The organism is Marinoscillum sp. MHG1-6 (assembly GCF_024714475.1).
Taxonomy (GTDB): Bacteria; Bacteroidota; Bacteroidia; order Cytophagales; family Cyclobacteriaceae; genus JAMZMI01.
The window spans coordinates 1-57,671 of the sequence record NZ_JAMZMI010000005.1; the positions used below are offsets into that span (position 1 = coordinate 1).

Below are 57,671 nucleotides of genomic sequence, written 5' to 3' on the forward strand. Positions count from 1 at the left end.
CTGATTCATGTTCCTTGAGCGCTTTGACTATCTGCGCTTCTGATATTCTTCGCTTTTTCATCGTAACTGTTTAAATGTACAATTTTTGTCGCCTTTCAAACAGTCCTATTTTTAGGGAAGCTTACAACTGGATTATTAAAAACAAAAGAATTCCTGATCACATCTTCAACAGAAACAGTCCTAAGAGTAAGAATATTAATGATTATATTGAAATTTTTGAAGATGCTGTCATTAACGATTATGGAACAGGAACATGGAATAATCGAAATCAGTTTATTGATAGTCTAATTTCTTTATCAACAAAAGATGAGAAGTCATTTAAGCAGGTTAAGGGAACGTTTGAAAACTGGATCAAGAAGTTTGACTTAAAGTTTCTATACTATCAAATACAAAGATTGGAATTGGAATATTACTCAAAAGTTTCAGAAAATCTTACCATTGAAGAAGTAATTGATAAGCTAAATAAGGAAGAAGAAGATACTGTTTCAATCTTAAATAACTTATTTGAATTGAAGCCTAACATTGCTGGAGTAGGGCTTAATCTCAATAGATTCATAGAATACTTTAAAAGAAAATGAACCAATGGTCAGAACTCCGTCCTTTATCCAAGCTAGATCAGCTTGCAGAGACCATCATGAAAACTGCTTTCTTACTCTCTGAAAATCATCATGTTATTCAGAGTTATCTAAACCACAAAGGAGCTCATTTTAAGATAATCAATCGAGTAGGGGAGTCAGAGCTTGATATTCTATGTCGTCACGTGAACATCGAGAAAACAAACTATGCTTTCGTATCTAAATCTGATCTTGAACGAGGTTTAAGAGATGATCTATGGATTGGCTTAGTCTTGTTTGTGGATGGTCAGAAACCAAAAAAATATCTATTTCCAAGCACTGTTTGGAATGAACCAAATCAGCTATTCACAGATTCGGCTGTTAAGAACCCTGAGTATGGAGTCAACCTGAATCAGCACACAATGAAAGAGTTTGTGCAGAAATATGCTTTTGAAAGAATGATAAGCCAATTATGAAAAGATTTCCCAGGAAGATAAAGTTGAATACGATTAAAAATCTGCTAGCTAGGTCGGGAAATCAATGTGCATTTCCAGAGTGTGATCATCCGCTATTTAATGACAGTAACCTTTTTGTCGCGCAGCTATGTCATATTGAGGCACTTTCTCCAAATGCGCCCAGATATAACCCAGACGCAAATGATGAAGAAGTTAATTCCTTTGAGAACCTTTTATTTATGTGCTATCGTCATCATAAAGAAACAGATGATGTTGAGAAATACACTGTTAGCAAGCTAAAACAGATTAAAGAAGATCATGAAAATCGGTTTAAGGAACATGAATTCTCAATAAATGGCGAAGCAATACAAGTTATAATTCAGGACATGAATGAGTTTTGGGCGAATGTGGAGCATATAAATAACTATGAACACGTAGCTAAAGATTTCAAGATTGACATATCGTCAAGCAAGGATGAGACTATGTTGATTAAGGAAATACGTCAGCAATTGAGTAATTTCTATGATATAGTAGGTCTACTATCAAAGGATCTGAAACATGATAATTTTGAGCTGCTATGTCTAGCTATCCCTAATACAATGACTAGACTTAGTGTTTTAATTGATCAAATTGAGATAAAAATTCTTGAATTGAAGCTAATAAATGAACCTGGTCGAGAGGATATAAAAACTGATTTGTCTAAGCTTCGAGAAGAACTGAAACATACAGCTAAACATGTAGGTCTAGCTGACTAATATTATGTTAAGTAGAATCTAATCCACGACTAGGCGGGCTGGCAAGGCAAAATACCGGGGGTGCGGTGGTCTGTGTGTTGGGAGTGATTATTTTGTCCCGGCGGGGAACCGCTAGATTTTTGCATACTTTTCATCAATGGAAAAGTATGAGCCCAGCGGCTTGAGCGTCACAGCGAACACAGATAAAAGACAGATGATCTGTGAGCTGTACTGCCAGTAGCATGGAGATTGCCACGTCAACAATGCTTCGCAAAGTTTCCTCGCAATGACGTGCTACTTGAGGGCTTGTGCTGTGAGCCAAACAAAGCGTTGGCAAGCAAGGCTACGCGCCCCGGTGTTCACAGGCAAAGTCCCGAGCCGCGTAGGCTAGTCGCTGAGAATGGCGTATTTGAAAACGAACTGAACAATCGTACGGATAACGAAAAATAAGACAATACAACTTTGCCTGGGATTCTCTTGCATTTGGGGCGGACGGCTAGTCCTGGTGATCAGGCCATAGCCTGAAAGCGGGTGGGAAACTATCGGCACGCGTAGTGTAATAGCCGTTTGGTCTACGCGACCCGGTCAGGGCACGGCAGAGCGCAGGGTTTGTGCGCTGGCCGACGGTCCACCGAAGCGGCTACCGAAACGTCGGCCCGGTTAATATAACGTCTAATTATATAACATGGACCGGAATCCAAAAATCAAACCAAGGAGCACTACACGAACAAACTCGCTGGCCACTGCCAGCTTAATATAATATAGAATTATATAAGCAGGATTCGTGTGAGGGATATGGATTTGTTTTAACATAAAATCATTGTCGTTATTCGACTGTCATCAAATAACTGATTTTATATTAATCAGCAAAGCTGACCACAAATCCATATAGCAATGTTATATAATTTATATTATGTTAAATAACCTTTTTCGACGTCTATCCTGTCTGGTATTATTTCCATTAGTTCACCTTTGGTTGAGATGCTAAACGCTGGTAGCCATCACCCGACTACCAGCTCCTTGCCTGATTCTCTGAAAATAATTTTGCGAGAGTTTAATGATGATGACCGCCGCCTTCTTCTTCAGTGTTCTTGGCTTTGGCCAGTAACGTAAAAGCTCCGCCAGTCACGACCTGGAGTTCATCGATCACCAGCTCTTTGTCCACCAGCGCAATACCCGTGTAGCCGTCTTCAGAAATTCCTTTGATTACTTCAGTCATTTCAAACGCATGTGTGTTGCCTTCGTGCAGTCCATCATAAGTAAACACATAATGTTTGCCTCCAAACCTTACGACCGTTTCATCTGGCACGGCCCAGACTTCATTCAGGTCAGTATCAATTCGCGCCATCACGTACATTCCCGGTAACAAATCCACATAATGCTCTTTCAAATGTCCGTGTACCGTCACCGAACGATCTTCTCTCACGCCACTCCCGATGAGAAAAACCTCTGCTTCGCGCCACTGGTCCGGAGCGTTGGCCAACGAAAACCGAATGCGTTGCCCATTTTTGATCTTGGGAATGTCATTTTCATACACGGACAGCTCCACGTGCAGGTCCTCACGATTGGTAATATCCATGATCACATCCTGCGGATTAATGTATTTACCAGTATTGGTATAAATCTCTCTTACATTTCCTGTCACCGGAGAATAAATGTTGACTGTTGCAGAAACAGCCCCATTTTTAATGCGCGTGGTATTAAACCCGATGAGTTTCAATCGTGCTTCCATCGTCTTGATGCGGGCCTCATTGGCCAGGTAGCTGCTTTTTGCCTGTTGGTAATTCTTTTCGGAGGCCACATTTTCCTTATAAAGCCTTTCCTGGCGTTCATATTCAGCTTTTAGGTACTCCTGGTTTGCTATACTCTCCAGGTAATCCTGCTGAAACTGGATAAACTCCGGGTTTTCGATCCTCACCAGCACCTGTCCCCTTTTGACAGGACTACCGGGCAGCATCTCAGTATATTCCACAAATCCCCCGTATGGCATATTGATGGATATATTGCTCTTAGGTGGCACATCTATGATGCCATTGACCCGAAGCTCCGACCCGATCATCTTCTTTTCAATTTTTCCCAGCTGGATGTCGGCCTGCTCATATTGTGCCTGGCTGAGCGCTACAGTGTTTTCTGCCTCATGGTGATGCAGTTCAGTTTCCGGTGATTTGCCGGCGCCACACGAACTCATAATCGTCACCATCGCAACGACCTTAGCTATTTGTTTGATATATGTCACTATACTTTGCATGTCTTCTCTTGTTTTATTGAGCTCCTGAGATAAACTCGATTTGAATGATGGTTTGATTGTACTGGTCCAGCATGTTCAGGTATGCCGACCGCACTTTCAGCGCCTGGCTGATCCCCTCGATATATTTTTCATAGCCCACTTCCCCGCTTTCAAACCATTGCTCTGATTGTTTGATAATTTGATCTGCCTGTGGAAGGGCGTTTTCCTGGTAATAATCCAGGCTGGCCCGATACTTTTGATATTGCTGAATCAATGTCTGCAGCCTCCCCTCCAGTTGATTGGTTGTTGCTTGTAGCTGAGCTTCAGTCTCTTGCCGCTTCAGTTCTGCGGCTTTTATAGAGGAAGTATACGCCCCGGCACCAAAGATGGGAATCTGAACGCCCACGGTAAAACCGGTAAACCGATCACCACCATCGAATACCACCGGGTTTCCATTGATATCCTGATTGGGACCTCTGAAAGTCTGATTGAAGTACCCTACCTTCAAATCCGGCAGCATTTTGGACTGTTCTACAGATTTTTCCCTTTCAGCCACCGCTATTTGTTGCCTAAACCAGGCCAACGTTGGGTTTTCTGCAACATCCGGGCTACTCAGCAGCACTTCACTGCTTCTTTCCTGAAGCATTTCCTGTTCCATTTCAATGGGTTGATCACTGTTGAGAAGCACTTGCAATTGCGTGCGGTACATCTCTATTTCAGTCTGATTTTGGTCCAGAGCCACGACAATCTCCGCTACCTGGGATGCTGCGGTAAACTTTTCCAGCAGGTTGGTCTCCCCTGTTTCATACCGCAGTGTGGCCGCCTGAAGAAACCGTTCATAGATACTGTCCTGCGTCAATAGTAGCTGTCTTTGACTATACTCCATCCACAGGTGATACCAGGTGGCTTTTACCTGTTGCACCAATTCATTTTGTGTCGCCGACTTCCGCCATTCACTCGCTTCAATTTTGGCCCTTGCCAGCTGACTTTGCCCACTGTAAACAGTCGGAAAGGCGAAGGACTGACTGATATTCCATTGGCTATCGTTATCATAGATGCTGTTGGTTTGTCCGCGCGTCAGGCTGATTCCGGTTTTAGGGATATTCCAGCTCGTACCCCGTAAGGCCCTCTCCTGCTGCAACTGCAAATCCGCCACTTTCAGGTCCGGATTATTGGCAATGGCCACGTCAATGGCCTCATCGAGTGTATGGATAGTGGTATTAGTCAAATCCTGCGCATTGACTTCCTGAAAGGCCAAAAACATCAGAGGAAAAGCCCATACGGCTATTTTAAGCCTGACCTTTAGCCCCTTTTCGAAATAGTAGTACAAAATCGGCAGCACGACCAGGGTTAGAAAAGTTGCTGTGACCAGCCCGCCGATCACGACGGTAGCCAGCGGTTTCTGTACCTCCGCACCTGATGAGGTGGACAGCGCCATGGGTAAGAATCCCATAGAGGCAACTGCCGCGGTCATAATCACCGGCCGTAACCGTATGCGCGTACCTATATAGATCCGCTCGAAAACATCAGCAACTCCCTCCTGCTTCAAGTGGTTAAATTCTGCAATCAACACGATTCCATTGAGCACCGACACTCCGAATAAAGCGATGAACCCCACTCCTGCTGAGATACTAAATGGCATGTCCCGGACCCAGAGGGCGAGAATCCCTCCGATGGCAGAAAGTGGAATCGCTGAAAAGATCAGCACGCCCTGTTTGAGCGACCCGAAGGTGAAATAGAGTAAGGTAAAAATGAGCAATAGCGCTATCGGCACTGCAAAAGATAGTCGCTGACGTGCTTCAATAAGGTTTTCAAACTGTCCTCCATAGGCGACCGAGTATCCCGGTGCAAACACGATGGACGAAGCTATTTTCTGCTGGAGTTCCTCTACCACGCTCTCGACGTCACGGTTTCTCACATTGAACGCTACCAATATTCGCCTGCGTGTATCGTCCCGCTGAATCTGGTAAGGTCCCTCCTTGATTGCCACGTTGGCCACCTGGTATAACGGGATCTGGTGACCGTCTTTCCGTGCGATGTACAGATTTCGCACCGTTTCAATTTCCTCCCGGTTGCTTTTGGTGAGCCTCACCACCAGGTCAAATCGTCTTTCGTTCTCGAAAACCAACCCGGCAGAGGCTCCGGCAAATGCTGCCTGAACAGAGCGGTTGACATCTTTGATACTCAGTCCATATTTCGCCAGCTGATCACGCTTGTAGGTGATTACCACCTGAGGAACACCAGTGACTTCTTCAATGTACACATCCACGGCCCCGTCAACTTGCGAGGCTACTCTTCCGATTTGCGCAGCGTATTCGGAGAGTTGGTTCAGGTCTTCTCCATAGATTTTCACGGCTACATCCTGCCGCACACCCGTCATCAATTCATTGAAACGCATCTGGATGGGTTGCTGAAAACCGAAAGTCACCCCGGGAATCACCTCGAGGGCTTCGGACATGGCATTGGCCAGGTCTTCCCGGTTATCCGCAGTCACCCACTCCTCCTTGTCTTTCAGGATGATCATCAGATCGGCCGCCTCTATCGGCATAGGGTCTGTGGGAATTTCACCTGCCCCAATTTTGGCAACCACCTGCGTTACCTCAGGGAATTGCTCCAGCAGGATTTTTTCAGCCTGCGTGGTGGCTTTGATGGTATTTTCCAGCGAGCTACCCGTAATAACACGTGTTTCTACAGCAAAATCGCCTTCCTCCAGGGTCGGGATAAACTCTCCTCCCATGGTGGTGAAAACCCAGAGCGACGCACCAAAAAGACCCAGTGCCAGCGTCAGCACGAACGGCCTGTGATGCATGGCCCACCTGATCGCCGGCACATACAGCCTGTGAAAAAAGGCCATGATTTTATCAGATATGTTTGCCTTAAACTCTGTTTTCTTACTCAAAAACAAGGCTGACATCATCGGCACATAGGTGATCGAAAGAATGAAAGCACCTAGAATAGCAAAACTTACAGTCTGAGCCATAGGGCGAAACATCTTTCCTTCAGTACCTACCAATGCCAGGATCGGCAGGTAAACGATCAGGATAATGATCTCGCCAAAGGCCGCTGAGTTTCGGATCTTACTGGCCGACTGATAAACCTCATGGTCCATTTCGTCCTGCGTAAGCCGTCGACCGATCTTCTTCAACCCCAGGTGGTGCATGGTAGCCTCGACGATAATCACGGCTCCATCCACAATCAACCCAAAATCTATGGCTCCAAGGCTCATCAGGTTACCTGATACACCGAATTGGTTCATCATACCAAAGGCGAAAATGAGTGCCAGCGGAATCACTGAGGCCACAATCAGGCCTGCCCTAAGGTTGCCTAAAAGTAGCAGCAATACGAAAATGACAATAAGCGCCCCTTCCGTCAGGTTTCGCGTGACCGTCCCGATGGCGTTATTGACCAGCTTGGTTCGGTCGAGAAAAGGCTCAATCGTAACCCCCTCAGGCAATGTCTTTCTGATCTGCTCGATACGGGCCTTCACTTCTTCGATCACCTCTGCTGAATTCTCTCCCTTGAGCATCATCACGATTGCACTCACCACCTCTCCTTCTCCATTTCTGGTGGTTGCACCATAGCGCACGGCACTTCCGAGCTGAACGGTGGCCACATCCCTGATAAGCACTGGGATACCCTTATCATTGCTTTTTATGGCGATCTTTCGGATGTCATCGAGGCTGCCAACAAGTCCTTCACTTCGGATAAAATACGCCCTTAGGCTTTTCTCGATGTAGGCGCCCCCCGTATTCTCATTGTTCTCTTCTAAGGCCTGAAAGATGTCCGCAATGGAAATGTTCATGGCCTTCAACTTATCCGGGTCAATAGCGATTTCATACTGCTTCAGGTATCCTCCGAAGCTACTGACATCGGCCACTCCGGGTGTGCCCAGCAATTGCCGTTTGACAATCCAGTCCTGTATGGTACGAAGCTTTCGTGCATCATATTGGTCTTCATAGCCGGGCGTGGTACCCACTACATACTGGTAGATTTCCCCCAGTCCGGTGGTTACCGGAGCCATTCCGGGGTTTCCCACGCCAGGTGGTATTTGAGCAATTACCTCCGGAAGCCTTTCGCTCACCTGCTGACGTGCCCAGTACACATCCACGTCTTCTTTAAAAACAATGGTCACCACTGAGAGCCCAAATCGGGAAAATGAGCGTATTTCCTCAATTTCCGGGATCGTAGCCATGGTTATTTCGACCGGGAAGGTAATTAGACGTTCCACCTCTTCTGCCGCTAATGATGGCGACGAAGTGATCACCTGCACCTGGTTATTGGTGATGTCGGGAACAGCATCAATGGGCAGCCTGGTCAGGGAGTAAATCCCCCAGATGATCAGACCCAGCGTAAACAGCCCGATCATCAGCTTATTCTTAACTGAAAAAAGAATGATTTTATCCAGCATATCAATTTATTGGATTTTGAATTTCATAACATTTTTAATGACCATCAGGCCATTAAAGGATTGCATAGCGTATCAGCCCTCAATGAAGCATCTCATTAAGCGCTCGCTACATCGCTGCTATTAAAATTCATACCTGGGGTGGCTGGAGAATGCCGGAAGAAATTCCATCGATAAGTACAGGTGAAAAGGTGGAGCGATTCTCTACTATCGTTCGTTGTGAAGTAATACTGAGGTACAGGTTGCAAACCACTAAGTTGGTATGACAACATTGGCAAACACACAATGGAGAACATAGATCAGAAGTGTGATGATCGTGATGCTGGTGCGCCTCCAGAAGCGAAATTTCATCCTGACGACAGTCTGTATCCTCATCCCCGCAAGGAGTTAAAGACAGCGTAAGTATCAGAATCGTCATTATGATAGCAAAAAACTTCACCTTGCAATATTAATAAAATAGCTGAAGGATGCACACACTAACGGTTAAACCTGATTGATGCATGTAGTTAGCGAGCTAACAATCTGGCAATTCAATTAATACTCCCAGGGATATTTTGGTTGGTAATATTCCTCTCTAATCAATGAGTCAGTCAACAGACATTCGTAATCATCACCCTTAGGGGTGACTAAAACCAGCAAACTGTCTCTTACCGTGTATTGCTGTTTGATTCTAAGTCTTCCACCTAATATAAAAATCAGTGTAGTCCCTTTCGTTTCGTAGCTGCCGGAAAATACGGCACGCTCTTCACCCTGATAGGTATATAGTAGCTCATATTTCCCATTTTCCTTGAAAAGGTACCTTTCACAATTATCGGTGTTACATTCCTTTTCTCTGAAGTACTCAGAGAATCCGGGCTCACAATCCTCTGACGACTCGCTAATATAAATCCATGATCCAATAATGGACGGATCAATTTTATCACCATTACATCCGGTAAGCCAGACCAACGCCAGACTACTGAAACTGATTAAATAAGTTAACCAAAGCCTCCATTTCTGTATGATATAGAATATCTGTAACATGGTTTCTTCCATTTAAAGGCTTTCAATAGCCAGGTGAGAACAGCTGTATTCCCAATCCAAAGCTTAGGAAGTCATTACCGTCAGGACTACCATCCAGGGCATTACCTAAACCTATACTAAAACTTAGTTTTTTAATCCATTTATCCTCCTTGGGTGCAAACAAGGTGTATTGGCCACCCAGCATGAAATGATGTCTTGGGTTTGTCCATTCTTCACCCTCAGGCAACACCTTGTTGGAAATAAAGTCATGGCGATAAATAAACGTAGGTGAAAACCGCTCACTAACCGGCAATGAGAAATAGAAGGGTATGGAAGTAACACTTAAATCAACATCCGAATCATAGATGTAGCCCTTCATCAGCCCGGGAGAGAAAGTTAACCTGTTGTACTTGTTTTCTCTATTGGATAGCTGCAATTTGCAATCGACCCAAAATGCATTAAAGGCATTATCATTGTTCTTTGTTACATCCAGGGTGTGATTCAGTCCAATGTCAAAATTATCTCCGGCCCCCACTCTTAAACCAAGACCAACCAAATTAATGGGGTCATCAGAGAGGTCTTCGGCATTATGCACACGCATATAAGTTCCGGATATTGACCCTTGACCCTTATCTAATGTCCGGGCTTCGTAAAAAGAAGTCATCACACAGCTAAAGAAAAAAGATACGACGCCAATAAGAAAAAGAAGGTCTACTTTCCAGGTGTTAATTCTTAGAAGTTTCATGGTAAAAAATTTTGGGTGAATTGAAATTTTGTCTGATTCGCAGCACGATCAGACCAAGCGTATAACCAATGTTCGCTATCATGATCAGGGCCATAATCAACATCATAAGACTACTGATTAATGGATCGTAAACGACCACATAAACCAATAATAAACTGCCATAGAGTAGTAATAAGGCCTGTTTTAATTTTCTAAACCTATCAATGTTAAAATGAATGGAGTATTTTTGATAGTTGTTGACCAGGAGTCCGATGCCAATTCCTCCCAGTAATCCAGCAGTAAGTCGACTTAAGTCAGTGGCAGCATATCCTGTGATTTGAGCTAATAGCCATTCCAAAGCCGCCAAAGCCAGGAATACCATACCCACACCGCCAAACCAATTGGATACCCGGTTCGATTGATACTCAATAAAAAAGGATAAACTCAACCATACGCTAAAGAAACCTGTTTGCAGTCCTATACATCTTATGCACAGAGGGAAGGGAGTACCCTCTATATGCATCAAGATGGATTCATTTTGGTGACAAAACAGCCCAAAAAAGACTGTAACAAAGTGAGTTAGCTCATGGTGCGGTTCCATTGGCCCAAGGGTGAATTTGAATAAAACCAACCAATATCCTCACCGGATGCTAATGATTAGTTTACAAAATTGAAGTTAGTAAACACCTCATTGAAGAATTAACACAGAATTATCAAAGGCTAACAGATTTCATTCATTAGTTATTATTCTCCTCATTTTGGCTAATTGCATAATGGAATTGGAAACTGTAGGCATAAAAAAAGCCACATGGTCATCATGTGGCTTTCTAAGTCATTTATGTTTCGGATCATTCCTCAGGCATGCCATCCAACACCTTTTCCATGTCGTCAGCCTTGTCCCACATTTTCAAACGTCCGTAGATATATCCTAAAGTCTCAACAACCTGTCTGTCATCCGGAGCAATTTCATAGATCCTTTCCCACTGTGGTAAAGCAGCCTGGTACTTTTCTTTGATTTTTGGCTCCAGCGCTCTTGCCTTCTTCTTATCGGCAGCCGAAATACCGAGGTCACTATACTCTTTGTAAACCTCGTTCGCAGCATTCAAGAGCAATACTCCTTTGTTAAAGTTGGCCTCAAACATATCAGGATCAACCGCGATTGCCCGATCGTAAGTAGCTGCTGCTGCTTCCAAATCGCCTGTTTCCTCGTACATCGCTGCCAGATTGAAAAGCAAGTTGGTATTTTCCGGCTCAGCCTCAATTGCTTTTTTAAGGTCTTCAATAGCTTCCTCCACTTTATCCATTTGGATCAAAAGATTGATCTTGTTCTTGGTAAAAGTCGGGTCGCCAGGGAAAGCTTCCAAAGCATTATTTACAGCTACCAATGCAGCCTCATTGTCCTTCTTCTCAACAGACAACAAATAGATCAGATTGGAGTGCATGTCCTGTGAGGTAGCCCCTGCCTCGATCGCTGCTTTATAATTATTGATGGCATCATCATAAAGCTCACCACTATGCGCTGCATATGCAGCATTTTTCAAGGAATTAGTATCTGCTTTTAATACCATCGCAGATTTCTGAAACTTCTCAACGGCAGTTTCATAATCCTCATCCTGAAAAGCAACTACCGCATCATTGAAATAATAGCTGTAGTAGCCATCTATTTGCTGGCTTTTAGTTTGAGGGAAACCACTTGCACTAATAATGAAGTATTCTTTATCCTTATCTCCTAACTCGTCTGCTTTATCAAAGGCAGCCATTGCTGTTTCCAGCGCGTTGGCCTTCAAAGAATTGTATTGAGGATTAGAGGTGGTATCGATCGTAGCGTAGATCAAACCCCTGTAGTACCAGGTTTTACCATCATCTTTTGTTTTTTCATAGTCAATAGCCAAATCGATGATTTCCTTCGCTTCAGCTAGCTCGCCTCTTTCTCTTGCAGCATTTGCCTTATTGATTTTAGGTTTAGGCTGCTTTTGTGAATATGCTACGACAACTAATGCCGCCAATGTTATCGTTAAAAACGCTCGTCTCATAATTGTTACGTCTTAAATTGTTTATTCTTGATCTTCTGAATTAGGTTCATTGGTGCCCTCACCTTCGGTGGTTTCACCTTCTTCGCCCTCTTCCATTATTTTAGTAATACTGGCTACTGCCGAAATTTCATCTTTTTCATTCAATCTGATCAGCTTCACCCCTTGCGTGGCTCTACCCATCACTCTAAGAGAGGAAACCTCCATTCTGATCGCAATGCCTGACTTATTGATAATCATCAAATCATCATTGTCCGTCACCGCCTTAATGGTCACCAATTCACCGGTCTTTTCGGTAATGTTCATGGTTTTCACACCTTTACCACCACGCTTAGTGATTCGGTAATCATCCAGTTCAGAACGCTTGCCATAGCCCTTCTCAGATACCACCAACAATTGCGGAGGCTCCTTATGACTTACACAAACCATACCAACAACCATTTCACCATCTCCCATGTTCACACCTCTTACACCAGCGGCAGTTCTACCCATTGGTCTTACATCTGACTCATGGAAGTGGATCGCACGGCCTCCATTGGTGGCCATTACTATATGACTATCACCATCAGTTAGCTGTACGCTCAGTAGCTTATCGCCCTCATTGATGGTAATGGCGTTGATTCCATTCTGTCTTGGTCTGCTGTAGGCCTCCAGTGCGGTTTTCTTGATCGTACCATTGGCCGTACCCATGATCAGGAAGTTGTTATTGATATAATCCGGGTCATCAAGGGTTTTCACATTGATTACCGAACGAACTTTGTCACCACTATCAATATTGATCAGGTTTTGGATCGGTCTTCCCTTGGCTGTCTTACTACCTTCCGGAATGGCCCACACCTTATGCCAGAATACCTTACCGGATTCAGTAAAGATCAACAGGTAATTGTGTGCGGTGGCAATAAATAAATGCTCTGTAAAATCATTATCCTTAGACTTCACCGCTCTCGAACCTACGCCCCCTCTGCCCTGTGTCCTGTATTCTACCAAAGGAGTTCTTTTGATATATCCTTCATGAGAAATGGTGATCACCATCTCATCATCCGGAATCATGTCCTCTGCTGTGAATTCGTCTGCCGCATGCTCGATATCAGTTCTTCGCTCATCGCCATAGCGATCTTTCATTTCACCAAGTTCGTCCTTGATGATCTGCATTCTGCGACTTTCATCAGCAAGGATGTCCTTCAAGTCTTCGATCAACAACTTGATCTCCTCATATTCCTTGATGATCTTCTCTCTCTCAAGACCTGTCAGACGTTGCAGACGCATGTCCAGAATGGCTCTTGCCTGAATTTCAGAAAGCGAGAAACGCTCCATCAAACCAGATCTGGCAATCTCAGGATCTCTTGAGTTTCGAATCAAAGCGATCACTTCATCGAGGTTATCCAACGCAATCAGGTAACCTTCAAGAATATGTGCACGCTTCTCAGCTTCTTCCAACTCGTATTGGGTCCTTCTGACAATCACCTCATGTCTATGCTCTACATAATGATGAATTAAGTCCTTGAGGTTAAGCGTCTTAGGCCTTCCCTTTACAAGTGCCACGTTGTTGACACTGAAAGAAGATTGAAGCTGTGTTTGCTTATATAAGTTATTAAGAACAATGTTCGGAATGGCATCCTTCTTCAATTCATAGACGATACGCATTCCACTTCTGTCCGACTCGTCCCTGATATCAGAAATCCCTTCGATTTTCTTCTCGTTGATAAGCTGGGCCGTCTTCTCGATCATGCTCGCCTTATTCACGAGGTATGGTATTTCAGATACTATTATCTGCTCACGTCCTGACTTCAACACCTCTACCTCAGCTTTGGCACGAATAACGATACGTCCTCTACCCGTCTCAAAGGCAGATCTTACACCCTGATAACCATAGATGGTACCCCCAGTTGGGAAATCCGGCGCAGAAATATGCTGCATCAACCCTTCAACACTGATCTCGCGATCATCGATATAGGCATTGATACCGTCAACTACTTCTGTCAGGTTATGGGGCGCCATATTCGTGGCCATACCTACCGCAATACCCGAAGCACCATTCAGTAAGAGATTGGGAACTTTGGAAGGTAGTACAGTTGGCTCCTGCACCGTATCATCATAGTTAGGAGCAAAATCAACGGTATTTTTGTTGATGTCTCCCAGCATCTCTTCAGCGATTCGCTTCAGACGTGCTTCAGTATAACGCATGGCTGCCGCAGAGTCACCATCGATAGAACCGAAGTTACCCTGACCATCCACCATCGGATAGCGCAAAGACCACTCCTGTGCCATACGCACCATGGTATCATAAACAGCAGTATCTCCATGAGGGTGATACTTACCAAGGACATCCCCGACAATCCTCGCACATTTCTTATACGACTTGTTGTAATTGACCCCGAGCTCGTCCATTCCATACAGGATACGACGATGCACCGGCTTCAAACCGTCTCGTACATCAGGCAAGGCACGCGAAATGATTACCGACATTGAATAATCAATGTAGGCTCCTCTCATTTCGTCTTCAATATTTATCGGGATGATGTGTTGACCAGAATAGTCTCCTGAATCATTTTCAGGTAGGTTTTCAATATCTCCGTCTGACATGAAAAGTCTTTAAATTGTTGCTTTAAAATCCGGGGGCAATTTAAACAAATTTTCATGTATTGTGAAGGCTTAATACGGGTCTATTTTACGCCTGTTTCGCCACTTATATCGCCATAATCTTCGATGGTTTTCACCAACCTTCGGGTTCTGCTTTTTCCAGATGGTTTGTCCCCTTACTTCCATCAATCGACCGCTTTTCGGATCCGTCACGACATGTTTTAACTGAACATGATCACTTTTCATCGGACTACGCGGTATTTCGGGGATATTCATACTCAGCCCCAGCTGCACATACATTGCATTATTGTTATGCCGCATGTCCGTTCCATCCGGAAGATTGACGGTGTATTGTTTGAAATCATAGCTAGGCCGAACCACAATTCTCACATACTCAGAGATGTTTTTTTCAATATTAACCCCAAGGTTAAAAAATAGCTTTTGACCAATACCAATGGCCGAATTATCAATCTCCGGACCAAGCAAAGCAGCTCCCACCTGCAGTTCTCCTGCAAAAGTGTAATCCCACCACTCGTAAAACTGATAACCCAACATTCCAAACCACTTAATGTATCGGGTAGATTCGAACTCAGGTTTATAATTTCGAATGTATGAGGCCCCTGTAGAAGGCTCCAGGTCCTTCATAATGATCTTTTCGTACTGAAAACCAAACCCTATCCTGAATTTCCTGATGTTGTAATGAATAGACAGCATGAACGGGATCGTCGAGGACAACGATGCGAAAGACAAATTGGAGGTGTCCGCATCAACCAGCACCTGGTTATTGTTTAGGTTCGGGTTATTAACAGGGTTGGACAGATAAGCATATGGGACCGTGAAACGATCTGAAATCGGTGTTTCTATCCCTGGCGCAGGTTTGCTAATCCAGTTCACATACCCCGGAAAAGTAGTACCCAGCTCCTGATCATTTCGAAGGATCATTTGAGTAGTGGCATCCTGGAAGAAATAATACCCGGCCAGATTGTGCTTAAAGTTGGTCAGTCCGTAACCAACAGTACCTGTAAAGGAGATTTTATTGATAAAGACACGAAACGGGTTCCGGTAGATATTGTACTTTTCGTAAATATCCTGATTCTGAGCGGAGAGCCACTGCAATTGTACAAGTAATAATGATAGAATTAGCAGGACTTTTCTCAAAATATTCAAGAATTAGGAGGCTTTAATTGATTTGCAGCAAAGTTACTTCAAATATAAGCACTTCATAAGGACCGACTTTACTTGCATAGCTCGGTACAATAGACAATTCAGCCAGATCCGGGGTCAAATAATCAGGAAAGACAATCGCACTCTCTCTGTAGGCCTGAGCTGATGGCAGGATGACCAATGCTTTGTCTCCCAGCTCCATCTTTCCTACCCCTGCATCCAAACCGGCAATCACTTCTCCTGTACCATAGATATATGTAAATGGATTTGCGCTTCCGGCATATTGTACGTCTATGGGTTCACTTTTCCCGTAAGGGTAATAAGTGGTATAGGTAATGGCTACAGTATCCCCCGAAAGAGGCTTTAATCCTGTATTACCGGCCTGCAGTCTCTTATAAAGTATGCCATTGGTCAGGTTTTCAGGTTGATTCAATGGATTGGCCACTGTATCCGCCAGGTTCACCGAATCCGCATATTCCTGGATGAGCACATTTTCTTCAAATTGCACATCGCTTTCAGATTGGATTTTTACTAAAGTGGCCTCGAAAAGAATCGTTGAATTGACAGGAATCAAGGATGAGGAGTAATCCTCACCAAAAGCCTGAGCCGAAGGGATCACAAACCCCCAGGTCTCGCCTTCTTTCATGGAAGTCACTGCCAGGTCAACCCCAACGGGGTAAACCGCCCCTGCTCCCTGCTTGAAGCGAATAGGATCACCATCGGTGCTGTCATAAGAAATAAGATTACCCCCATTTAGAACGGACATCTCATAATAAATGGAGAGTACATTTCCTTCAGCCTGGGTCTTTCCGGATGCATTAGCAGTAATGACGTAGGAATAAATCCCATTTGCATCCACAGAATAAGTGACGTTTTGGGAATCCAGATAGGCAACAATGGTTGAGTCTTCAGAGGTATTGATATCCGGGCCAGCACTGTCTCCGCAGGCAACAGAGAGCACCAGAATTAACACAAACACATAAAACACAGCTCCCTTCATATCCTTACTCAAACGACAGTGACCCGCAAAGATTATTAATCTTATGCCTTTTGGTCAAAAGTGTTGCAAAACATTTGAAACACCGGCAACTTATTAAGCCCTATTTTCTCTCCGATGGTTAGCATTTTCAGGTATTCACTCCTTGCAATTTTCCTCTTGTGGTTAATAATGTCTTCATCATTTTCCAGAAAAAAGCTGGTTATGAACCTAATCAGGATGTAAGGAGAATTGAGAACCTCCTTTTTATAATCTTCATAGGACACCTCCATATTAGGATCGAAGTCTTGCTTCTCCAGGCTCGCCATATCAAAAGATTTATGCATGGCTATACTCAGAACATGAAAAAACTTGTCAGAGTAGTCGTCAAATTTTTTAATCAGATACTTCATGGCATGGACCACGGGATCCTTTTTCATGAAATACCCTCCTTTAGAAAGCTTTCTTGCTTTTTTATTTAAGGCCAGCTCCTCAAACAAGCTGATGTTTCCATCCGCCATTGCGATCCCGACCGTAGGAGCCATCATGATCAGGCTGAAAAAATCATTATCCTCAATTTCCAGGAAGGGAACTTCATTTTTAATAAACTCTTTTTTCAACGCGAATGTGGCTTCCTTAATCTCGGGAACTTCCATCATCGTGTCTATTTCATATTCGGTAAACATGTGGGTTTTGGTTTTATCTTGGTTGAAAATAGGAACCTAAGTTCAAATAAAAAAGGGTTGACCGAAATCAACCCTTTAAAATAATGCTTTCCTGCGAATGAATAGCTTAAGATTCTGCTAACTGAATTTTTGTTGCGATGGCTTCGTATCTCGCCTTCAAATCTTCATCTGCTTTCAAAGCCTGTTTAAGGGACTTATAAACCTTGCCTCCGTCTCCGAGCATCTTAGTGGCCAATTCCTGGTTCACGGTTTTAATACTCGTAATTCTTTCAGCCTTTTCTTCCTCTACAAGCTGCATGAATTGTTTTTCAAGGTCATTGGCTCCCAATTCATCCAATTTTGCTTCGTCTCCCTTAGCTTTTGACAGTTCGACATATCGTTTCCCATCAATGCCCTCCTGATTTTTGATCATGTCATTGACCACATCACTAATCTCTCCTTTCATTTGGTCAATAACTACATTGAGTAGTGCATATTTATACAACTGCTCATCCGTATAATCCGCCTGATCCTGTGCCTGCACTCCGGATATTAAACTTAGCGAAAAGAATGCTCCAACTATTAACTGCTTCATCTTCATATGTTCTTTTTATAAGTTCTGAAATTTCGAACTTGCAAACTAATAAAGCAGGTCACCAACTGAAAGGAAATCGTTACCTAATCCCCCTCATAGATCCAGTAAAACATGAGATTTAACAAAAATTAAAAGGATTGATATACCTGAAAGAGTGTGACGCCCTTTTGATCCACGTCATAGGTAAATACTTCCTCTACCGGTTGATTTGCTTTCACATTGAAGGTTTTCAGCACGAGTTCATTCTTGCCGATGTCCAGAGGAATTCTTGAATAATAAATACTATGAGGTATGGTTTGCCAGTTTCGTGTGTCTGCTTTTTCAGTTACAGCATTTACGATCCCCATAACAGCACCCCAGCCATCACTTTCCTTTCTGAGCTGCTTTTCTGCTGCCTTCTTCAGCGCCACTCTCAGAATCCCCTTACCTAACTCCTTCAACATGCGCTCCTGAAGGGTCTTGAAGGCGATGTCGTTGACATCTTCCGCCAACTCAAGATCGAAGGTTGAACCTTCCTTTTCTAAATAAGCGCCGGCAAATGAAACTGGTCGTTCTATGTATTTTGGAAAGGCCACCCGAAATACTTTTAAATCCGCCAAAGCATTAGATTGCTCATCACTGAGGCTATTAATAGGAATGGGAAAGCTCATGCCCTCATCTGTGCTGGCAAACGCCATCGCACCGTCTCCACCCTGAACCGCAAAATTGAGCGACCACTCCCCCTTCACCGGACCAAGTCCATTGTGCCAAAAGAAAATCAAATTAGCATCGGTTTGAACCGGCTGATAGCTCATACCGAATTCATCTTCGTACTGGTATAATTCGGTCATGAATCCATTGAGGTAGGCTGTTCTGAGCAAATCCTGCTTGAGCTGAGTCGGAGGCCCCAGCCCAAATAGCTTTTCATAATCCGATTCGTAAATCTCATAGGCATTGCGATAGGCAATAAATGCATTATTGACATCACCGGAAGCCTCATAAATGATCCCCATCAGGTTATGAATAAAAGCATCCCGCCTGTACTTATTGTCAGACTTGTACTTATCGCTCAGTTGGTTAAGTCTGACATTCAACCTTCGACACTCCACCAAGGCTGCCTCATAATCATTCAGTTTCAGATAGTTAAGGGCCTTGTAATAAAGGATTAATAGTTGTTCATGATCTTCCGCCTGGTAAGGAACTACTTGCGGATTGACAAGAAAGGAGGCTGCCACAGCAGCCGGGTCCTTTGCGTAGTCTTCACTGTAGATGTATGCTTTCTCGAACCACTTGTTACTTTCCTCATATTGTCCCTCCAGCGCATTCACTACCCCCCTGTTGGCATAGTATAAGAATCTGGTTCTCTTAGTCTTATTCTTTTTCAGGAATGATTCGGCTGATGCCAGGTTTCCCTGCTCAAACCGGGAATTGAACTCCTGGTTCACCTGATAGTAGGTCGAACAGGAGGCAATTAAAATCACTAATAGAATTAAGCTAAGACGCTTCATTCAGGAGGCTAATGAAAATGAAAGAAAGACTATGACTAAAGCTTAGTTCTTGATGTATTTCTTGATCTCCTTATCGCCGATCCAGACTTTTTCGTTGGTTTCGATGTTGACCAACTCAAGGTTTACCTTGTAATTAACAACCTTCTCTTTTTTGTAAGAATCTGTTGTTGAGGTCATCACCCCAAACATCATAAAGTCTGCACCGAGCTCTCTACCCCATCGTGCCTGCGTCTCTGGAGAAGCAAACTCACCCTGCTCCGCACGCTCTTCCCTTAGTTTTTCTCTGAAAACACTGTTTTCTACCACTCTAACCATGCCGGAGTTAATGAATTCTCTTTCCATATCCTTGATAAAGGTCTCTGATTCAATATGTTCTGACGTCTTATTTTGGACCATGCCTACAATTACTACGGGCTTGCGATCCATGGCATTTGCGAAATCATCTCTCCACGGTCTTCTTAGGACGTCGCTGGTCATTTCTTCGGCTACCAATTTCGAATCGGTATCATTCCAACGTCCACTAAGGTCAATTTGCTGATCCGGACTCACACGGGTAACGGAGCGTGTACAACCAGTAAGTGAAAATAATGTGACAAGGACGCCAAGGGATAAGGTGAATAGTTTGTTCATGATGAAGTTTACGATTTAATTGGATAGTTAAATGTAATTAGAGAAAATAGGTTGCGATTTACAACCTAAAATTCTGTCGAAACCTTGAGATTCAAAAACCTTGCCGATAGTGAATTGGGAATGGCAAAATTATTTCCATAAACATCTTCTATCCAGGTATATGACAAGGTATTGTCCGCTCCAAGGGCATTGAGCATTTCAGCCCTCACAATGATGCTGTGAAAAGTTTTATCCTTTCTTATAAAATGCTTGGAAAGGCCTATATCTACCCGATAGTATTCATCGCCACTAAATACGTTTCGATACCTGACACTACGCGGTGGCCCAAATGGGTAACCTGAGCCAAATACCAGGCTTAGATTGATTCTTAATGTCGGATCATTGGGCATGTGATCTTCAAAGTTTACCGCCAGATGGATCCGCTGGTCTGTTGGTCGCCTCAGGTGGCCTATATAAGTTCTGCTGGTATCTGCCACATCCGTAAAAGGAAGTTCCGAGGTCGGTATCTCCTCTCCGTCTACATCAAAATATTGATCATAGTAGTCGTCGCGAAGATTTTCTTTGGTACTCATCAGCCCCAGACTAAACCAGGACTCTACTCCCTTGATAAACTCCCCATTAATCCTGAAATCAAAACCCGTGGCATAGCCGCTGGCCTGTTTATCGGGATTATACCTAAGCCGAACATTATCCAGATCATAAGGAATCAGGTCAAACAACTGCTTATAATAGACATCTGAATTAAATAGGAACGGACGTCCCCACATGTAAAACACCCGGCTAAAACTGCCGATATAATGGATGGACTTTTGAGCATAAACATCGCGCTGGACTTTGCCATCGTAGTTTCGCAGCTCCCGATAAAAAGGTGGCTGCTGGTACATCCCAATAGATAATTTGAACGTGGTAGGCAGCTTCCATTTAGGAGCAAAAAGATATGCCAAACGTGGACTGATCAACAATTCATCATTGTAGCTCCAGTAGTTCATACGAACACCTACTGTCATAGCATGCATGGAGTCGGCCCAGGTAAAGGTATTTTGAATGTAAGCGAAATATTGAACGGAATTGATATCCAGATCATTAAATGCAGTACGCGTTAGTTGAACGTAGTCCGCAGAATCAACAAAGCTATATTCATTGATCTCATCCTGGATGTTAGAAAAGGTAGCTCCTCCCCCTATTTCCAGCACGCTGTTGGAGGAAAGCAGGTACTCGTTCCGGTTTTCAATGGTATAAACGTTGGCCCACAAGCCATTTCTTCCATAATCATAATTACTACCTATAGCCCTCACCACTACACATTCATCAAAACGGTCGCTTGAGTTGGTATTGACATCGCAAAGTCTGTAGGCACCTTCCACATCATACTGTTCACGCTCATAGGTAAATAGCCCTGAAGCGATGATATGTGATCGAAACTTGTCGGTAAATCGATGGGTTAATCTAAACCCTGCCTGGTAGGTATCATAATCCAGTATTTCACGACCCTCAAAAGCTGTGTATAACCTGAAATTGGCCTGTACTGAACCAAATTGTGTTTGCTGAGAAACCGGCAAGGTCATGTACCTGTTCCTGCCATAGGCCAAAAGCACATTCAGCTTGGTTTTATTGATATAAGTGGAATTCTTGTTTGTCAGGTCAAAGCTCAATAGCGATTGAATGTCAGAGTAAGTTGGAAAATACTGACCCTGAGTCTTTAATGTCCCAAGCAGATACCTGGAGTCCTTGTGTCTGACCCCTGTAATATGTGAAAAGCGCCCTTTTGAACCTCCGTAATAAGCCGATCCGCCGAGAAAACCGAGGGTGGCACCTCCACCAGAAGAGGTTGGTTCCTGATACTCGATATTCAAACTGGAGGATAACTTATCACCGTATTTGGCTTCCCAACCCCCTGCATAAAACTCAATATTTTCTACCATGTCGGGATTCACGAAGCTCAATCCTTCCTGCTGTCCGGCATTTGATAGAAAAGGACGATAGACCGGTATGTCATTGACATAAACCAGATTTTCATCAAAGTTCCCACCTCGCACAGAATACGCTGAGCTCAGTTCATTATTACTTGCCACTCCGGGGAGTGTCACAAGAATCTTATTGAAATCTCCAAAAGCAGATGGAAGCCTTTTCGCTGTTTGGGCCTCTATTTTGACGACCGACTGGACCTCATTGACCACTGGATTCTGAGTGACAACTTCCACTCCTTCCAGCTCTGTTGTACGTTCTGTAAGCGTAATGCGTAAGGTGTCGTTTATTTGCATGGGGTTAAGGGGCAGAATTTTCGTTTCAAACTGCACATGAGAAAATACCAGTAGAAATTCCTTTTCCCCACTTACCCTTAAGCGAAAGATCCCTTGAGAGTTGGTGGTCGTACCCTTCAGGTCCTTAATGACCACATTAACATTTTCAATTGGTTCTCCCTTGACATCGTTTACCAAACCCGTAACAAACAACGTTTGGGCAGATACCCTGAAGCAAAAGATTAGAATAAGGCAAAGGAGAGATAGGGCTCTAAACATTCCGTATTTAAACGTTTTTCAAAGCCTTAATCGTATCTACAGGTGAAGTAGAATTAAAAACAAAGCTTCCGGCTACCAGTATATTTGCTCCTGTATCCTTTAGTGTTTTGGCGTTTTCTAAAGAAACTCCTCCATCTATTTCAATGAGTACCTCAGTACCCAATTCCTTACAAATGGTTTTGATTTGTTTGATTTTACTGTAGGTCCTTTCAATAAACTGCTGACCACCGAAACCCGGATTCACGGACATAAGCAACACCACATCAATATCAGACAACATATCTCTCAGCACTTCTACATTGGTATGCGGATTAATAGCCACACCAGCTTTCATACCCAGCGCCTTGATAGATTGAATGGTACGATGCAAATGTTGGCATGCCTCATAGTGAACGGATACCGTCGCTGCTCCATGATCTTTACATACTTGCAGATATGGGTTTGGATCCTGCACCATCAGATGAAAATCAAGAGGCTTAGAGGTGTATTTACTTAATATCGCCGTCACTGAAAACCCAAAAGAGATATTTGGGACAAAAACTCCATCCATGATATCTACATGAATGCAGTCTGCCTGGCTCTTGTCAAGCATTTCCAACTCAGATTGAAGATTGGCAAAATCTGCTGCCAGTATAGACGGGGCGATTAGGTATTGATCCATTTATATTTTGATGAGTTTGATAAGTTTATTGAGCCTGCGACCCTGCAAAGAAAGCAGATACACGCCAGATTCATTGGCTTCAAATTCAATATCGATTTTATCAGGCAAATTTCGATCAGTTAAGCGCTGCTTGAATATCGTCTTGCCTTCCAGGTTCTGAACCTCAATTTGCAACGGCTGATTCAATTGGGCACCCATGAAGTCAATGGTTACCTGGTTCCCTTTGAAAGGATTAGGATACACCTTCACCTCACTTTTTACAAGCTGTGCGTATGAAAGCGTCCCATTAACCACTGCAATTCGATAGTTAGGTACCCCATACCCTAATTCAATATCAGGACTAAGCGCATTGCTCGCAGAGTTTTTTATCGCCGAAATCACCGTTTTGTAGCTCCAATCCGGATTGGCTTGCCAGATACACGCCGCAAAACCCGCAACCTGAGGAGATGCAAAACTTGTTCCACCCCCCCCGTTGATTTTACCATCTGCATACACAACAGTGGCCGGATCCCCCAGAGCACATACATCAGGTTTAATTCTTCCATCCACTGTCGGTCCTACTGAACTAAATGCTGTATGGCTGCCAATACTATTTACACTTCCTACGGTTAATACGTCAAATGCATCTCCGGGAGCTGTAATCTTCTTCCAACTGGAAGTGCCCTCATTTCCTGCACTTGTCACTACGATGATACCCCTGGAAGCCGCAAAATTGGCCGCTTGGGTGACGACAGTCGTCGAACCATCAAGGTCATTAGTGGTATAATCCATAGTGGGGTCGTCAAATGTGCTGTAGCCCAGCGAACTATTGATCACATCCACACCGATACTATCCGCAAACTCGGCAGCTATCAGCCAGTTATATTCCTCCACGCGATATTCACCCGATGCTTCAGTTATACAAAGCACATAGGAGGCCTTCGGAGCCGTACCGATCATAATAGAGTCACCAAAATCTGCACCAATACATGATAGGACCTGCGTACCATGACCGCCAAGCTGGAAAACATTCCCTGAATTAGTCACAAAATCTTTGGTAGCTAATAACCTGTCTTCCGTGTAAATATGCCCAAATGGCTCAAATTGGTTAGCTCCGATAAATCCATTATCCAGTACCGCAATAAGCATTCCTTCCCCTCGATAGCCATCTTCATGCATAACATGGGCATTCAACTTAGCGAGTTGTAGTTCACTGGTCTTTCCCGTCAGGGTTGGCGCCTCAAAGGTTCCGGGTATCGTTGCTTCTTCCTGGGTATGGGAAAGAATGGCTCCGGGAGCTATATATTCAACCTTCGTAACGAACCCTTTGCCTAAGATGGTACTGACAAGTGACTGATCCATCTGGACCAAGGCACCATTCATCCACTTTGTAGTGAAGTAGACATCTGCACCCAGAGACATCAAACTATCCGTATAAACACCATTGACAGGAAAGTCTTCGGCACTGATGTCGATTTGCTGCTTTGTGCGTCTTTCAATGGCTCTCGCTGATAGGAATACTTGAGGTTCATTCACAGAATAGCTGGCAGTGTCTTTATCCGCAAAGAAGACCATGTAACGATTGGTTTGTGCCTGTGCAGCGAACCCAATAATTGTAATTACTATTAAAGACAATAGCCTACTCCTCATATCCTATCATATACTGGTTAAGAATACTGCCACTTTGAATCTGTTTAACACTATCACAACCCACCGTGCAGTAAGTGACTCGAATATAATTTTTTTCAATGAGACCCAGCCCCTCCGCATAAACTTCAAATCGCTCATCTCGAAAACTAAGGTTATCAGGCACGGCAGCAATTTGTACCGTGACCATCGAACTATCAATAAACGTCGTGAGCAGCTGTGAAGTATCTGTTTCTATGTAGGTATAGAGCCGATCAGATTCTGTGTTATAAGCATTTCCATCCCATTGACGATCTATCACCACTGGAAATGATAACTTCACATAAGTCTGATTGTTTTCTGTAACCGAGACCATGAAATCATTTTTCCTTACCACCCAAAGCGAGTCTTTTTCCCACTGAGCATTTTCATCTGCTCGTTTCTCTCTTTTGAGTACATAGGAAATGTCCTCTTCATGTTGAATGGTATCTGAGATGGATTCCCGCAACTGATAGCTGGCAGTATCGGGGCCCAATAAATTAAAATTGATCTCAGAAACCTGATAAACCCGCTTATTTGTATTCAATGGATAGTAATCATATCCCAGGTTCACCGGTTCGGGCTGATCGTTGGTACAAGACCAGATTAATATGACAAATAGAATATTAAGATACCTTCTCACCCTGATGTTGCCTGAAACTTGATTGAATCCAACCCCCTCCGATCACATCATTTCCTTCATAAAATACTGCCGCCTGTCCCGGGGCGATGGCACTTACTCCTTTACCAAAGAAAACCTTCATGGTGTCCCCAACTTGCTCGATAACAGCCGGTGTCCCGTTATCGTTATATCGAACCTTGGTAACTGTATCTTTTCTTTCTCCCTCAATACTTTTATATTTCTGCATGGTCAGCTGATTGACATACATTCCATCACGCGCCAACTCATCGAAAGTACCAAGAACTACTCTATTCTTATCTTTCTGTATTTCAGTCACATATACGGGATAACCTAAGGCAATTCCCAATCCCTTGCGCTGACCAACGGTATAAAACGGATAACCTTCATGCGTACCTACCACTTCTCCGGACTCAAGCACAAATTCTCCGCCTCTTACTTCATCTTCCAGTCCGTCAACCCTTCGCTTCAAAAAGCCACGGTAATCATTGTCAGGCACGAAGCAAATCTCATACGATTCTGATTTTTTTACCAGCTCGTGAAATCCCCTGTCCGTTGCCATCTCACGAATCTCTGATTTATGAAGATGCCCTAATGGGTACTTTGTTCTGCTAAGGCTTTCCTGGGAGATTCCCCAAAGTGCATATGACTGGTCTTTGTTTTCATCCTTTCCCTTAGAAATCACATAACGCCCAGCCTCTTCCCTGACATTAGCATAATGCCCTGTCGCAATGAAGTCACAGCCTAACTTGTCTGCCCTGCGTAGTAAAGAATCCCATTTAATGTGCGTGTTGCAAAGTACACATGGGTTGGGAGTCCTCCCGTTCAAATATTCATTGGTGAAGTGGTTGATGACGTAATCACCAAACTCTTCTCTTATATCTACAATGTAATGTGGGAAACCAAGGCTTACTGCCATGTTTCGGGCATCATTAATAGAATCCAGACTGCAACAGCCTGTTTCTTTTTTACTTCCCCCTGATGATTGATAATCCCAGGTTTTCATGGTCATTCCAATGACCTCATAACCTTGCTCGTGTAGCATCAAAGCAGCCAGCGAACTGTCAATACCGCCGCTCATAGCCACTAGTACTCTTCCGTGTTTACTCATGTCGTCTCGCGAGGTTGAAAGCCTCGTTTACGTTAAAAAATGAAACAAAAAAAGAACGGTTGATCCCGTTCTTGAATTGCAAAGGTAAGGTATTTTAACTCAAACTTTCATGTCCTCAAGGGAACCAAAAAGCCAGTTTCCTTTATCTGAGGGATCGTTACTCCTAAAAAACTGTTCTACACCCGTATACAATTCCTCCCGACTGATCAGACTATCCTTGTTCAGGTCAAGTTTGGTGAATGCTTTTGCTGAATAGCGAATTTCCAGCCTAAAGCTCATAAAAAGATTGATGTATTCATTAACAGAAATAAAGTCATCCTTATTTTGATCAAAAAGCTCAAAAATATGCTGAACAACTTTATCGAGGTAAAGCTGGTATTGTGACTTGTCGCAATTGACAATTTTCTCATCCGCGTACTTAAACCATTCACCGCTAGATGCTCTGCCATCTTCATCCTCATCCACATAAGCATATAGGTCCTCCCATGCTTTTTCACAAGCAGCATAAATCAATGGATAATAGAAATTTTCCTCATCCAGTTGTAGCATGGCGCAAATATTTTCGCCAATACTGATAAAATCATCTTTTTCAACAAATCCGTTTTTGTCGTAATCGATGATATCAAAAAAGAGTTGCAATTTTGTTTTTTGAAAGGCGGTAAGCATGGTTCTGTCTAAGTAGTGGTTTGGAATTCGTCTTCAATATTAGAAATTCCAATAAAAGTTGGAAGATTAATTTTAAAAAATACGGAAAAATGGCTCTAAAAACATTTGTTAAGGTTACCAACATCAGCAACTTAAGTGACGCAAGGTATTGCGCGGGTATGGGCGTTGATTTGCTTGGATTCAATATTGATCCGGCGGACGATCAATGTGTTAGCCCTGAGTTGTTTAATGAAATAATCGGATGGGTAGCGGGACCACAAACTGTTGGGGAGCTTGGTAAAGTTTCACCTGAAATACTATCTCATGTTGACCAGTACCATCTGGACTATCTTCAGTTAAACGACCTTTCACTTATTGATAGCCTGACTGAAGTGGAAGTACCACTAATTGGAAAACTGAATATTGGCAGTGAAGATGACTGGGTGCAGCTACCTGAAGTCTTTAAATCATTACAGGGAAAACTCGAATTGATCATCATCACTTGTGATAACAGCGAATTACACAAGGACCTGGATGAGCAGCTAAAACGCATCGCCCCACAAACTGATCTCAAATTGGTTAAGGCATATGACCTGTCAGAATCCTCTGCCAGTGACCTTGACGTTGAAGTTTTTTACGGCATTGAGCTTTCCGGCTCCCAGGAAGAAAGACCCGGCTTTAACGATTACGGGGATTTGATGGATATACTGGAAGTTCTGGAAGAAGATTAATTCTTACAAAACATCATTCAAAGTAACATCAAACTCAAGGATGTAATTGCCATATGCTACACCTCTGGGCAAATACATGGTCATAGACCCTGATTCTTTCATTTTTGGAATCAGGATTTGCCAACCTATAATAAGCGTGTTTAACCTAAACAGGACGCTATCACCTTTATCAAAAACGTCCTTGGTATCAAAATACCGACCTTCATAGGTCACATTGATCTTGTCTGAAAGTTGGGGTTGATCTCCCGCACCGGCATCGTGCAGAATATAGTACAATCCAGAAATGGAATCCTGCAATGCATCTATATTGTTTTCTGTGAGATATGCTTCTATCTCAGCCAGATCCAGTTCATATTGCTCTTCAGGTGTGATGATATCTTCTTCCTTACATGAGGCCAATCCAATGAGGATCATTAAAAGGCCTAATATCAATTTATTTTGCATAGCTACTAGAATTGAAATTTCAAATATTTGATCTTCTCTCCCTTCTCAGACCAGATCCTCTCATATTTGGTTTTGATACCATAATGATCCGAAACCAGTTCCGTTTGATAAAGATCGTGAGTATACTCCAGGTTTTTTACTGGAAAATCATTTTGCAAAACCTCAAGTGTGTAATCAAAAAGAGCTGTATTATCAGTTTTAAACTTAAACCAGCCGTCTTTCCTAACCAGTTTTTTATACATGTTTAAAAAGCGAGTATGGGTAAGTCTCCTTTTTTCATCCCGATCTCTTGGTCTTGGATCAGGAAAAGTTAACCAGATTTCGCTGATCTCATTTTCATCAAAAAAGTTCTCCAGTAAATGGATCTGTGTACGTAGAAATCCGACATTGGTCAGGTCATATTCCATGGCCAGAGTACTTCCCTGGTAAAGCCGATCTCCTTTAATGTCTATACCAATGTAATTACAACTCGGCTCAGCCTGAGCTAATCCTACTGTATATTCACCATCACCACAAGCCAGCTCCACTACAATTGGATTTTCTTCCTTGAAATAATCACTGTTCCAGCTACCCCTGACATTCTCATACAAAGGTTTTCCCGGCTGGATGATGTTATCGCGACTATGGTTCTCAGCGAACCGCTTTAGTTTCTTTCTCACAAATTTTCGATTTCCGCAACCACAAAGGTACTACCACAAACCAAAATAAGATCATTCTTGTCTGCCACCTCAGCGGCATGATCAATGGCATCATTCACATCGTCAAATGCTTCTCCCTGAAGACCAAAATCTATGGCTTTTTGTTTTAGTTCCTCAACAGGTAACGCTCTGGGAGTATGAGAATGTGTAAAATACAGACTTGCTTTTTGTTCAGCTACAAGCTCCAAAATTTGTTCAATACTTTTGTCCTTCACCATTCCAATAATCAAATGGAATTCACCAGAACGTTGCTGGTTTACCTGATCAAATAACTCCTGTAGCCCCGCCAGATTATGACTGATATCAGCCACCACAAGCGGACGTTCAGCTAGTACCTGCCACCTTCCTTTCAGCCCTGTATTTCTTTTAACCGTTTCCAAACCTATTTTCACAGCATCTCCGGAAATGTCAAATCCCTTGTTTCGCAGCACCTCTACGACTTTAATGATGCCTGGCAGGTTTTTCACGAAATAGCTGGCAGAGATATCAGGGAATATCTTACTGATAGTTAATTGATTATCTATATATATATCCAAGCATTTCTCATCCTTTTCAAGCTTTTCCTCAACCAAAACATCTTGAACATTGAAGATGGGAGCTGCAACTGAACCAGCCATATCATCAAATACATGATATAATTCTGGTTGATCTGCACCAATAATTACCGGGACATTTTGCTTGATGATACCTGCCTTCTCTGCTGCAATTTTCTCAAGGCTATCACCCAACAAGTCGGTATGATCCCAACCAATCATCGTAATGAGACAGACTTCCGGAGAAATGACATTGGTACTATCCAACCTTCCCCCTAACCCGGTTTCAACAATAGCCCAATCCACTTGCTGACGTTGAAAGTGCAACATTGACATCGCAAAGGTCAATTCAAAAAAGGATGGTTTGATCTGCTCAACCAATGAGCGATATTGCTCGACAAAAGAGCCTACGAAGTGCTCCTCCATTTCGATCCCATTGACTCTTGCCCGTTCAGTAAAAGACTTCAAATGTGGCGAGGTAAATAAACCCACCTTATATCCTGCTTCCTGTAGAATCGATGCCAGTGCATGTGAGCTGCTCCCTTTTCCATTGGTACCAGCGACATGAATACACCTCAATTGCTGATGAGGATTGCCAATGGCTTCTAATATTTTTAGCGTGTTATTGAGGTCATATTTTAATGCAGGTGCTCCAACCCGTTGGAACATAGGTAACCTGGAATACAGATAATCTAAAGCCTCTCCGTAAGTCATGATGATTAGCGAGTGCGAATGATGAAGGTAACGTAGCCTGTTGATGTAGGTGCAGGCTTATAATCGTTGGTCTTACTAAACGATAGCCGTTCTACTGATTGTCGGTATACCCTCTCTACTTCCGGAGAAACGGTACTTGAAACCACATCGATTCTGGATAGGTAACCTTCATCGTCAATGACAATTTTGTAAACAATCTTTCCTGACTCGTCGGATTTATCATCCGGTTTGGGTTTATAATCCCAAACCCATCCAGCCATGTTTAAAGAGGCTCCATCAGCACTTCCCTGACTGCCATAAAGTGACCTTCCATCAATCGTGCCTTCTTCTTTCCCCTGATCACCCTTCGAATTGGTATTGGTTCCCTGAGAGGCATTAGGATGGCCATCTTTTGCCCCCGACATCAAGGCCTGAGGGTTAATTTTTGGTTCTTCTTTGACCGGTTCCGTTTTATCTTCCTTCGGTTTCTCTTCAACTTTAGGAACAGGATTAGGTTCCACCTTCGTCTCTTCTACTACATCGGGACTTATATTGTCTTCAAAGACCTGTTCCGCTTCGACAGACTCGGTGGGTACTGCATCGGATGACTCTTCAACAGGTTCGGGCTCCACTTCATCAGGCTGTTCTTCTGATATTTCTTCAACCTGCTCGGCTTCCTGACCGGATACCGGCTCAGCACCACTCCCCACCTCCTGAAATCCGAAATTCAGTTCAATACCATAGGTAGGTATGGGTGGGTCTGGTTCTCTCCAGGCAATCAGGAAATAAAACAGCACAAGCATGACTATCTGTACCAGAATTGATACCAGCCACCCTGTTCGTTTATATTTCTGTTCCTGATCCACTTATTTATCAGGTTTAGTTGCGATTGAAACTTTTGCTTCCAAAGCCGTAGCAATCCCCGCTACTTTCACGACATTTTCTACAGGCACCTTGCTATCGCAGTGTAGAACTACCACGCCCTCTTTACCGGCAAACTCATTCCTCAAAACTCCTTCCAGTTCATTGACGCCCACCTTTTTGTCATTAACAAAGTATTTAAGGTCTTTGGTAATCGTGACGCTTACCTTTTGCATGACAATCTCTGAACTCTTGCTGCTTGGGAGGTTTACGGAAAGTCCACTAGGCGTAATGAATGACGACGTAAGCATGAAAAAGATCAGCAATAGAAAGATCACATCCGTCATTGACGACATGCTGAAAGCGGCTTCAACTTTATGCTTGGGCTTCAGATTCATTTTTGTGGTTCTTGAAGTAGATCTACGAATTCAATGGCATTATATTCCATCGTATGGATCAATTTGGATACCCTTGAAACAAGGTAGTTGTAACCCAGGTAAGCGAGAATACCCACAAAAAGACCCGCTGCGGTAGTGACCATAGCCTCATAAATTCCGCTTGAAAGCAATTTTGGACTTACAGCCCCTTCTTCCTGCGCTATGGCAATGAAAGCCTGTATCATCCCCGTTACTGTACCAAGGAAACCTATCATCGGTGCTGCACCGGATATAGTGGCCAACGAGCTTAGGTTTTTCTCCAATCGGTAAATCTCTATTTTCCCGATGTTCTCAATGCTTACCTCAATATTTTTTAATGACGAGCCGATACGGCTGATCCCCTTTTCGATCATACGTGCCACTGGTGTATCTGTTTCAACACATAACAGCCGTGCGCCCTGTACATCACCCCCAATTACCTTACTTCTAATCTGACTTTTAAAATCCGATGGTGTCTGAGATGCCGACTTAATGACCAAAAGACGCTCAACGAATATATAAATCGCTATAATCCATAAAATGAGAATAGGCACCATCATATAGCCCCCATTCATGAGCAACTCAAGAACCGAAACGGTTTCCAGGTTTTCCTCAACAGCAATTTGTAATAGCATATAGTTTATTGAAATGGCTTTAAAAAAAATATCGTTTAACCCCGCGCAAAATTAACGCCAGATTAAACGATACATTACTAAGATGGTTCAGATTAATATCTTAAAGCCCAAACATCCGGGCCAAACTCGGCTTGATAGGTTCCGAGGTTATCTCTTGCGTCACCAAAAGTATCAAACTCAGCAATTGCCACACGATAAAATCGATGCTCTTTGAAAGGTGGGATCACATAAGGGCTTTTACCTTGTCCGGACAGTTCATTTGCAAAGTCATCAGCCATATCACCATCAAAGAAACTTCCAACCACAACATAAGATTTTCCTGTTTGGCTTGAAAGCTTAGTGATTTCTCCGGCAGCTACAGCATTGGCAGTTGCCGCTGGTTTACTTACAGGCTTGCTTTCCGGTTTAACCTCTTTTTTAGGTTCCTCCTTTGCAGGAGGCACTTCAGAAGTAGTCTCTTCCCCTCCTTCAGCTCCAGCCACAACTTCAGTTTCAGCCTTGGCCGCTTCCTCTTCTTTCTTTACTGGCTCCTCTTTTGGCTCTTCTTTCTTAGCAACTGGCTTAGAAGAAAGATTTCCAGAGTCATATAATATGTAGAATACAGCACCAACAATTAAAAAAAGTAACGTTCCAATGACAACTGTCCTTGTGAAATTACCTTTTTTAGGAGCTTCCTCTGCTCCATAAGAAGAGGTTGCTGTAAAATCATCTGTTTCCTGCTCAACAAACTCATCCTTCGGTTCATCGATACCGGCATAAAAATCATCCTCCTCACCTGATACAGTAGTCTCTTCGTCGTCGGCTCCGAAAACAGAACCTCCTACCTCATCAGCTTGTGGCTCCTCTGCTGGTTCACTTTCACCCAGGTCTGCCCCGAAATCCTCAAATGACTCCTCTTCATAAAAGGATTCATCAAAGTTCCCGGATTTCATTTCATCTTCTAACTCTGACTCCAACTCCTTCTCCCAATCCTCATCGAGCCCAATATCATCAGAGGCTTCAAAAGATTCGCCCTCATCCACAGCTTCGATTTCCTCATCTGCTGTAGGCTCGGGCGCTTCTTCTTCCGTTGATTCTTCTTCTTCGATATCAGAAAATGCTTCCTCTGGATCTATATCCAGCTCCTCATCTGCTTCTTCTTCTAATTCGTCGTAGTCAAGATCTGGTAAACCGAAATCATCATCATCATCAAATTGATTCTTCTTTTCTTCTTCCGGATCCTCGTTTTTATCTTTCTTGTTGGCCATTCGATTAGAGTTAGTATAAACCAATTTAACAAAATCTTCAAAAATCAAAAACTTGAAGACTTGCCTCCTGCGAATATGGGGACTAAAAATGGAAAATAAAACCGATTTTAACAGTCATACCTCTCGATGGGTAATTTGCGTACCTCATATAACGCTGATTAAAGATGTTGTTTAAAGTAAAGAAAGCATCTACCTGATCTACAATATCATATTTCAAGTCCAATCCCATATCAACGATTGGATCCAATTTAACAAACGATGAAGCCAGTACCGGGTCGTTGTTCAAGTTGGTATAAGGTGCCTTAATCCCGGCAAGAGATGTGATTCTCATTTTTGCTGTCAGCCCTTTTACAAAAGTATTTTCCACCCCAAACTCAATTTTTCTATGTGGCATGAACCAGGCTATTGGCTCGGAATCTTTATCATATCCATAGAGCGCGATCGACAAGGATACCGAGGTATGACCATAGAGACTGTAAACCCCCTTTCCTCCCATTTCAAATCTTCCAAAATTCGGATCGAAAACCGCGGTGAATCTGGAAGTATCATTTTTTGAATGTTTGAAAAGTAATTGGTGCTTTACAACCTCGTAGCCAATGAAACCCTGAACCCAAAACTGATCCAATACCTGAATATTTACTTTACCCGAAATATCCAGAGGTACATTCGTGTTGATCAGGGCCAACGAATCCTCAAGGTACCGATTTTGGTCATAAACGGAGCCTAAAGTATTGGTCATCAAGTCCCCTCTCACCTCTCCGATTACGGTAATTTGGTCATTAACATCAAATTGAGCCATTAAATCCGGATAGAAGTAAGAATTAGAAGCCGAATCCTTTGAGAAACCAAATCCTACACCCAATTCCGTTTTCAGGATTCCAAAGTCTTTAGTTACGCCCGGTCGGATCAATATCGCTGACCGCCTGAAGCTCTCTCCACTTTTATAATTGGCAAAAGAGGAATTGGCCTTAACCCCAAAAGAAAGATCATTCTCAAATTCATAAGAGATCTTGCCATCAAGAGAAAATTCATTGTCGGCGTTAAAGGAATTACTACCCTTAATTCTCATTCCATATCGGCTAAGGGAGGGTGTGACAGCAGCATTGAATCCCTTATCGCTTATAGTTTCAACCGTAGTCCCTATTCTGAATTCCTGAAAAAGCGCTATGTCCTGATAATACCGATCAACCAGTGCAGTCGGGGAAAGCTCATAAGCCTCATGGTCATATCCATAATAGTAGAAACCTTCTCGCTCATAATTTAAAATTGGAGACAGTTTCAAATACCTTGTAATGTAGTCCCCATCCAGTTTGAATTGATTTTGAGCAAACGCACTTGACTTACCTCTGACAGGTCCTTTTGCAAAGCTTTCATGTCGAAACCAGAAACCGATATTATTTCTGCGATCAGCTATTCCTGCATAAGCTTCCAGCAGGGGCGACAAGTAATTTCCAAAGCCTACCTTTACATAATTATTAAAGAAGTCTTCCTCAGACCGAAAGACCACCGGTTTCGGCTCAAACTTTGGTTTGAAAGTCTCACTTTTATAAGAGGGCTCGTTGACATCAAAATCGACCTGCTCGGTACCGTTTTTTTCTAATGGTGTCACCTGGCTTCGTTCATATAGTCGGTTGGCCTTTGGTAATTCCAGTGGTTTATCTTTTTCAATAATCACCTGGACATCCTCGATTTCACCCTGAGCATCGGTCTGGTCCTGTGCGATTACCTCTCCAACCAAAAAACCTGTCAATAAGAAAAAAGCTATTTGAATAATTCTCATCTTACCTGGCATTTGGGTTAACAGTTTCAACAGAATCTTTCTCAATCACTTCATCTTCCGACATCTCAATTTGTCTAAGCTTCTTTTTCGCCTCCTGGACGATTCTTTCATCCTGAGCATTTTCAATAATGGAATTAAGGGTTGCTTTGGCCTGTAGCAACTCATCAGTGGCAATGTAATTATCAGCGATGAGTAAAAAGGATCTACCGATCCACTCCGGGTAAGACCCATAATTCTTGTTCAGGTCAAACAAAGTCTCCAGGGAAGGCCCGTACTGTTTCTTTTGATAATAGGCTTTTGCCACATAATACTTCGCCTCAGCGCTAGTAGCATCTATTGGACCATTCAGTACCTTAATAAACTCATCCGTACTAAGAGAATATTCACCTTGAAAGAAAAGAGCTTTCCCTTTGGTCAAATAGACCCCTTCTGCTACTCCTGGAGGTAACCAGTCGGCATTTAGAATCAGATCAGCATAATACACCACACTATCAAGGTTGTTTTTTGCAAAATGCATTTTCATTAATCCTTCACGAGCCAGGAATACTTCCTTTCGATTAGAGGATATGGACAACAATTGTTGGTAGTTCTTTGCCGCTTCATCCAGATCACCCAATATCAGAAGTGACTTGCCGCGTTTATCCAGGCACCTGGATCTGTAGGAATTGTTTGTGGAAGTCAGCTTTGAAAATTCCTTCGCGGCATTGCTCCAATCTTCAATTCGATAGTAACTATCTGCAAGGAAGTATTGGGCATCAACCTGAAAACTGCTCGTAGCGTACTTATTTAAAAAGGACTTAAAAGAGATGATTGCTCCGGGATAGTCCTGGGCATAATACTTGGTCTTGGAACCCTCAAAAGTCAGCACCTCCAGACTGCTATCATCCGGATTGGCCTGTTCGTATTCACTCATGTACTGATCGAGGCCAGGAGTGGATAAACCTCGTTTATTCAGTTCCTGAAAACCGAGCAAAGCATCATTCGCTACCTGGTGGCTGATATGATGATCCAAAATCCACCGGTAATCACTCAGCGCTGCTTCATTTTGATTGAGATTGAGATAACATAATGCCCTTTTGTTATATGCAAAAGGAATCAAAGAGCTCTCAGGAAATCCTCCGATCAGACGATCAAGTTCCCCAACTGCATTACTAAATTTCGCTTCTGTGATGTAGGTTTCGGCTGACTGGAAGATGGCGTTATCCTTGTATTCCGACTTCCCTGAAAAATTGATTACTGATCTGAAAGACTGTCTCGCTTTGTCGTAGTCAGCATTCAGCGCATAGGTCAATCCTAGTTGATAATTGATATAATCTTTGGTGACTCTTGTATCATTCAGTAGTCCCTGATAATTTCTAATTGCCTGAGAATAATCCTTTTGAACGAAATAACAATCAGCCAGCCTTAGTTTAGCATCAGCATAAAACTTATGATCTGAAGGAATCACCTGAACAAAGGACTTGAAATAGTTCGTGGCTTCAGCGTACTTCTTTTCATTATACGCCAAATAACCCAGTCCGTAGGTAGATAGTATGGACCATTTTGAACCTGACCCCAGCCCCCTACAATTTACGTATGCCTGTTTGGCTCCTGCGATATCTCCAACCATGGATTTTGCCTCTCCATTTAGGTAATATGCTTGAAGAGTGATCTCAGGATTGACTTTAAATGACAACGATTTATTAAAGAAAGATATGGCATTGGAAAAGTCCGAGTCATTGAAGAGTTGCTGCCCTTTTAGCAGGCAAATTCTTTGGTACGACTCCATGATGATCGGTGATCGCTTGCCCAGGCCTTCGATATAACTAAGGGCCCTGTCATAATCCGAAGTATGCAGATAAGCCTGTGTCAGAATTTCAGCACTTTCGATAGACCACGGACTATTCGGATAGGTGGCATTGAAATTCTGTAACGCCATTATTGCATCTGAATACTGCCCTGTGGTATAACCGATCTTTCCAACCAGGAATGTCGATTCTTCAACTAATTTGGGATCACCACCTTCTATTCCCTTCACGGTCTGAAAGGCGCTGAGTGCGTATTTATAATTACCACGCTTAACATAAAGCTGGCCCAGGTAATAGCTACTTGCCTGTCCTAAACCATCCTCGTTTAGCGCTGCCAACTTAAAGGCATCTATTGCCTGTTGATCCTTTTGTGTTTTATAATAACTGTAACCCAGTTTAAAATAACCGTCAACATCCATCTTATTGGATGAGAGCTCCAGATGCTTTTGTAAATATTTAGCAGCACCAGAGTATTCCTTTTTTAGATAATAGGCCTCACCCATCAGACGGTAGAGTGTTTTGTTAAGGTCTGTGGGCTTATCCGACAACTTTGGAGCGGCATACCTGATCAATTCGTCATATTGTCCGGTCTGGAAATAGATATTGGCAATCAGCTCCTGAACCAGAGGCCAGTCACTTTTATCCGCCCCTTCCAGAACGTTCAGAGCAGCCTCGTAATCCCCTTCATTTGAATAGATCAGTCCGGAATAATAAACCGCTTCTTCGTAGTAATCTTTCTGATAATAAGTGACTTGTGTGAAATCCTTAACAGCTTGCTTGTTATTACCAAGTTGCATTTGAGCATACCCTCTCTTGAAGGTCATTTCTAATAACTCCGATGTGGATAGCAAGTCCGTTGATACACGTGCATAATGTAAGGCCGCCTGCTTGTACTCCTCTTTTGCGAATTCAATATTTCCTAGCTGCAGATTAGCCTCGGAACTTAAAGGATGATTCCTATTGCTTTCAGCAAAGTCCTTCAAAGCCTTGCCTCCCGCGGATTCACCTTCTTTCAGGTTGGCCATGGCCAGGTAGAAATTCGCCTCCGGTTTTATTTGATTTTCATTACCGAGAGTTACGTACTCTTTTAGCAAAAGAACAGCCGTCTTATAGGAGCCCTCTTCATACGCAGCTAACCCATTTTGATATAGGTCATCACCCGCCTGCTCTCGAATAAGCGATTGAGATTGAACAGAAATCACCTGAAAGGCAAAAAGGATGCAGCATCCTAAAACTCTTAACATACACTCTGTTACTTTGACTTGTTGCATGAACGATGAAACAGCAGAAAAGATTTTAATGAAGCAGGTTAAACATTAACTCAATCAAAATATCTCCCTCCTTCATGGAAGCTGAACCGATACCCTTAGATTGAAGATCCGCCTTATGAATAGCCTGGATATTTTTTACGACGGTTGGTAATGGAAAATTCCGTGCTGCCTGCAAATATTCCCCCGCAAAAAATGGATTCACCCCAATAAGCCTTGCCGCTTCATTTTTATCTCTGGCACCATTCTGATGCAGGATTAACAGCTTAACAAAGTACTGATAAAGGTTTGAGATGATTAAAACCAGCGGATTAGCAGATGGGTTAGCAGCAAAGAATTTAACTATCTGATAGGCCTTCGTTTCATTTCTAAGTGATAAGGCTTTCTGCAGTTCGAAAACGTTGTAATCCTTACTGATACCTACAAACTTCTGCACTGCAGCATCGTCGATTGGTTCGCCATCCTTTACATTCAAACTGAGCTTATCTATTTCGTTAGCTAAACGCTGAAGGTTGTTACCAATATTTTCACACAAGATCATCACGGCCTTATCCGTCACCTTAGCACTCTTCGCACCTGCATAGGCCTGCACCCATGCGGGCAATTGATTATCGTAAATTTTCTTGGAATCAATAAAGACCGCTTGCTTGGCCAACACCTTCGCCACTTTCGTTCTCTTGTCCAGCGACTTATATTTATGAGCAAGCACCAGGATGGTTGATGGTAGCGGATTCTCCAAATAGGCCATTAGCAGGTTTTGAGTATCCTCTTTTTTCCAATCTTTGATCTCCTGTGCTTCTTTGATGATCACAACCTGTCGCTCACCCATCATCGGGTACTTTCTTGCAACGTTGAGGACATCCGTGAAGCTCACTTCTTTACCATAAAGCACATATTGATTAAATCCTTTCTGGGACTCATCGAGGGCATTTTCCTCAATATTCTCTACAATGTTATCGATGAAAAAAGGTTCATCTCCCTGAAGGAAATAGATAGGAGCATATACGCCTTTTTGAAGGTCTTTGATGACCTCATTGTACTCTGCCATGCAACAAAAATATACGAAAGTTTGTATCCATTGCAGGATAAGAAATCAAACCGGTCAACTATCCACTTCTGCGACACACAAAATTTAAAATAAGGCCTTTCTTTTCTGTCAAGGCTTCTATTTTTGCGCATCAAATACAAACAGAGACTGATGAAAGATTTTGTAGCGGAACTGAAATGGAGAGGCATGATTCACGATGTAATGCCTGGAACAGATGAGCACCTGATGGAAAGCATGCGTGCTGCCTATGTGGGTATCGATCCTACTGCAGACTCTTTACATATCGGTCACCTGGTGAGCGTGATGATGTTAAAGCATTTTCAGGAATGCGGACATAAGCCTTATGCCCTCGTTGGGGGTGCTACGGGTATGATTGGAGACCCTTCAGGAAAATCCAATGAGCGTAACCTTCTTGACGAAGCTACTTTGAGACATAATCAGGATGCTCTTAAAGAGCAGCTTTCAAGGTTTCTTGATTTTGATTCTGATGCTCCCAATGCTGCCAAGCTGGTCAATAACTATGACTGGATGAAGGAGTTCTCATTCCTTTCCTTCATCAGAGATGTGGGTAAGCATATCACAGTCAACTACATGATGGCCAAAGACTCTGTAAAAAAGCGTCTCTCGTCTGAATCTGCTGAGGGAATGAGTTTTACAGAATTCACTTACCAGCTAGTACAAGGTTATGACTTCCTTCATTTATACCAGGAAGCTGATTGTACGCTACAGATGGGTGGAAGTGACCAGTGGGGAAATATTACCACCGGAACTGAACTGATCAGAAGAATTGGTGGTGGTAAAGCTTTCGCACTGACTTGTCCGCTCATCACTAAGGCTGACGGAACCAAATTCGGAAAAACAGAAGGCGGCAATGTATGGCTGGATGCCGAAAGAACATCACCATACCAGTTTTATCAGTACTGGCTCAACACCTCTGATGAGGATGCAGAGAAATACATCAAAATCTTCACCTTTCTGAAACAGGATGAAATTGAAGGTCTAATTGCTGAACACAGAGAGGCACCTCATGCCCGTGCGCTTCAAAGGAGATTAGCGGAAGAGATAACAATAATGGTCCACTCTAAAGAGGATCTTGACATGGCAATGAAAGCCTCTGATATCCTGTTTGGGAAATCTACTACAGAAGACCTTGCTGCAATTAATGAAAAGACCTTGCTGCAAGTATTTGAAGGTGTTCCTCAGGTGGAAATCAGTAAATCTACTTTGAATGCGGTTACTAACGTCACAGATCTACTAAGTGAGGTGACTGAAGGCATCATTTTTCCTTCAAAAGGTGAGGCAAGGAAAATGATAAAAGGTGGCGGAGTAAGCATTAATAAAGGAAAAATAACTGATCCTAATGCGGAGGTGGCGTTTGACCTGTTGCAGGACAAATATCTTCTGGCGCAAAAAGGAAAGAAGAACTACTACCTGATTAAAGTCAATTAATCAGGGATCACCTAACACTGATTCCGAAGGTGGCAGTGGTAACCTGGTAATCCTGCACCGTGTGGGCAACGCTCAGGGTGAATACAGCTAATTTTAATGTCAAACCGGCTGTGAAGTTCAGGCTGCTATTACCGTTTTTTAGATCTATTGGGTCTTCCGGAATTGGATCGTACTGACTATCCACCGGATAGGATCCGAGTATCTGTATGCGTGAACCGGATCTGGAGTATCCAAAACCACCAAATACAGTCAGTACCTCCACATATTTTTTCGATGCGATCATCTGTAGATTAATCCCATTCATTTTGAATTCCCCACGATTATCTTCTGTTCCCTCCTGATTGTAACTCAGATCCGTACTCGCGGTCAACCCATTGAAAGCTCCCAGCACCGCAAAGCTGATATCATATACTCTCAACCTGCGAAACCATTGTCCAATATCGTGCTGAATGCCCAGGCCAAACATCGAAACGGAGGTTTCATTAGAAAAATGGAGTTTTGGCAAATACCTAAACTTAAGATCCGTACCTCTAAAAACACCCAACCCTAGTTGTACCATTGGAAGGGGAACTGCATCCACCCCAATCTCTCTTTTAAGGTTGATCATTCCCGGTGGTGACGTGATCCTGGCAAGTACTTCATCATTTTGGTCCTTTATGGTTAACTCAGGTCTTTCATTTTTACTCTGGGGCCCGAAAATCGATGATAATTTCTCATTTTGTCCTGATGAGGTCGTAAGCTTACGGTACTCACTATTTTTAAATAAAAAGGTCTTTTCTGCTCGAGGTATGAAAACTACATTCCCCATGATCGTGATGTCAAAGCCAAGGGGTTGATGAGCTTCTGCGGTATTATACCAACCGGAGGTAAATCCAAAGCCCACCGCCTCAAACAAAGGCCTGGTATAGTGTGAGATATATTTTTGCCCGTCTGTAGCGCCGATTTGCAAATAGGTATCTATTTCACTTTGGCCATGCACCAATTGAATAACTGACAATAAAAGGGATGCGATGATTAAAGATTTGATTGTTTTCATTCGGCATCCAGGTTTACTTCAATAGAAGTGTCGAGAAGAAGAGAAAAATCAAAATGTGAAGGCAGTGTATCGACTTCCCAAATGACACGTACTGTAAGACCTCCATACTCACTTACCTGTGCACTCAACGTATCTAAGGTCTCCTTACTTAGCTCAGCGAGTTCTTCTGATGGTGAAGAAAAGTCGAACGGAATTCTTTCAAATAATAACGTCTCAACCGTGTCAAGAAGCAGCAAACAGGTTACATTCCCCGTAGTTGATAAATTACCACTCCGCGGAGTGTAACGATAAGAAACACTATTGATTTTGTACGATTCAGCATATTTCGTGTATTCCTGCAACCCACCTTCAATGGCAAAATCAAGATCTCTGGGCTCATCTATGAAAGAGAGAAAATCCTGATCAACAGAGAAGTTGAACTCAGCTACTTTGGAGACATCAAATTCTTTGGCTTCTTCTCCACAGGAAATACATAATAGGACGGTAGATAGAAGAGTGACCCATTTCTTCATATCTTCCAATAATTTCTTTTTAAAGCTATACTAATAATATAGCACCTCAAAAGAAAGAGCTCAATGTTTTGACTATAAACTTCTAATTGCTACAATTCATAGAATATTCCTAGCGCCCAGTTTGGACTGGCGAGTATCCTTTTACCCGAAAACGCAAACCCGGCTGAAATTGAAATCCCCAGGCTGTTAGCGAAGGAATAATTAAGTTCAGGCGTATAGGAGAAATATTCTGTATTATTCGAAAAAACACCATTACCTGCGGATGGAGAGGCATCGCCATTATAAAATGACGAAATATTGTAAAGTTTCATGATAGCCGTTAGCGATCCAATGGTATAACCAGCCTCCAGTCCGGCATGAAATTCTTCAGAAAAGTCTCGGGTTCGATTATTTATTCCTACCAGGGCAGACACATAAAAAGGGACAGGATAAAACGAATGGCTGGCATCTAGTTTGAACAGCTGATTAAACTCCCCATCACCTGACATGAGCAAACCGGTATTTCCACCGCTTGTTTCGCCCAGTGGTAAACCAAAGGTGATAGAGCCACTTAGGACAATCGGTCCGCTTTTGATGATACCAAATTTCATTCCCAGGTTAATATCACCAATCGCATTCATTTCGTCTCCTTCCAGTACTATCCCCGATTGTACGAATTGCGCTGACGCAAATGTTGAACGAACGAAAAACGGAGCATAGAGGATCACATTCAGCCGATCTGACACTCCATATTCCATGTAAAGACTGGAAGTGTATAAATTGATTGACCTTGTGAGGTCAACAACGTCCCCATTACTATTGAAATAGGCATTTCCAAAAATGGCATTTTGACCAATCTTAAAAAACCCTTTACCCTTATCATAAGTCCAGCCCCCGCCTGCCTGAGCAACAAAACAATGACTAAGCAAAAGTGTTGTCAGGACCAGAAGGCCTCCTAAATGATTTCCTTTAAAACATATCCGCATGAGACATCGTAATTGCGAATGGTTTACAAAGAATGATCACATAGCGATAACTCGTAAGGGTTATATCAGCCTGAATACTGGTGAGATTGTAGCTCTGTACTCCCGAAAGGTTGTTGGTCAAATCGGCCACAGCCACCCCCTGTGCGAGTGTAACATTGGCGTCCGTAGAATTGGATAAATAAATCCATGGTTCCGGAACACTACTCACCTGGAAATCTACACTAGTGGTTAAAGTTATATCTCCATCTTTTTCCTTGGCCAGCGTTACCATTCCTTCCGTTTGATAATGGTCCGTCGTAAAGCCTTTTGTAATGGACATGTTTCCACCTGCATCCCCAATCGCGAACAACAGCATATTACTTTCTACTGAATCTATAGTTAAAAGCACCATTGCAGAACCTTCGGCTCTGGCTATGGCCTGCCCGCTTTGATCAATTGATAGCACCGACGGATTATTACTTTCCCATCTTAGTGAATCACCGGTATAAGGGTCTCCAAACCCATTTTTAGCATCATAGGTTATCTGAACAGTGTCTCCTACCATTAACATCGTTTTGGATGCCTCGATAACCACCAGGGCTAGATCTTCTGAGGGTTCCGTCACAACTATTGTTATCGCATTACTCATCAAAACATTTTCATTAATATCCAGCGTTTTAGCCATGATAAGTGCCTGACCATTGAAGATCCCGTTAACCAGCCCATCTGAAACCGTGGCTACCGTAGTATCCGAACTTATCCATTCTATATCTGCCATCGACTCCACACCATATTCATCTTTATAGACCGCTTGTAGCTGAGTAGTTTCACCAATCAGAATATTAGTTTCAGAAGCTGAAATAACCAGCGTTTCACCAACAATCGGATCGTCAAACTTCTCTGTGCCCACGCATGAGATCAATACCAAAAAAGGTATTAGCAATGAGCGTTTTCGGGACATGCACATTTTGCATAAGGTCAATATCATTGTATCTGGGGGTTTATTGTCTATGCTATTCTCATTAACAATGATAATGATATGATCAGTTTATGCCTGAGATGGAATGTCAGTATGGTAACATTCCGTGTTAAAATTGTATTAAACAAAAAGCCCTGACCGAGTGGTCAGGGCTTTTTGTTTCTGTGATTGATGATCAAGGGATCATCCTGTATTTCTCATTGCAGACGCAATACCATTGATAGTCAGCATGAGCTGAACCTGGGTAGTTTCTGCTTTAGGATCATTGGCTTTTTTCTGCTTTCTCCATACTTCAAGCAACGCTACTTGACGCTTGTGAAGGTAGTCCAGCAAAGAGGAACGAAGCATATTAGAAAAGTAATGGTTCTTACGTCTCTTTTCTATTCCCTCGCCCAATACATCCATAAGCATTTCACGTGTTAGCTTCAGTTCTGAAAGGAACATTTCACCAAACTTCTTCATGATATCCTCATTGGTAACCAGGGAAATGTACATTTCCATGATCCCTTCATCAGTTGCAGCCAAACTCGTGTCCACGTTGGTCATGACATATCGAATGAATGCATCGTGCTTGATGGCCTTTTTAAATTCGCCATAACCTTCAGGATTCGTATCCTTCAAAGTTTTCAGTGCGGTACCTACTCCGTACCATGAGGTCATGTTAAATCTTGACTGGCTCCATGAGAACACCCATGGAATAGCTCTGAGATCCTCCAAAGTATTTGCACCGGTTCTTTTTGCAGGTCGAGAACCAATTTTACTGGTTTCGATCGCATCGATTGGAGTTGCCTCCCTGAAGAATGGAATAAAACCTTCTTCCCTCATCAAATTCTCATAGTGACGCTTGCTATCTGAAGCGAGTTTTTCGAAAATATCAGCGACCGGATGAGGCTTTCTTTCCGTGAAATTATTTCTTATTGTCTTCTCAGCAGTCGTAGCTACCAATAGCTCGATATTGTATTCAGCATTTACCTTATTGGCATACTTCTGTGCAATGGTCTCCCCTTGTTCGGTAAGTCTCAGCGTACCATCAAGACTGGAATGAGGCAATGAGTTAATAAAGTAGTGGGTCGGACCCGCTCCTCTACTAATTGAACCACCTTTACCATGGAAGAACTGCACCTTAACATCGAACTGACGACCGATTTCATAAAGCTTGGTTTGGGCTTTGAATAAGTGCCACTGACTGGCCATAATCCCACCATCTTTATTACTATCACTATAGCCCACCATGATTTGCTGTAATGGCGACTTTGTTTCTTCTCTGGCCTGAATGTACTTAAGGCTTCGTTCCGTAAATGGATGACTCAAGAACCCTTTCATGATTTCAGGACCATTCTCAAGATCCTCAATGGTCTCTAACAAAGGAACAACCGGAATAACACATACAGGGCCTGCCTCAGTTTGTTTCACCAATCCACCTTCACGTGCCAGCAAGAACACTGCAAGCAGATCCGAAACAGATCTGGTCATACTCACGATGAGTGAACCGATACCATCCGTGCCATATTTAGCCACGTGACTGGCTACTACACGGTAGCATTCCAAAACCGCCGTTGCGTTTTCCCCCAAAGCGGTATTTTCATGCGCAAAAGGTCGGTTAGATTTCAATTCCTGGTTTAGGAATTCCAAACGCTCTTCTTCAGACCAATTGCCAAAGTCTGTCTTTTCTATACCGGCCGCCTCTAACAACTGCTGGATGGCCTTATCATGAAAAGCACTGTTTTGTCTGATATCAACACAGGCAAGATGGAATCCAAATGACTCCACGACCCTGATCACCTCCTGCACATCATCATTGGCAATCGTGATAGAGCCATACTCTCTCAATGCAGACTGTAATAATTTTAAGTCTTCTACCAATCCTTTTGCAACGAGGTAAGATCCCTTATACTCATGGATTTCTGTAGCATGACCTCTTCTGGTATCAACAGGTAATTTAGAATTCACTAATGCTAGAAACTGTCGAAAGGCCTCTCCACGATTTCTGGCATAGGCCTCTTCTCCCCTTGCACCAAGTTCGTTGATCATCTCGAGACAGCGATTTTTGAATTCTGCATTCACCTCGTCCATCTCAGCTGTAAAGCTTAAATGCTTCAACAGGTTGGTAATCTTACGCCTTACCACCACAATCGCATTCAACCTTAAGGTATGGAGCGTTTCATCCGTCACACTGGCAGTTACCAATGGGTGACCATCTCTATCACCACCAACCCAATCACCGAAGCTCAGTTTCGGCCAGGAATTCAGTTCGTATAGCGTCTTTTTATCAAAACCCTGATCTTCCCAGGCCTGAACCATTCTTCTGTCCAGAACAGAGATAACCTCTGGAAATACATTCGTTAGGTAATGGAGAATATTTCTTAGCTCAGAAGCCACGTCCGGCTTTTCAAGGAAGATCTCTCCTGTTTTCCAAAGCCTATATAAGGTTTGCTTAATATTATGGCGAATATTGTCTAGCTCCTTTTTAGTGTACATCTGGTTTTCCATCTGCACGATATAAAGGTATAACTCACGGTGATGTTCAAGTACCGTGGCTCTTTTCGCCTCTGTAGGGTGTGCCGTCAATACCGGCTCCACGTTAATATCTTTTAGACGTACCGCAATATCCCGCTCATCAATCTTGATGTCCTTCAATTTCTTGAAGTTATTGGCCCAAAGACCACTAATTGAAGAAAGATCCTCATCTTCCAATGTACGTCTATGTTGTACCGCTCCATTTACCTCAACCATGTTGACTAGTTGAAATACCAGCGAATACAACTGGATATGTTTTTCTGTTAATTCCTTCTTATCGAGATCAGGGAGATCATTGATCCACGGAATCTCATCAGCCATTTCAGTCTCGCCGTTCTCGATCAATATTTCCCTAAGAGCCTCAAGCAAAAACTTAAGGTCTTTATAAGGTTTTCCAAGAGTATCAATAAGGAGGTTTAAAGTTTTCTGCATCATTCTTCGATATCTAATGAAAAAACAAAAATGTATTATAATTCGCAAAATTTGCAGTCATTAGTTGAGTAATTAGTAAAAAAATATTGGTTTGCTTTTTTTCTACTATAAAGATTTTACTGTGTTAACTTTACCCACTTCATTTAAAATTCCTGAAAATGGATAACAGAAAGTATCTACCTGTTGTAATTACCATCGCGATTGCAATCATCATCATAATTTCAGTTTCAAACAGCTTATTTTTTACAGTTCAGGCGGGTGAACGCGCCGTTATGTTTAGAAAGTTTTCAGGAGGTCTGGATAAAGAAAACGTAATCGGACCTGGATTTAACTTTAAAGCTCCGTGGAACGATGTTTACATCTATGATGTCACTGAAAATCAGATCGAAGAAACCCTGGACGTACTTGATAAAAACGGTCTGAATATTAATGTGGATGTGACAGTAAGATTTCATCCTATGTATGATAGCATTGGCGAGATCTATGAGACTTTTCAGCGGGATTATGTAAGACGATTGGTCGTGCCTGAAGTGAGGTCCACGGTAAGACAAGTGATGGGTAGATTCACCGCGGAAGAGATCTACTCCACCAAGCGTCCTGAAGTAGAAGCAGCTATCAGAACAGAAACCGAAAATATTCTCGGTGCTGCGGGTAACAATATAGAGATGAGAGCTCTTTTGATTCGTTCAATCAAACTTCCTGAGCAAATTCGACTGGCCATTGAAAATAAACTGAAGCAAGAGCAAGAAGCCCTGGCTTACCAGTTTAAACTTGAAAAAGAGAAGAGTGAAGCGGAAAGAAAGCGAATTGCCGCAGAAGGAGAATCAACAGCTAACAAAATCATTAACAGCAGTTTAACTAAGGAACTGTTAAAGATGAGAGGAATTGAGGCTACTCAGGACCTTGCTAATTCTCAAAACACCAAAATCATCGTTATTGGAAACGGTGAAAGCGGCTTACCATTGATTTTGGGAGGAGATTAAAAAACAAATAGAAAAAATTAAGTAATAATACGTAGTTTTGAACTTCATTTCTTAAATACTAAACAACAGATTAAATAAATGTCGGATAAAGCAGAAATCAAGGTCAATGGTTCGTCATACGAACTACCATTGGTCAAAGGCACGGAAGACGAGTTGGCAATCGATATAAGTTCGCTAAGAGCTCAGTCTGGGGTGATCACTATCGACACTGGATTTAAAAACACAGGTTCTACAAAAAGTGCAATTACCTTTCTGGATGGAGAAAAAGGTATTCTTAGGTATAGAGGGTATCCAATTGAGCAGTTAGCGGATCAGTCTACGTTCATAGAGGTAGCCTATCTTTTGATTTATGGTTCTTTGCCTTCTGCTTCAGAACTTTCTGATTTTCAGCAAAAAATCACGACGCATACCCTTGTGCATGAGGATATCAAGAAACTATTGGATGGTTTCCCTTCTACCGCACACCCAATGGGCGTTCTTTCTTCTTTAGTAACATCATTGACGGCTTTCTATCCACAGAGTCTTGATCCTAACAGACCGGAAGAGGAAGTTGAAATGAGCATTATAAGAATTTTGGCTAAAATGCCAACGTTTGCCGCATGGGCATTCAAAAACCAAATGGGGCATCCGGTAAATTACCCGGACAATTCTCTCGACTATTGCTCAAACTTCTTAAAAATGATGTTTGCGCTTCCTACCGAAAAGTTTGAAGCTGACCCGGTAGTCACTGCAGCCCTTGATAAATTATTGATCCTTCATGCCGACCACGAGCAGAACTGCTCTGCGTCAACTGTAAGAATTGTTGGAAGCTCGCAGGCAAGTCTTTACGCTTCTATCTCGGCAGGTATCAATGCGTTGTGGGGCCCTCTTCATGGTGGTGCTAACCAGGCAGTTATTGAGATGCTTGAGAACATCAGAAAAGATGGTGGCGACACTAAAAAATGGATGGCAAAAGCTAAGGATAAAAATGATCCATTCAGATTGATGGGATTTGGTCACAGAGTTTACAAAAACTTTGATCCAAGAGCTAAGATCATCAAAAAAGCGGCTGACGATGTACTAGAAAAGCTTGGTGTGAATGACCCTGTTTTGGATATCGCCAAAGGCCTTGAAAGAGAAGCATTGGAAGATCAGTACTTCGTAGATAGAAAACTATATCCAAACGTAGACTTCTACTCTGGCATCATTTACAAAGCATTGGGTATTCCACCTGAGATGTTTACCGTAATGTTTGCTCTTGGACGTTTACCGGGCTGGATTGCTCAATGGAAAGAAATGAGCGAAAACAAAGAGCCTATCGGAAGACCAAGACAGGTTTACGTTGGAGCGAATTCAAGAGACTACGTTCCAGTCTCTAAGAGATAAGAAAAAAAACATAGCAACGAAAAAGCCCTGACCGATGGTCAGGGCTTTTTCTTTTGAAGGCTTTCGTTCTGGCGTCAATACTTTCGATTCAATATTTCACTCAAAACCACCGCTTTCTTAGCTTCATTAGGGTTTTGCAAGGCAGCCAATATTTCCTTACCTATTGGGTTCTCCTCTTCTTCAGGATCCTCCCTCCTTTTGATTCCGGATGTAAAATGTGAATCTCTTTCGAACTGAATATCCGAACCCTCTGCCATTTTAATCGACTCTTCATAGACGCGTTTACTCTCGTCATCAGCAAAAGTACGTTTAGATCGGTCTCTTTCACCAGGCTTATGGGTTTCAGGTTCGGTCACAGGGTCCGGCTCATTTCTTTGATCTTCAGCGAATTCGTCCAGCATGGTCTCCTTATGCTCCTCGGATTGTTCATCCGTAAATTCCCTCAAAAGCTCCTCAAAAGTCTTTGGTCTATTCCGTGTTTGTTGAGGTACATCCATGCCTTCCTCCTGGTATTCGTCCTGCACCTTTTTTTTGCGCATGGCCCTCATGATCAAATAAATCAAGCCAAATACCAAATACACCCAAAATTGAATATCATCCATAGTGATCTTATCCCTATATTTATTTTAATTTGATGGTTTATAATAGTCTGAAAACCACCCATACTTTATGCAGCTAACCCGTCTCGAGATAAAAGGATTTAAGAGCTTCGCGGATAAAGTTACAATAAATTTTGATGAGGGAATCACCGGAATTGTCGGGCCGAATGGCTGTGGTAAATCCAATGTGGTAGACTCCATCCGGTGGGTGCTGGGAGAGCAAAAAACACGTGTTCTTCGCTCAGACAAAATGGAAAATGTGATCTTCAATGGAACGAAGTCCAGAAAGCCGACACAGCTTGCGGAAGTATCACTGACCTTCAACAACACCAAAAACCTCATACCCACTGAATACTCACAAGTGACCATCACCCGGCGATATTTCCGTTCCGGTGAAAGCGAATACCTACTTAATGGTGTGCCCTGCCGACTAAAGGACATCACCAACCTATTCCTGGATACAGGTATCGCGTCCAATACCTACGCGATCATAGAATTGAAGATGGTGGATGATCTGCTCAACGACAAAGACAACTCGAGAAGAAGTTTGTTTGAGGAAGCGGCAGGTATCTCCAAGTTCAAAATTCGAAAAAAGGAAACACTCAAGAAGCTTGGTGATACGGATGATGACCTTGACCGGGTGGAAGACCTGCTTTTTGAAATTGAGAAAAATCTCAAATCGCTTGAAAAGCAGGCAAGGCAAGCTCAAAAATACTATGAGATCAAGGAAGAGTATAAGCTCAAAAGCATTGCTTTAGCGAAGAAATCCATTGAATCACAGAACAGTATCAAGGATACCATTCAAAAGGAATTAGAAGCCAGTGGTGATAAGAAAGGTGCGCTTACAGCCCAGATGAATGAAAAAGAAGCGGTTATTGAAAAGGCCAAAGCAGACCTGGTAAGCAAAGAAAAGCTTCTATCCTCCAGACAAAAATCTCTTAACGAGCATGTAGGGAAAATCCGACAGTATGAGAGTGATAAGAAGATCAAAAATGAGCGTCAGCGATACCTGAACGCTCGCATCGACAACCTGAACGAACAGATCTCTCAGGACAAGCAAAGTAACGAACGAGCATTGTTCTCTCTGAGCAGTCTGGATAAAGAAAGAGAAACAGCGCAAAGCATCCTGTCTGAGATCAACAACAGACTCGAGCACCTCCAAACGGAGCTGGATGAACAGAAATCTCAAACGCAGGAGGCACAGGCCGTCCTTAATGAAAACAGCCAAAGATATACCTCCAAACGTGAAGAGGTCTTTCAGCTAAGTAAAGAAATAGAGATCAAGGAGATCCAGATTGATAGCCTTCAGAATGAGTTAAAGAAATCCAGAGAGGACTCTTCTCAGCAATCTGAAAACCTGCGCGACTTCGAGTCAAAACTGACCGAAATTGGTAATGAAAAAGATCTGAAGACTGAGATCTACCTAAAGCTCAAGAGTAAAGAAGAGGACCTCAAGAACAAGATTGAGTCTGTACAAAAGCGTGTTGACCTCATGCGTGAGGAATTGACCAAGACCAATCGAACCCTTGACTCCAAGCAGAACGAATATAACCTGACGAAGTCTCTGGTAGATAACCTGGAAGGTTTCCCGGAGGCCATCAAGTTCCTGAAGAAAAACAGTAGCTGGAAGGACGCTCCTCTCCTTTCGGACATCATCACCTGTCCGGAGGAATACCGCATTGCAATTGAAAACTACCTGGAGCCCTACATGAATTATTATGTGGTGAACACCAGGGAAGATGCCCTTAAAGCGGTAAACCTGTTAAGTGATGCCTCCCGGGGGCGTGCTCATTTTTTTATACTTGAGTCACTCAAAGATCATATTGCTGAAGCCCCTCTAATAGAATATGCTACCGCTGCTACGGAGGTGGTAGAATACGACGAAAAATACATAAAGCTGATCAGCTATCTGCTGGAAAATGTCTACATCTACGAAAGTGAAATTCCTGATCGCCCTCAACCCGGTACTATTTTCGTTGAAAAAGGCGGTAAGGTCATTCACCGAAAATTCAATATTTCAGGTGGATCTGTAGGTTTATTTGAAGGAAAGCGAATTGGTCGAGCCAAGAACCTTGAAAAGCTTGCTGTCCAAATAAAAGACTTAACGAAGAAACAACAAACTACAGAATCTTCGATCAACGACGCTCAAAATGAGCTTCACAAATTAAAGGAATCCAGTCAGTCCGAAGAGCTTTCCAACCTGCAGGAAGAGATCGGCCATGTTAATGAGAAGTACATTAGCATCAAGACCAAGCAAGAGCAGTTCACTGAGTTGTTATCCTCCAATGAAACGAAAAGAGAGGACATCGAACAAAAAATCAGCGAGCTAAGTGAAGAACTGGAATCGCTGAAACCTCAATGTTCAGAAAGCAGAGAGCTACTGACTGAATTAGAAAGTCAGGTAGAAATCTACCGTGAAAATCTTGAAGACCTAAACGAAGCCCTCAGCCAGAAATCGACAGCCTTCAACGAAGAAAACGTCCTCTTCCATCGTCAGCAAAACAAGGTAAACAGCGTCAAGCAGGAAATTGGGTACAAAGAAGAAGCAGCAAGTAGCAGTGCCGCCAGAATCGAAAGAAATCAGGCTGACTTACAACATGCGATCAATGACCTGAATGAATTGATGAAAAAAGCCGAGGAAAGCGACGACGATCTTATCGGCATGTATGAGGAAAAAGAATCGATCGAACAAGGTGTCAACGAAGCTGAAAGAGAATACTACAAAGCCAGAGGAGTTATTGACGAGGAAGAAAAGGCGGTAAGAGAACTTCAACGTATGCGCGAGTCCAACGACCAGATATTGATGGAATGGCAAAACAAGCTGAACGAAACCAAGCTTAAGCTGAACTCAGTCAAAGAACGCTTGTCTGTAGAGTTCAATGTAGACCTGAACCAGGTTGAAATTTTCGATAACGAAGAGGAACTTAAGAAATCCGAAGAGGAACTTAAGGAAAATGTAGAAAGACTTAAAAGCAGGATCGAAAACATGGGACCGATCAACCCGATGGCAATGGAGGCCTTCGAAGAGATTAAAGAACGGCATGATTTCATCACGGGCCAAAAAGAAGATCTGCTGAAAGCCAAGGAATCTTTAATGGCCACGATCAATGAAATTGATACGGTGGCTAAGGAAACATTCCTCGATGCCTTTGAAAATATCCGGGATAACTTCATAAAGGTCTTCCGTACATTATTTACAGAAGAGGATGATTGCGAACTCAAGCTTACTGATCCTGATAATCCGCTGGACTCCCCTATCGAAATCATGGCAAAACCAAAAGGGAAAAGGCCATTGACAATTAATCAATTATCCGGAGGAGAAAAGACTTTAACGGCTACTTCTCTTCTGTTTGCGATCTACCTTTTGAAGCCTGCTCCGTTCTGTATTTTCGACGAGGTAGATGCGCCTTTGGATGATGCGAACATTGACAAGTTCAATGAAATCATTCGCAAGTTCTCCAAGGAGTCTCAGTTCATCATTGTAACACACAACAAACGTACCATGGCCAGTACAGATGTCATCTACGGTATTACTATGATCGAACAAGGAGTATCAAGAGTCGTTCCTGTCGACCTGAGAGAACTAGCATAAGCTTAATCGTCTAAAAGCCAAAAGGGATTGGAAACAAACTCAGTCCAGTCAGCAACCAACGCTGCCTTAAGATTATCAATTTCGTCTTGTGTGCTGTTGGTATCTGAGGCCTTTATTCCGGTTAGATACCTAATTAAGGAATAACAGATCGTAAACTGACCACAGGCAATCAGGTTTTCCAAACGTTTCACCTCTATGTCTTCCGGAGTAAACCAAAGCGTGGTCGCCATTTCTGATGCAGTCTGCGCACATTTGTATATCTCAGGGCTCGGAAGTGGGACGCCGGGAATCGGCTTCTCTCCTCTCGTTTCCGTGGATTTGTTACCTTCAAACTGATCCTTTGTTAATTGATAAATAAGGACAGTAGCTCTTCGTTTCTTTAATTCATTGTTTCTATAAAAGAGATCATAGTTCAGTCTTCTAATCTGTTTGAGGAATACCTCGCTCACCATTTTCACTCCGGAAGTCACCCGTTCTTCAATCATCCGTTTCATCAGCTCAATTTTGAGGTCATCGAAGAATTTGACCTTCTGAAGGAAAAATTTCGGAATCAATTTCTCAACCCATTTTTTAAGAAACCAAACAGCCAATCTTAGACCAATGCCAAGGACCAATCTGGCCAAGATTGCCAACACACCGACAAAAGTGATAATTCCTCCTATATAATAACCCAACACATTAAAATCTGGATAAATATCAGCTGCCGCCACCCAGGTAAGCCCCAACCCGACCAACAACACGATCCAACCTATCCAATTACCCTTAATGGACGAAAGTATCTTTTGCGCTATTTGCTTGATCGTTTTTCCCTCATTGATCACATCATCTGATTGCTCCCAGGGTGACATATTGTAGCTGGCCACATCACAGACGACTACCAGATCATACTTTTGTCCGTTTTTGCGTCTATTATTGGCGAGCATGGTACTTCCAATACCCTGATTGTCCACAATACCTCCATCCATTAAGCCGATTCCATCTTTAAAATACTCCAATTTCTTGATCTCCTGATATTCGGGATGATCATGATCCAGGTAATCATCCGGCATAATCATAGGTGCAAAACCTAAAGGAAAACAGGAAGAAGAGGCTACTGCATCTGCTATCTTGATGGAATCCCTGGCCGCTTCGAATCGATTCAGGTCGATACGGTAATTACCAAAATCCCCTCCCAATTGGAACCTGAATGCCAAACCAAATGAAAACTCGGTGGCATTAAAACATATATCCTGTAAATGGCTGGGGTTCTTCTTAAGAAAGCCAAAGGTTTCATCGGTCAGGGAATCCGCATAAGCTATGCTAAATGCATTGACTAGTGTATGTTTCTTATCTGTATTTGCCCAAACATCTTCATTCTCCAATTTATCCAACGCCTCAATCAGTACCTCGTCACCGTTCAGAAAGGATTTCATGTCTTTAAAAAAAGCATCAAAAGGCTGTTGAGCCGCAGCTGATTTGGCGTATGCAGCACCTGCAATGGTCCCGCCACTAACAGTACTAAGCCCGGCTACGTGATGTAGCAGTGTTTTATCCTTCCACTTGAAATGATTGAGATAAGAGAGTACGCCAAGGCAAAAAGAAGCGGCACGAAAACCACCCCCACTAAAGGCCAGGGCTATATTTTCGAAGAGATTGACTTTGGATGAGGTGCTCATTTAGGAGAGTTTATTATAATCTCTCCCAATAACGCATTCAATTACGTCAATTGCAATAATTAATTAACAGAAAATGGGCTATGCCTTTTTGAGATCAATAAAAAAGGAAGTCCCCTGCCCTTCTTTGGTTTCATAACTAATGGTTCCCCCCATCATCTCTGTGTATTGCTTGACGATATGCAACCCAAGTCCCATTGAATGCTCACCACCTGTTGGTCGGGCACTTAACTTCTGATATTTTCTATAAATTTTATCTGCATCATGACCTGAAAAGCCAGGCCCTTGGTCTTTCACAATCAACCTAACCCAATTTCCTCTTAAGACAGATGTGATCAGCACTCTCGTATTTCGCTCGCTATATTTGATCGCATTTGTAATCAGGTTTTCCAGCACCTGGTGGGTATAAAACTTATCTGCGCAGGCAACAACTCCTTCTCCTCGAACCATTTCCAGTTTTATATTCTTCTCCGACGCACTGGAACCATGTTCACGGCATGCTGATTCAATGACTTCGTTGGCATCAAAACTCTCCATATGGATGTTTCGCATCCCGGAGTCAATGGCATCGGTATCCAATATTTTCGAAATCATATTGGTCATTTTTTTGGACGCCTGAACCGTAAACTGATTCAGTTCTTTTACATCATCCGGTAAATCCTCCCGGGACTCGAAAATCTCCGCTATACCGGCAATATGCGTCAAAGGAGACCTTAAATCATGAGCTAATACATGGATCAAATCATTTTTCTCCTGATTGATCGCCTGCAGCTGAGCATTTCGTTGCTCAATCACCTCCTGATGCTCCATCAACATCACATTCGCCTTATGTTTGATTCGGTATCTAACTATTAGAAACAAAAGAACCAGAATCGTAATAATCGTCATCAGGGCCATAACAATGTTGGCGCGTATCTGATCCTTATCCTTTATTGTTGACTCCAGCAAAGCCCGGTGTTGCAATTCCCGTTCCCTTTGAGAAATAGCAATCTCCTCTAAAGGACCTATTTCAGCCGATTTAGAAATTCGATTGATGGTAGCCGAAACATCTTCTCCTAAATAATTATTAATAATTCGGGTTCGGTCCTTCTCAAATGTGTCACTTGTAAAGTAATCATTCACTGCACCCTCCCAGTCACTATTCTTAGGGTAAATAAATGCCAGTCCTTCTAACTTATATGGGTAAAAAAATTGTCTTCGAACCGATCTACTTGCATTCAATCCAATTAAAAAATTTGGTAAATCGATATATCCAAAGGCATTCTCATGCTTTGATATTTCATCAATGATCTCGCCACTATTCTTTACATAAATCTTGTTGAAATTTATATTCTGTTCTCTTTCAAGCCTTCTTATGGATGCATCGAGGGTCGTTTTCCTGATGGTAATGGCTGTCCCTCCATCAAATACCTTACGAAACTCCGAATTCGTGAGAACAACAGGGAGCTTTGCATTGGAAACAAGTACCGCAATATCCGCCAGATAAGGCGGTGTAAAGTTCCAGTAGGCCTTCCTTTCTTCTGTGATAGAAAAAGATGACGCTCCAAACATGCCACTCTGGCCATCCTTAATATTGTCCATGACCTCTTCAAAGCTTTTTGTTTCTTTCCATTCTAAAGTAATGGAGACATCATGTTTCTTCTCAAGGTATTGAATGAAAGCCGTGGATAGATCAAATTCGATACCATCAAGAATGTCCTTTGACTTGGTGATTTCGATGTTATTTGGGTACCAGTAATATTGCACTGCCCCATGTCCTTTTTTGAGAATATCCGACCAACTGTCCTGAGCTTTCATCGGACATGCAGCCAGACAAACAGCCATAACGAGTAAATAACTCTTTATCAAAGGGTGAAAAGGTAGCAAGTTGGTATTAATTGACTAGTCAATAATAGATAACCAATCAATAACAAGCTAACGAAGTGGAATCAGCGGGTATTTTAACCTACCAATCAGGAAAATCGTGCTTTATTTGGGCATCCACCTTAAGTTTCAGGAATTGGCCTCACCCACATCTCCATA

Annotated in this window: 47 protein-coding genes (1 of these 47 running past the window's edge); 8 read left to right on the top strand and 39 right to left on the bottom strand. The window is 42.7% G+C overall.

What is annotated here, in order from left to right:
* The first annotated feature begins 74 nt into the window (after nt 1-74).
* From NXR94_RS12265 to NXR94_RS12275, 3 genes are read left to right on the top strand one after another with little or no spacing between them, the layout of a single operon-like run.
* Complete coding sequence (locus NXR94_RS12265) at nt 75-578, top strand: hypothetical protein (protein WP_258104936.1); 504 nt, start codon at nt 75-77, stop codon at nt 576-578.
* On the top strand, nt 575-1,030 hold the full coding sequence (locus NXR94_RS12270) for a hypothetical protein (protein ID WP_258104937.1): 456 nt from the start codon (nt 575-577) through the stop codon (nt 1,028-1,030). The genes NXR94_RS12265 and NXR94_RS12270 overlap by 4 nt, the downstream gene beginning before the upstream one ends.
* Nucleotides 1,027-1,764 carry a hypothetical protein gene (locus NXR94_RS12275; protein ID WP_258104938.1) on the top strand — a complete coding sequence of 246 codons (738 nt, stop codon included), beginning with the start codon at nt 1,027-1,029 and terminating at the stop codon, nt 1,762-1,764. Before NXR94_RS12270 ends, NXR94_RS12275 begins: the two co-directional genes overlap by 4 nt.
* A 1,033-nt stretch (nt 1,765-2,797) precedes the next feature.
* Here NXR94_RS12275 and NXR94_RS12280 read toward each other — a convergent pair.
* The 20 genes from NXR94_RS12280 to NXR94_RS12370 form a co-directional block, all read right to left on the bottom strand.
* Nucleotides 2,798-3,991: an efflux RND transporter periplasmic adaptor subunit gene (locus NXR94_RS12280; protein WP_258104939.1), complete on the bottom strand. Its 1,194-nt coding sequence runs from the start codon at nt 3,989-3,991 to the stop codon at nt 2,798-2,800.
* Nucleotides 3,992-4,004: 13 nt separating this feature from the next.
* Nucleotides 4,005-8,378, bottom strand: coding sequence for a CusA/CzcA family heavy metal efflux RND transporter (locus tag NXR94_RS12285; RefSeq protein ID WP_258104940.1), 4,374 nt, complete (start codon nt 8,376-8,378; stop codon nt 4,005-4,007).
* A gap of 127 nt (nt 8,379-8,505) precedes the next feature.
* Nucleotides 8,506-8,814, bottom strand: coding sequence for a DUF6660 family protein (locus tag NXR94_RS17190; RefSeq protein ID WP_374988006.1), 309 nt, complete (start codon nt 8,812-8,814; stop codon nt 8,506-8,508).
* A gap of 95 nt (nt 8,815-8,909) precedes the next feature.
* A complete protein-coding gene (locus tag NXR94_RS12290; RefSeq protein WP_258104941.1) occupies nt 8,910-9,398 on the bottom strand; it encodes a hypothetical protein in 489 nt (162 codons plus the stop codon).
* Nucleotides 9,399-9,420: 22 nt separating this feature from the next.
* Nucleotides 9,421-10,122: a hypothetical protein gene (locus NXR94_RS12295; RefSeq protein WP_258104942.1), complete on the bottom strand. Its 702-nt coding sequence runs from the start codon at nt 10,120-10,122 to the stop codon at nt 9,421-9,423.
* Nucleotides 10,103-10,702, bottom strand: coding sequence for a DUF2085 domain-containing protein (locus tag NXR94_RS12300; protein WP_258104943.1), 600 nt, complete (start codon nt 10,700-10,702; stop codon nt 10,103-10,105). The genes NXR94_RS12295 and NXR94_RS12300 overlap by 20 nt, the downstream gene beginning before the upstream one ends.
* 247 nt (nt 10,703-10,949) lie before the next feature.
* Nucleotides 10,950-12,134, bottom strand: a complete 1,185-nt coding sequence (locus NXR94_RS12305) for a tetratricopeptide repeat protein (protein WP_258104944.1) — start codon at nt 12,132-12,134, stop codon at nt 10,950-10,952.
* A 21-nt stretch (nt 12,135-12,155) separates the two neighbouring features.
* Nucleotides 12,156-14,714, bottom strand: coding sequence for a DNA gyrase subunit A (gyrA, locus tag NXR94_RS12310; RefSeq protein WP_258104945.1), 2,559 nt, complete (start codon nt 14,712-14,714; stop codon nt 12,156-12,158).
* Nucleotides 14,715-14,783: 69 nt separating this feature from the next.
* Nucleotides 14,784-15,869 carry a hypothetical protein gene (locus tag NXR94_RS12315; RefSeq protein WP_258104947.1) on the bottom strand — a complete coding sequence of 362 codons (1,086 nt, stop codon included), beginning with the start codon at nt 15,867-15,869 and terminating at the stop codon, nt 14,784-14,786.
* Nucleotides 15,870-15,891: 22 nt separating this feature from the next.
* Entirely contained in the window at nt 15,892-16,875 is a 984-nt protein-coding gene (locus NXR94_RS12320) for an FKBP-type peptidyl-prolyl cis-trans isomerase (protein ID WP_258104948.1), read from the bottom strand.
* Between the two features lie 41 nt (nt 16,876-16,916).
* On the bottom strand, nt 16,917-17,537 hold the full coding sequence (locus tag NXR94_RS12325) for a hypothetical protein (RefSeq protein ID WP_258104949.1): 621 nt from the start codon (nt 17,535-17,537) through the stop codon (nt 16,917-16,919).
* Nucleotides 17,538-17,643: 106 nt separating this feature from the next.
* Entirely contained in the window at nt 17,644-18,111 is a 468-nt protein-coding gene (locus NXR94_RS12330; RefSeq protein WP_258104950.1) for a hypothetical protein, read from the bottom strand.
* Between the two features lie 128 nt (nt 18,112-18,239).
* Nucleotides 18,240-19,598 (bottom strand): COG3014 family protein, encoded by a 1,359-nt coding sequence (locus NXR94_RS12335; protein ID WP_258104951.1) that lies wholly within the window; start codon nt 19,596-19,598, stop codon nt 18,240-18,242.
* A gap of 42 nt (nt 19,599-19,640) precedes the next feature.
* Nucleotides 19,641-20,228 carry a penicillin-binding protein activator LpoB gene (locus NXR94_RS12340; protein WP_258104952.1) on the bottom strand — a complete coding sequence of 196 codons (588 nt, stop codon included), beginning with the start codon at nt 20,226-20,228 and terminating at the stop codon, nt 19,641-19,643.
* 65 nt (nt 20,229-20,293) lie between these two features.
* The gene (locus NXR94_RS12345; RefSeq protein ID WP_258104953.1) at nt 20,294-22,747 is read right to left on the bottom strand and encodes a TonB-dependent receptor; all 2,454 of its coding nucleotides are present in this window, start codon (nt 22,745-22,747) and stop codon (nt 20,294-20,296) included.
* A 7-nt stretch (nt 22,748-22,754) separates the two neighbouring features.
* Nucleotides 22,755-23,408, bottom strand: coding sequence for a ribulose-phosphate 3-epimerase (gene rpe, locus NXR94_RS12350; RefSeq protein WP_258104954.1), 654 nt, complete (start codon nt 23,406-23,408; stop codon nt 22,755-22,757).
* A complete protein-coding gene (locus NXR94_RS12355; RefSeq protein WP_258104955.1) occupies nt 23,409-25,037 on the bottom strand; it encodes a S8 family peptidase in 1,629 nt (542 codons plus the stop codon). It abuts the gene before it with no gap.
* Nucleotides 25,027-25,695: a hypothetical protein gene (locus NXR94_RS12360; RefSeq protein ID WP_258104956.1), complete on the bottom strand. Its 669-nt coding sequence runs from the start codon at nt 25,693-25,695 to the stop codon at nt 25,027-25,029. Before NXR94_RS12360 ends, NXR94_RS12355 begins: the two co-directional genes overlap by 11 nt.
* The gene (gene mnmA, locus NXR94_RS12365) at nt 25,679-26,803 is read right to left on the bottom strand and encodes a tRNA 2-thiouridine(34) synthase MnmA (protein ID WP_258104957.1); all 1,125 of its coding nucleotides are present in this window, start codon (nt 26,801-26,803) and stop codon (nt 25,679-25,681) included. The genes NXR94_RS12360 and mnmA overlap by 17 nt, the downstream gene beginning before the upstream one ends.
* A 99-nt stretch (nt 26,804-26,902) precedes the next feature.
* A complete protein-coding gene (locus tag NXR94_RS12370) occupies nt 26,903-27,442 on the bottom strand; it encodes an EF-hand domain-containing protein (protein WP_258104958.1) in 540 nt (179 codons plus the stop codon).
* Nucleotides 27,443-27,558: 116 nt separating this feature from the next.
* Here NXR94_RS12370 and NXR94_RS12375 point away from each other — a divergent pair, with 116 nt between their 5' ends.
* Nucleotides 27,559-28,179, top strand: coding sequence for an N-(5'-phosphoribosyl)anthranilate isomerase (locus NXR94_RS12375; protein ID WP_258104959.1), 621 nt, complete (start codon nt 27,559-27,561; stop codon nt 28,177-28,179).
* Between the two features lie 3 nt (nt 28,180-28,182).
* Here the strand turns inward: NXR94_RS12375 and NXR94_RS12380 are convergent, their stop codons facing one another.
* The 10 genes from NXR94_RS12380 to holA form a co-directional block, all read right to left on the bottom strand.
* The gene (locus NXR94_RS12380) at nt 28,183-28,623 is read right to left on the bottom strand and encodes an FKBP-type peptidyl-prolyl cis-trans isomerase (RefSeq protein ID WP_258104960.1); all 441 of its coding nucleotides are present in this window, start codon (nt 28,621-28,623) and stop codon (nt 28,183-28,185) included.
* Nucleotides 28,624-28,628: 5 nt separating this feature from the next.
* Nucleotides 28,629-29,282 carry a tRNA (guanosine(46)-N7)-methyltransferase TrmB gene (gene trmB / locus NXR94_RS12385; RefSeq protein ID WP_258104961.1) on the bottom strand — a complete coding sequence of 218 codons (654 nt, stop codon included), beginning with the start codon at nt 29,280-29,282 and terminating at the stop codon, nt 28,629-28,631.
* Nucleotides 29,279-30,568 carry a folylpolyglutamate synthase/dihydrofolate synthase family protein gene (locus tag NXR94_RS12390; protein WP_258104962.1) on the bottom strand — a complete coding sequence of 430 codons (1,290 nt, stop codon included), beginning with the start codon at nt 30,566-30,568 and terminating at the stop codon, nt 29,279-29,281. Before NXR94_RS12390 ends, trmB begins: the two co-directional genes overlap by 4 nt.
* 5 nt (nt 30,569-30,573) lie before the next feature.
* A complete protein-coding gene (locus NXR94_RS12395; RefSeq protein ID WP_258104963.1) occupies nt 30,574-31,413 on the bottom strand; it encodes a hypothetical protein in 840 nt (279 codons plus the stop codon).
* A complete protein-coding gene (locus NXR94_RS12400) occupies nt 31,414-31,806 on the bottom strand; it encodes a biopolymer transporter ExbD (RefSeq protein WP_258104964.1) in 393 nt (130 codons plus the stop codon).
* A complete protein-coding gene (locus NXR94_RS12405; RefSeq protein ID WP_258104965.1) occupies nt 31,803-32,459 on the bottom strand; it encodes a MotA/TolQ/ExbB proton channel family protein in 657 nt (218 codons plus the stop codon). Before NXR94_RS12405 ends, NXR94_RS12400 begins: the two co-directional genes overlap by 4 nt.
* A gap of 92 nt (nt 32,460-32,551) precedes the next feature.
* Nucleotides 32,552-33,706 (bottom strand): SPOR domain-containing protein, encoded by a 1,155-nt coding sequence (locus tag NXR94_RS12410; protein ID WP_258104966.1) that lies wholly within the window; start codon nt 33,704-33,706, stop codon nt 32,552-32,554.
* An 82-nt stretch (nt 33,707-33,788) separates the two neighbouring features.
* The gene (locus NXR94_RS12415; RefSeq protein WP_258104967.1) at nt 33,789-35,486 is read right to left on the bottom strand and encodes a hypothetical protein; all 1,698 of its coding nucleotides are present in this window, start codon (nt 35,484-35,486) and stop codon (nt 33,789-33,791) included.
* Nucleotide 35,487: 1 nt separating this feature from the next.
* Complete coding sequence (locus NXR94_RS12420) at nt 35,488-38,517, bottom strand: tetratricopeptide repeat protein (protein ID WP_258104968.1); 3,030 nt, start codon at nt 38,515-38,517, stop codon at nt 35,488-35,490.
* Nucleotides 38,518-38,569: 52 nt separating this feature from the next.
* Nucleotides 38,570-39,589: a DNA polymerase III subunit delta gene (gene holA, locus NXR94_RS12425; protein ID WP_258104969.1), complete on the bottom strand. Its 1,020-nt coding sequence runs from the start codon at nt 39,587-39,589 to the stop codon at nt 38,570-38,572.
* 150 nt (nt 39,590-39,739) lie between these two features.
* On the opposite strand from holA, the gene tyrS reads away from it, so the two are divergent.
* Nucleotides 39,740-41,038, top strand: coding sequence for a tyrosine--tRNA ligase (tyrS, locus tag NXR94_RS12430; protein WP_258104970.1), 1,299 nt, complete (start codon nt 39,740-39,742; stop codon nt 41,036-41,038).
* Nucleotides 41,039-41,045: 7 nt separating this feature from the next.
* On the opposite strand, the gene NXR94_RS12435 is transcribed toward tyrS, so the two are convergent.
* The 5 genes from NXR94_RS12435 to NXR94_RS12455 form a co-directional block, all read right to left on the bottom strand.
* Nucleotides 41,046-42,074, bottom strand: a complete 1,029-nt coding sequence (locus tag NXR94_RS12435; RefSeq protein ID WP_258104971.1) for a DUF6588 family protein — start codon at nt 42,072-42,074, stop codon at nt 41,046-41,048.
* Nucleotides 42,071-42,586 carry a hypothetical protein gene (locus tag NXR94_RS12440; protein ID WP_258104972.1) on the bottom strand — a complete coding sequence of 172 codons (516 nt, stop codon included), beginning with the start codon at nt 42,584-42,586 and terminating at the stop codon, nt 42,071-42,073. Before NXR94_RS12440 ends, NXR94_RS12435 begins: the two co-directional genes overlap by 4 nt.
* 89 nt (nt 42,587-42,675) lie before the next feature.
* Nucleotides 42,676-43,551 carry a hypothetical protein gene (locus tag NXR94_RS12445; RefSeq protein ID WP_258104973.1) on the bottom strand — a complete coding sequence of 292 codons (876 nt, stop codon included), beginning with the start codon at nt 43,549-43,551 and terminating at the stop codon, nt 42,676-42,678.
* Nucleotides 43,535-44,491, bottom strand: a complete 957-nt coding sequence (locus tag NXR94_RS12450; protein WP_258104974.1) for an Ig-like domain-containing protein — start codon at nt 44,489-44,491, stop codon at nt 43,535-43,537. Before NXR94_RS12450 ends, NXR94_RS12445 begins: the two co-directional genes overlap by 17 nt.
* A 201-nt stretch (nt 44,492-44,692) precedes the next feature.
* Nucleotides 44,693-47,461, bottom strand: coding sequence for a phosphoenolpyruvate carboxylase (locus NXR94_RS12455; protein ID WP_258104975.1), 2,769 nt, complete (start codon nt 47,459-47,461; stop codon nt 44,693-44,695).
* Between the two features lie 155 nt (nt 47,462-47,616).
* Here NXR94_RS12455 and NXR94_RS12460 point away from each other — a divergent pair, with 155 nt between their 5' ends.
* Nucleotides 47,617-48,441, top strand: a complete 825-nt coding sequence (locus tag NXR94_RS12460; protein WP_258104976.1) for a prohibitin family protein — start codon at nt 47,617-47,619, stop codon at nt 48,439-48,441.
* A 78-nt stretch (nt 48,442-48,519) separates the two neighbouring features.
* On the top strand, nt 48,520-49,806 hold the full coding sequence (locus NXR94_RS12465) for a citrate synthase (RefSeq protein WP_258104977.1): 1,287 nt from the start codon (nt 48,520-48,522) through the stop codon (nt 49,804-49,806).
* Nucleotides 49,807-49,880: 74 nt separating this feature from the next.
* Here NXR94_RS12465 and NXR94_RS12470 read toward each other — a convergent pair whose 3' ends face one another.
* The gene (locus NXR94_RS12470; protein WP_258104978.1) at nt 49,881-50,345 is read right to left on the bottom strand and encodes a hypothetical protein; all 465 of its coding nucleotides are present in this window, start codon (nt 50,343-50,345) and stop codon (nt 49,881-49,883) included.
* A 130-nt stretch (nt 50,346-50,475) separates the two neighbouring features.
* On the opposite strand from NXR94_RS12470, the gene smc reads away from it, so the two are divergent.
* Nucleotides 50,476-53,997 (top strand): chromosome segregation protein SMC, encoded by a 3,522-nt coding sequence (gene smc / locus NXR94_RS12475; RefSeq protein WP_258104979.1) that lies wholly within the window; start codon nt 50,476-50,478, stop codon nt 53,995-53,997.
* Nucleotides 53,998-53,999: 2 nt separating this feature from the next.
* Here the strand turns inward: smc and NXR94_RS12480 are convergent, their stop codons facing one another.
* The 3 genes from NXR94_RS12480 to NXR94_RS12490 form a co-directional block, all read right to left on the bottom strand.
* A complete protein-coding gene (locus NXR94_RS12480) occupies nt 54,000-55,652 on the bottom strand; it encodes a patatin-like phospholipase family protein (RefSeq protein WP_258104980.1) in 1,653 nt (550 codons plus the stop codon).
* 78 nt (nt 55,653-55,730) lie between these two features.
* Entirely contained in the window at nt 55,731-57,473 is a 1,743-nt protein-coding gene (locus NXR94_RS12485) for an ATP-binding protein (RefSeq protein WP_258104981.1), read from the bottom strand.
* 161 nt (nt 57,474-57,634) lie between these two features.
* Nucleotides 57,635-57,671, bottom strand: partial view of a bifunctional 2-methylcitrate dehydratase/aconitate hydratase gene (locus tag NXR94_RS12490; RefSeq protein WP_258104982.1) — the 3' portion only. It continues 1,400 nt past the right edge of the window; 37 of the gene's 1,437 nt are visible here — the last part of the coding sequence; the start codon falls outside the window, past its right edge; its stop codon occupies nt 57,635-57,637.

Coding starts and splice junctions, on each gene's coding strand:
- NXR94_RS12275 (WP_258104938.1), top strand. CDS start 1,027: ATGAAAAGATTTCCCAGGAAGATAAAGTTGAATACGATTAAAAATCTG.
- NXR94_RS12405 (WP_258104965.1), bottom strand. CDS start 32,459: ATGCTATTACAAATTGCTGTTGAGGAAAACCTGGAAACCGTTTCGGTT.
- NXR94_RS12290 (WP_258104941.1), bottom strand. CDS start 9,398: ATGTTACAGATATTCTATATCATACAGAAATGGAGGCTTTGGTTAACT.
- NXR94_RS12285 (WP_258104940.1), bottom strand. CDS start 8,378: ATGCTGGATAAAATCATTCTTTTTTCAGTTAAGAATAAGCTGATGATC.
- NXR94_RS12300 (WP_258104943.1), bottom strand. CDS start 10,702: ATGGAACCGCACCATGAGCTAACTCACTTTGTTACAGTCTTTTTTGGG.
- NXR94_RS12420 (WP_258104968.1), bottom strand. CDS start 38,517: ATGTTAAGAGTTTTAGGATGCTGCATCCTTTTTGCCTTTCAGGTGATT.
- NXR94_RS12400 (WP_258104964.1), bottom strand. CDS start 31,806: ATGAATCTGAAGCCCAAGCATAAAGTTGAAGCCGCTTTCAGCATGTCG.
- NXR94_RS12445 (WP_258104973.1), bottom strand. CDS start 43,551: ATGCGGATATGTTTTAAAGGAAATCATTTAGGAGGCCTTCTGGTCCTG.
- NXR94_RS12345 (WP_258104953.1), bottom strand. CDS start 22,747: ATGTTTAGAGCCCTATCTCTCCTTTGCCTTATTCTAATCTTTTGCTTC.
- holA (WP_258104969.1), bottom strand. CDS start 39,589: ATGGCAGAGTACAATGAGGTCATCAAAGACCTTCAAAAAGGCGTATAT.
- NXR94_RS12440 (WP_258104972.1), bottom strand. CDS start 42,586: ATGAAGAAATGGGTCACTCTTCTATCTACCGTCCTATTATGTATTTCC.
- NXR94_RS12265 (WP_258104936.1), top strand. CDS start 75: ATGTACAATTTTTGTCGCCTTTCAAACAGTCCTATTTTTAGGGAAGCT.
- NXR94_RS12470 (WP_258104978.1), bottom strand. CDS start 50,345: ATGCGCAAAAAAAAGGTGCAGGACGAATACCAGGAGGAAGGCATGGAT.
- NXR94_RS12325 (WP_258104949.1), bottom strand. CDS start 17,537: ATGTTTACCGAATATGAAATAGACACGATGATGGAAGTTCCCGAGATT.
- NXR94_RS12460 (WP_258104976.1), top strand. CDS start 47,617: ATGGATAACAGAAAGTATCTACCTGTTGTAATTACCATCGCGATTGCA.
- rpe (WP_258104954.1), bottom strand. CDS start 23,408: ATGGATCAATACCTAATCGCCCCGTCTATACTGGCAGCAGATTTTGCC.
- NXR94_RS12480 (WP_258104980.1), bottom strand. CDS start 55,652: ATGAGCACCTCATCCAAAGTCAATCTCTTCGAAAATATAGCCCTGGCC.
- NXR94_RS12415 (WP_258104967.1), bottom strand. CDS start 35,486: ATGAGAATTATTCAAATAGCTTTTTTCTTATTGACAGGTTTTTTGGTT.
- gyrA (WP_258104945.1), bottom strand. CDS start 14,714: ATGTCAGACGGAGATATTGAAAACCTACCTGAAAATGATTCAGGAGAC.
- NXR94_RS12410 (WP_258104966.1), bottom strand. CDS start 33,706: ATGGCCAACAAGAAAGATAAAAACGAGGATCCGGAAGAAGAAAAGAAG.
- NXR94_RS12355 (WP_258104955.1), bottom strand. CDS start 25,037: ATGAGGAGTAGGCTATTGTCTTTAATAGTAATTACAATTATTGGGTTC.
- NXR94_RS12375 (WP_258104959.1), top strand. CDS start 27,559: ATGGCTCTAAAAACATTTGTTAAGGTTACCAACATCAGCAACTTAAGT.
- NXR94_RS12330 (WP_258104950.1), bottom strand. CDS start 18,111: ATGAAGCAGTTAATAGTTGGAGCATTCTTTTCGCTAAGTTTAATATCC.
- NXR94_RS12320 (WP_258104948.1), bottom strand. CDS start 16,875: ATGAAGGGAGCTGTGTTTTATGTGTTTGTGTTAATTCTGGTGCTCTCT.
- NXR94_RS12390 (WP_258104962.1), bottom strand. CDS start 30,568: ATGACTTACGGAGAGGCTTTAGATTATCTGTATTCCAGGTTACCTATG.
- NXR94_RS12435 (WP_258104971.1), bottom strand. CDS start 42,074: ATGAAAACAATCAAATCTTTAATCATCGCATCCCTTTTATTGTCAGTT.
- NXR94_RS12340 (WP_258104952.1), bottom strand. CDS start 20,228: ATGAACAAACTATTCACCTTATCCCTTGGCGTCCTTGTCACATTATTT.
- NXR94_RS12280 (WP_258104939.1), bottom strand. CDS start 3,991: ATGCAAAGTATAGTGACATATATCAAACAAATAGCTAAGGTCGTTGCG.
- NXR94_RS12295 (WP_258104942.1), bottom strand. CDS start 10,122: ATGAAACTTCTAAGAATTAACACCTGGAAAGTAGACCTTCTTTTTCTT.
- NXR94_RS12335 (WP_258104951.1), bottom strand. CDS start 19,598: ATGAAGCGTCTTAGCTTAATTCTATTAGTGATTTTAATTGCCTCCTGT.
- mnmA (WP_258104957.1), bottom strand. CDS start 26,803: ATGAGTAAACACGGAAGAGTACTAGTGGCTATGAGCGGCGGTATTGAC.
- NXR94_RS12465 (WP_258104977.1), top strand. CDS start 48,520: ATGTCGGATAAAGCAGAAATCAAGGTCAATGGTTCGTCATACGAACTA.
- NXR94_RS12305 (WP_258104944.1), bottom strand. CDS start 12,134: ATGAGACGAGCGTTTTTAACGATAACATTGGCGGCATTAGTTGTCGTA.
- NXR94_RS12455 (WP_258104975.1), bottom strand. CDS start 47,461: ATGATGCAGAAAACTTTAAACCTCCTTATTGATACTCTTGGAAAACCT.
- tyrS (WP_258104970.1), top strand. CDS start 39,740: ATGAAAGATTTTGTAGCGGAACTGAAATGGAGAGGCATGATTCACGAT.
- NXR94_RS12450 (WP_258104974.1), bottom strand. CDS start 44,491: ATGTCCCGAAAACGCTCATTGCTAATACCTTTTTTGGTATTGATCTCA.
- NXR94_RS12485 (WP_258104981.1), bottom strand. CDS start 57,473: ATGGCTGTTTGTCTGGCTGCATGTCCGATGAAAGCTCAGGACAGTTGG.
- NXR94_RS12380 (WP_258104960.1), bottom strand. CDS start 28,623: ATGCAAAATAAATTGATATTAGGCCTTTTAATGATCCTCATTGGATTG.
- smc (WP_258104979.1), top strand. CDS start 50,476: ATGCAGCTAACCCGTCTCGAGATAAAAGGATTTAAGAGCTTCGCGGAT.
- NXR94_RS12270 (WP_258104937.1), top strand. CDS start 575: ATGAACCAATGGTCAGAACTCCGTCCTTTATCCAAGCTAGATCAGCTT.